The organism is Marmoricola sp. URHB0036 (assembly GCF_000426045.1).
Taxonomy (GTDB): Bacteria; Actinomycetota; Actinomycetes; order Propionibacteriales; family Nocardioidaceae; genus Marmoricola.
This window is the reverse complement of the sequence record NZ_KE384490.1, coordinates 588,882-644,706: the sequence shown is the minus strand read 5'-3', so window position 1 is coordinate 644,706 and position 55,825 is coordinate 588,882. Positions and strand designations below refer to the sequence as shown.

Below are 55,825 nucleotides of genomic sequence, written 5' to 3'. Positions count from 1 at the left end.
GGCGCGCTCACTCCGGACACCCCGACCTCGAAGTCGTAGCAGGTGAAGACCTCCGGCTCGTAGCGGTCGACGAAGGAGAAGGACGTGGTGTCGTCGTACGCCTCGAGGTGCACCCGCACGACGATGTGCTTCTCGCCCACCTGGACCACGGCCAGTCGCCCGTCCTGCCCCGCACGCGTGGACGCCGCAGCACGGGCATATCCGGTGGCGTCGTCCTGGCGCGGGAAGTCGATCGCCAGGGCGACGATCTGGGCGATGGGGTCGGTCTCGTCGGCGCGCGGAGGTCCGCCGATCGCACACGCACTGACACCACCGAGCATCAGCACGCACCCGAGCAGACCGACGATCCTCATGCCCCGACGCTAGGGACGCAGCCACCGCTGCACATGAGTGTTCCGACTCAGATCGCGCCCGGTACCTTGCACCTCATGAGCGAACAGGCCACCGAGCACGCCTCCGTCACCCGGTTCCGGGCCGAGCTCGCGAAACGCGGCGGCACCGGCCGGATCGTCGTACTCCCCGACTCGGTGCACACCGCCCAGCTGGCCGCCGACGCGCTCGGCTGCGAGGTCGGCGCGATCGCCAACAGCCTGCTCTTCACCGTCCCGACAGAAGAGGGGGACGGAGAGCCGTTGCTGCTGCTGACCAGCGGCTCGCACCGCGTCGACACCGCAAAGGTGGCGGCCGAGCTGGGCATCGGGGCACTGAAGCGGGCCAAGCCGGAGTTCGTACGACGCCACACCGGTCAGGTCATCGGCGGGGTCTCCCCCTTCGACCACCCGGCCCCCGTGCGCACCTACCTCGACCCCTGGCTGCGGCAGTACGACGTCATCTGGGCCGCCGCCGGACACCCGGCCGCGGTGTTCAGCAGCACCTACGAGGAGCTGCAGCGGATGACCGGTGCCGAGGAGCTCGAGGTCGCCTGATGGAGATCTGGATCAACCCCGCCTGCACCAAGTGCCGCGTCGCGAAGAGCGAGCTCGACGCCGCCGGGATCGAGTACACCGAGCGTCGCTACCTCGACGACGTACCGACCACCGCCGAGCTGTCCGCCGTGCTCGACCGGATGGGCCTCGAGCCGTGGGACATCGCCCGGCCCAAGGAGACCAGGGAGGCCGGCATCGACCTCCCGAAGGACGCCGCCCACCGCGACGACTGGCTGGCCGCGATGGTCGCTGACCCGCGCACCATCCAGCGACCGATCATCACCCTCGACGACGGCACCACCGTGATCGCGCGCGACGAGGAGACGCTGGGCGACGTCGTACGCCGCGCGGGCTCTTAGGCCGCGCCCGGACATTGCGGGCTGGGCTGGCGGGCAGTTCTGGAGCCGGTGGGCCGAAGTATCGGCCTACCGGCGGCAGTTTCCCCGGGCGCCCGGGGAAAACATCAGCCACGCCCTAGGGTTCACGCCATGGCACGCGTGGTGGTGGTCGGCGGGGGGTACGGCGGTCTCGCGAGCGCCGCGCGGCTGGCCAAACTCGGTCACGAGGTCACCCTGCTCGAGAGCAGCGATCGACTCGGCGGCGCGGTCGGGTACGTCGAGCAGGACGGCTTCCGCTGGGACTCCGGCCCGACCAGCACCCTGCTGCCGGCGGTGATGCGCGACCTGTTCCGCAAGTCCGGACGCGCTCTGGAGAAGGAGGTCGAGCTCGTCCCGGTCGAGCCGATGCGCCAGCACCGGTTCCCCGACGACGACCCAGAGAACCCGATCGTCCTCGACCTCCCCGGCGGCAGCCGTGGTGCGCAGATCGCGGCGTTCGACGAGGCCTTCGGGGCCGGGCAGGGCAAGCGGTGGGCGGCGTACGTCGAGAACTTCGCCGACGACTGGGAGGCGCTTCGCCAGGACTGGCTCGAGCGGCCCTACTCCCCCCAACACGCGAGCAAGCACACCCAGGACCTGCTCGCGACGAGGTTGACGCTGGACAAGCTGTTGCGCAAGAGCTTCAAGGACGAGCGGCTGCGGGCGGTTGCGGCGTACCAGATGCAGCTCGAGGGTCACGACCTGCGCAACGTGCCGGCGTGGATGGGCCTGTGGAGCTACGTCGAGCAGCGGTTCGGCTCGTGGACGGTCCCGGGCGGGATGGGGTCGATCGCCGACGCCCTGGCCTCGCGGCTGGAGACGCGCGGGGTCACCGTGCTGCTCTCCACGTCGGCCCTCGACCTCGAGCTGTCCGGCGGCCGTGTCGTTGGCGTCCGCACCGAGCAGGGGATCGTGGACGCCGACCGGGTCGTCTGCGCCATCGACCCTCGGCGGCTGCCGGCCCTCAACCCCGCCGTCGAGCGCACCATGCCCGCGATCCCGCCCGTGGTGTGCCACATCGGCGTCGTCGGCCCGGTCCCGGAGCTGCCCGGCGAGGTGGTCCTCCACGGCGACCCGATGCTCGTGCTGCGCACCACCGGCACCGCCCCGGCCGGCGCGCACTCCTGGACGATCCTCGGCCGGGGGCGACTCGCCGAGGACATCGTCACCGCGCTCCAGCGCTCGGGCATCCGCGTCCGCGAACAGGTCGAGGTCCGCGTCGACCGGTCACCCAGGGAGCTCGTGCAGGAGTGGGGCGGCTCGCCGTACGGCGTCCTCTGGCAGGGCCGCAACACCGTCAGCCGGCGACTGGGTCCGCGTACGCCGATCGAGAACGTCTTCATGGCCGGCGCCCACGCCACCCCGGGAGCGGGCCTGCCCTCCGTCGGGCTCTCCGCCGCGCTCGTCGCGCAGGTGATCGGGCCGGCGTGAGGGGTCTTAGGCGTGCACCCGCAGCGCCGAGTAGATCTCCCGCGTCGCCTTGGAGCGGTTCAGGGTGTAGAAGTGCAGGCCGGGGGCGCCGCCCTCGAGGAGGGTGTCGCAGAGCTCGGTGGCGATGGCGATGCCCTCGGCGCGTACGGCGGCCGGGTCGTCCTTCAGCGGCTCGAGCCGGGCCAGCACCTCGTCGGGGATCTCGCGGCCGGACAGCTCGACCATCTTGGCCATCGAGGTGAAGTTCAGGATCGGCATGATGCCCGGGATGACCGGGAACTCGACGCCGGCGGCCGCGGCGCGCTCGACCAGGCCGAAGTAGTCCGACGCCCGCAGCACCATCTCGGTGATCGCGAACTCCGCGCCGGCGTCGCGCTTGGCCTTGAGCACGGCGACGTCATCGTCGAGGGTGGCCGCGTCGCGGTGGCCCTCCGGGAAGGCCGCGACACCGACGCACAGGTCGCTGGCCGAGCGGATGAAGCTCACCAGCTCGGCGGCGTAGTCGATCCCGCCCTCGGTCGAGACCCAGGCCGTGCCCGGTCCGGCCAGCGGGTCGCCGCGCAGCGCGAGCACGTTGCGCACGCCGGCCTCGGCGAGCGAGCGCAGGATCCGGGTCAGCTCGGCGGTGGTGTGCCCGACACAGGTGAGGTGCGCCATCGGCAGCATCGAGGTCTCGCGAGCGATGCGCCCGGTGATCGCCACGGTGCGGTCGCGCGTCGTACCCCCGGCACCGTAGGTGACCGAGACGAAGGTCGGGTCGAGCGGTTCCAGCTCGCTGATCGAGCGCCAGAGCACCTCCTCGCCGGCCTCGTCCTTGGGTGGGAAGAACTCGAACGAGAACGACCGATCACCCTGCGCGAGCAGGTCGCCGATGCGCACGTGGTCACCTCCGAGGCCCTGAGACATGGGCATGACGATACGGGTCTACGCTCGCCGGGTGACTGCGCAGCACGCTGGATGGGACGCGGCACTTTTCCGTGCCGACATCGAGTCGACGCTCCAGGATTTCGTCGCCGCGCAGGCCACGTGGCTCGACGCGCTCGGCCCCGACGCCCAAGCACTGGTCGAGCACGCCCGCACCAGCGTGTCCGGCGGCAAGCGGTTCCGGGCGGCCTTCTGCTGGTGGGGCCACCAGGCCGTCGCCGACGTCCCGGCCGACGAGTCGGCGCTTCTCCGGGCCTGCGCGTCGCTCGAGCTGCTGCACGCGAGCGCGCTGGTGCACGACGACTACATGGACGCCTCCGACGTACGACGGGGCCGCCCGGCCACCCACCGCGCCTTCGAGGAGCTGCACCGCCGACGCGGCTGGTCGGCGAGTCCGGAGCAGTACGGCGCCTCGGCCGCGATCCTGCTCGGCGACCTGCTGCTGAGCTGGTCCGACGAGCTGCTGCGCACCTGCGGCCTGTCCCCGGAGCGGGTGATCGACGCGCTCGGCTACTTCGACCTGACCCGGAGCGAGGTCGTCACCGGCCAGTTCCTCGACGTGTCGGCGCAGGCCCGCGGATCGGCCGACGTCGACACCGCGATGACCGTGCTGCGCTACAAGTCCGCGAAGTACTCCATCGAGCGTCCGCTTCACATCGGCGCCGCCCTCGCCGGTGCGTCGTCGGAGCAGATCGACCAGCTGAGCCGGTTCGGGCTGCCGCTCGGCGAGGCCTTCCAGCTGCGCGACGACCTGCTCGGCGTCTTCGGCGACCCCTCCGTCACCGGCAAGCCCGCCGGCGACGACCTGATCGAGGGCAAGCGCACGGTGCTCGTCGCCCTGGCCCTCGACGGGCTGCCGTCGACCGACGCCAAGGTCCTCGACGCTGCGCTCGGCACGCCGCTGACGCCCGACGAGGTCGCGCACCTGTGCCAGCTGATCGACTCTTCCGGCGCGCGGATGCAGGTCGAGGAGGTGATCAGCGAGCTGACCTACCGGTCCCTGAACGCCCTCGCTGCCGCCGACGTCCACGAGCGCGCACGCGGCGTGCTCGAAGGCCTCGCCGCGGAGGCGACCCAGCGGAGGGTGTGAGTGCCCGGCAGCGCCGTCGTACGCCGCTCCCGGTGGCTGAGCCGCCACCTCCGACACGGCCCGGGCCGGATCGGGCTCGACCTCGAGCCCGGCGGCTGGGTGCTGGTCGACGACCTCCTCGTCGCGGCGGCCCGCCACGGGATGCCGATGTCACGCGACCAGCTCGACGAGGTCGTGGCCACCAACGACAAACGACGGTTCTCGCTGTCGGCCGACGGCGCGCGCATCCGGGCCAACCAGGGCCACAGCGTCGAGGTCGACCTGCAGCTCGAGCAGCGTGAGCCGCCCCCGGTGCTCTTCCACGGCACCGGCGAGCGGGCCGTCGACGCGATCCTGTCGGCTGGGCTGGACAGACGACGCCGCCACCACGTGCACCTGTCCGCGGACCGGGGGACGGCGCGACGGGTCGGCTCCCGTCACGGCTGCCCGGTGGTGCTCCGGGTCGACGCCGCCGCGATGGCCGCCGACGGCTACGACTTCTTCGTCTCCGACAACGGCGTGTGGCTGTGCCAGTCGGTGCCCCCGGCGTACCTCGCCGTCCTCGCCTGACCCGTCAGGAGAGCGCCAGCACCTGCGCCCGCCGCTTGACCTCGGAGCCACGGTTCTCGCGCAGCGCGTCGATCGGGCGGCCCGGCAGCGAGTCGTCGGGCGTGAACAGCCAGGTGAGCATCTCGCGGTCGCTCCAACCGCCGTCGGCCAGCAGGGTGAGCAGACCGGGGACGCCCTTGACGACGGCCCCGTCCATCACCAGCTCGGCCGGCACCTGCTGCCCCGCACCGGGGGTCGGGACGGCCGCTGCGAGCTGATGCTCGCGGATCAGCTGACGCACCTTGCTCACGCTCACGCCGAGTGCGACGCCGGTGGCCTTCCAGTCGCACCAGTCGGAGATCAGGGTGTCCAGAGGGACCTCGGAGGTGGTTTCACGCGTGTTCTCGCTCACGCTCCCATGCTGCCACCACGCTCACACGTCGGCTCCACCTGCCGGAACTCACCGCCCTGAGGCTCTAAAGTGGCTGGTCAGTCGGGTTCCTTCCCCACTCGACCTGGAGGAGATCGTGGACCGCTCTGCCGACGCGTTGATCGGGCGCGTTCTGGACGGCAGGTACCGCGTGGGCCCCAAGATCGCCCGCGGCGGTATGGCGACCGTCTACGAGGCCACCGACCTGCGGCTCGACCGGACGGTGGCCGTGAAGGTCATGCACGAGGGCCTCGTCGACGACGAGGAGTTCGTCAGCCGCTTCCAGCGCGAGGCGCGCGCCGCCGCCAAGCTGGCCCACCACAACGTCGTCGCGGTTTTCGACACCGGCGACGACCACGGCACCCTCTTCCTGGTCATGGAGTACGTCCCCGGCCTGACCCTGCGCGACCTGATCCGCAAGGAAGCGCCGATGTCGCCGGCCAAGGCCCTGGCGATGATCGAGCCGGTGCTCTCCGCGCTGGCCGCCGCCCACGACGCCGGGATCCTGCACCGCGACGTCAAGCCCGAGAACGTGCTCCTCGCCGACGACGGCCGGGTCAAGGTGGCCGACTTCGGCCTCGCCCGGGCCATCAACTCCGAGACCCAGCACACCGCGACCGGAGGGGTGCTGATCGGCACCGTCTCCTACCTCTCCCCCGAGCTCGTGGTCAACGGCAAGGCCGACGCCCGCGCCGACGTGTACGCCGCTGGTGTGCTGATCTACGAGATGCTCACCGGCCACAAGCCGCACCAGGCCGACAGCCCGATCCAGGTCGCCTACAAGCACGTCCACGAGGACATCCCCGCTCCGTCGGCGAGCACACCCGGGATCCCGCCGTACGTCGACGCGCTGGTCGCCCGCGCCACCGCCCGCGATACGGCCCTGCGGCCGGCCGACGCCCGGGTCCTGCTCCACCAGGTACGCCGCGTCCGCAACGCACTCGACCACGGAGTGGTCAGCGATCCCGACCTGCTGGCCGACCTCACCCCCACCACGCCGATCGGTGGTGGCCGGACGCCCACCGGCGAGCTGCCGGCGCAGATCATCGAGCCTCAGGAGCTGGCCGAGATCGCCGACTGGGACGGCGGCGTCTACGACCAGGAGCGCGACGTCCGCGTCGTACCCCCACCGCCGTCCGGCCCGCGCCCGCCGGTCCGCCCGGCACCACCCCCGCCACGACGGAGCTCCCGTCGCGGCAAGGTGATGTTGATCGTCGTGCTCCTGCTCGCCCTGCTCGCGGGCCTCGGCGGCTGGTACTTCGGCATCGCGCGCTACACCTCCACGCCGAGCGTGCTCAGCCTGACCGAGCCGGCCGCGCGCGTGAAGCTCGACCGTGCCGGGCTCGACTTCAAGGTCGAGGACCAGGCGTACTCCGAGACCGTCAAGAAGGGCTTGGTGCTCTCCACCGACCCCGGCCCCGGCGACCGGGTGCTCAAGGACGGCACCGTCGGCGCGGTCATCTCGCTCGGCCCCGAGCGCCACCGCGTGCCCGACGTACGCAACCAGACGCTCGACGACGCGCAGCAGGCGCTCGACGAGGCCAAGCTGGCCTACGGCGGCGACACCGAACGCTACGACGAGAAGATCGCCAAGGGCCGCGTGATCAGCACCGACCCCGCAGTCGGCACTTCCCTGCGCCGCAACGCCGCCGTCGGCGTCGTGGTCAGCAAGGGGCCGCGCCCGATCAAGATCCCGGACTTCACCGGCAAGCCCGCCGCGCCTGCGCAGGACGCCCTGGAGAGGCGGGGGTTCAAGGTGAAGACGACCGAGGTCAACGACGACGCCGTGCCCAAGGGACGGGTCATCACGCAGAGCCCTGACTCCGGCACCGGTCAGAAGGACGACGTGATCTCGCTCGTCGTCTCCAAGGGTCCGGTGATGGTCGAGGTGCCCAACGTGGTCGGCATGGGCCTCGACGCCGCCACGCAGCGGCTCGAGGGCGCCGGCTTCGTGGTCACCGTGCGTCACTCGAGCATGTACATCGGCGTGCAGTACGTCGTCGCGACCGACCCCGGCCGCGGCAGCTCCGCACCCAAGGGCAGCACGGTCATCGTCAGCATCGTCTGAGCCCGTCGCACCCGGCGTGCTCCGGGCTTCCGACGTTCAGGACACGTCGAGCCAACGTTGCGTAGTCTTCGCGCGTGACCCAGAGCGCATCCGTGGACCGCGGTCGCCCGGCCTCCGACGAGCAGCCCGCGACGAAGCGCCTGCTCCTCTTGTCGGGAGCCTTCCTGGCGCTGCAGGTCGCGTGCACCGACTACGGCTCCGGCTCCGAGGCGGCCGCGGCCATCGGCTGGTTCGCCATCGGCACCGTGTTGCTGTGGCTCGTCTACCGCAGGCGCAGCCGAGTCGCCCGAGGCTTCATCGTCGTGACGTCGTTCGTCGGCGCCGTCATCTACGGACTCGCCGCGATCGGGGACGCTCGAGCCGTCCTGCTGACGGTGCTGTACCTCGGCCAGGCCCTGCCGCTGCTTGCTGGACCCGTGCGCCAACACGTCCGGGCCACGCCCGCCGGCGTCTGATCGCTCGGTACGTCGCCTTGCCTCGTGACGAGGTGGCCGGACGCCGCTCCCGCGTTGACGGAACGTTCCGTCACAAGGCGCGTTGCTGGAACGTTCCGTCAAGACGCCAGACGTAGGACACGGCAAGCCCCGATCCGCGGGCTCAACAGCCCCTTCCGTCACTCCAGTCACACTGGTAACGTCGACGGCTGCCCCTGCCCGTCCACCGACGGAGGACGCATGAATCTTCCCCCACCCCGACTCTCTGCACGCCTCGCCGGCGTGATCGCCGTCGCGACCGCGGCGACCTTGGTGCCTGCCGCCGCCGAGGCCACCGCCTGGCCGCGCCACCCCGACCGCACGATCGTGCGGCACACGGTCCTGCCCGGCGAGACCGCGACTGGTCTTGCCGTGCGCTACCACGCCTGGACCGCCGAGCTGCTCCGCCTGAACCATCTCGGCTCCGCCGGCGCCATCTACCGAGGCGAGGTGCTGCGCATCCCCGTCGTGGTCTCCGCGTGGCGCAAGGCCCACGGCCAGCCGCCGAAGCCGCCGAAGCCGCCGGCCCACCGGCACAAGCGCCACGCGACCGGGCACAAGCACCACGTTGCTCCTCCCCTGCTGACCCACGTGACGACCCCGACGGAACGCGGCTGGCTGCACGCCGACCAGAGCCGCGACCAGGTGCGCAGCCTGGTCACCCGGATGGCGCAGCACTACGGCGTCTCCAAGAGCCTGGCCCTGGCCATCGCCTGGCAGGAGTCGGGCTGGCAGCAGCGTCGGATCTCCAGCGCCGGCGCGATCGGCGTGATGCAGGTGATGCCGGACACCGGCCGCTGGATGCGGTGGTACGCCGGGCGCAAGCTGCGCCTGCGCGACACCCACGACAACATCCAGGCCGGTGTGCTGACCCTGCGGGTCCTCCGCGCGTGGACCCGCTACGACAACAACGCGATCGCGGCGTACTACCAGGGCCTCGGCGCGGTGCGTAAGCACGGCTACTTCCGGGACACCAAGCAGTACGTCCGCTCGGTGCGCGGCATCCAGCACCGCCTCATCCACACCGGCAGCCCGATCTAGGACGTCGCGCCCCCGGCTCTAGGCTGCGCCCATGGCCCAGGCACCGAGCACGTCCCGGGTCACGCTCCTCGCCACGCTGGCGCTGCTCGCGATCACGGCCAGCTGGGGATCGACCTTCTTCCTGATCCACGACCTGCTCGACCGGGTGCCGGTGCTGGACTTCCTGGCCGTGCGCTTCGCGATCGCCTCCGTGGCGCTGCTGCTGCTCTCGCCGCGGGCGATCGGCCGCCTGTCCCGCGAACGACGGCGGCAGGCGCTGGTGCTCGGCGGGCTGTACGGCGTCGCGCAGATCCTCCAGACGGCCGGACTCGCGCACACGGCGGCCAGCATCTCGGGGTTCATCACCGGGATGTACGTCGTGGCCACTCCCCTGTTCGCGGCGGTGCTGCTGCGCTCCCGGATCGGCGGCATGACCTGGCTGGCGGTGCTGCTCGCGATGGCCGGGCTCGGCGTACTCACCCTCGGTGACGTGTCCTCCGGTCTCGGCCTCGGGTACGGCGAGGCGCTGACCCTCGTGGCCGCGCTCATCTACGCGCTGCACATCGTCGGCCTCGGCGCCTGGTCGGACTCGCGCGACGCCCTGGGGATGGCGATCGTGCAGTGCATCGTGATCGCCGTGATCTGCCTGGTGGCCGCGGCGCCGAACGGGATCGTGCTGCCGGACCGCGCCGGCGACTGGCTCGCGATCGTCTACATGGCGCTGGTCGCCGGTGCGGCGGCGCTGCTCGGGCAGACCTGGGCACAGGCGCACCTGCCGCCGACCCGGACCGCGATCATCATGAGCATGGAGCCGGTCTTCGCCGCGCTCTTCGCGGTGCTGCTGGGCGGGGAGTCTGCGACTGCACGGATGCTCCTGGGCGGCGCCCTGGTGCTGGCCGCGATGCTGATCGTCGAGCTCGTGCCACGGCGGCACATCGAGGCGGAGGTCCCGCACATCGCAGTCTGATATCGGATCGTGGATATCAGTACCGGCATCCGGACGGCACCCCTAGCCTCGAGAACATGGTCGTTGTGATGGCTCCGGGTGCCACCGAGGAGCAGATCGCGCGCGTCACCGAGCGCGTCGAGGAGACGGGCGGGCAGGCGTTCGTGAGCCGCGGCGTCACCCGCACGATCATCGGCCTGGTCGGCGACATCGAGTCCTTCCACGGCCTCAACCTGCGCGTGATGCCCGGGGTGCAGGACGTCTACCGGATCTCCGACCCCTACAAGCTGGTCAGCCTCCAGCACCACCCCGAGCGCTCGACCGTGCACGTCGGGCGGGAGGGCCACGAGGTCGCGATCGGTCCCGACACGTTCACCTTCATCGCTGGTCCGTGCGCCGTCGAGACGGCCCAGCAGACGCTCGAGGCGGCCGAGATGGCGAAGGCTGCGGGGGCCCGCCTGCTCCGCGGCGGCGCGTTCAAGCCGCGTACCTCGCCGTACGCCTTCCAGGGGCTCGGCGTGAAGGGCCTGGAGATCCTCGCCGACGTGCGCGAGGTGACCGGCCTGCCGATCGTCACCGAGATCGTCGACGCCCGCGACGTGAAGATCGTCGCCGAGCACGCCGACATGCTCCAGGTCGGCACGCGCAACATGGCCAACTTCGGCCTGCTCCAGGCGGTGGGTGAGTGCGGCAAGCCGGTGCTGCTCAAACGCGGGATGACCTCCACGATCGAGGAGTGGCTGATGGCGGCGGAGTACGTCGCCCAGCGCGGCAACCTCGACGTGGTCCTGTGCGAGCGCGGGATCCGCACCTTCGAGCCGAGCACCCGCAACACCCTCGACATCTCGGCCGTCCCCGTCGTCCAGGCGACCAGCCACCTGCCGGTGATCGTGGACCCCTCGCACGCCGGCGGGCGCCGCGACCTCGTCGTACCCCTGTCCCGGGCGGCCATCGCCGTCGGTGCCGACGGTGTCATCGTCGACGTCCACCCCGATCCGGAGAACGCGCTGTGCGACGGACCGCAGGCCCTCTTCGGTGCCGAGCTGCGGGCCTTGGCACAGGCCGTGCGCCAGTTGCCGAAAGCCGTGGGTCGACGCTGAGCACAGGCCCTAGATTCGGGGCATGGCGCCACAGAGCATCCCCGAAGGCCTCGTCGTCGAACTCTCCCGCGCCAGGGTCCTCCCCGGTGCGAGTGAGGAGGCCGACCGCTGGATGACGATGCTCGACGAACGTGTCGACGAGTGCGTGGCCACGCTCGACCGCGAGCGGATGGCCATCGAGATCGTCTTCCGGCTGCACGATGACGGGCAGGACTACCTTTACTGGGTGGCCATCCGTGGTGAGGGCGGCGCCGACCTCCAGTCCTCCACCCACCAGATCGATCTCGACCACCAGGCCCAGGCGGTGCGCACCAAGGAGCCGGGCTGGGTCGAGGCCGAGCCCCAGGTGCTGATGCTCCCCGAGCCGGTCCGCCAGGCAGTGCTCGGCTGGGCGCTGCGCGACTGAGTCAGGTCGCCAAGATCTGCGCGAGCACCTTCGCGGCCTGCTCGACCGAGCCCCGGTCGGCGTCGAGGTGGGTGAGCATCCGGACCTTGGTCGGTCCGACGGCGCCGACAAGCACGCCCTGCTCCCTGGCAGCGGCAACCACGGCCGGGGCGTCGGGCACGTCGACCACGACGATGTTGGTCTCCGTGAGGGCGGGGTCCATGCCGCAGGCCTCGGCGAGCAGCGTGGCGTGCTCGTGGTCCTCGGCCAGCCGCTCGACGTGGTGGTCGAGGGCATACAGCGCAGCAGCGGCGAGCACGCCGACCTGGCGCATTCCCCCGCCCATCCGCTTGCGGCGTACGCGCGCCTCGGCGACCTGGTCGGCCGAGCCCATCATCACCGAGCCGATCGGGGCACCGAGGCCCTTGGAGAAGCAGACGGCCATGGTGTCGGCGATCGCGCCGTAGGACGCCAGCGGCGTGCCGGTCGCGACGTGGGCGTTCCAGATGCGCGCCCCGTCCACGTGTACGCCGCAGCCGAGGTCGTCCGCCACGGTGCGCAGCTCCTCGAGGTCGGCGAGCGGTAGCACCGTCCCGCCGGCGAAGTTGTGCGTGTTCTCCACCGAGATCGCCGTGGTGCGCACGAAGAACGGGCCCATGTCAGGGGCGTGCATCGACCGGATCGCGGGCAGGTCGACCTGGCCGTCCTCGCGGATCCAGGTGCGCGAGGTGATCCCGGTCAGTGCGCCGTGGGCACCGAGCTCGGCCCGCAGGATGTGTGCGCGCGACTCGCAGATGACCTCCTGACCCGGGGCGACCAGCGCGGCCAGGGCGAGCACGTTGGCCATCGACCCGGTCGGCGTGAACAGCGCCGCCTCGAAGCCGAACAGGCCGGCCACCCGGTCCTGGAGCTCGGCGACGGTCGGGTCCTCGCCGTACACGTCGTCGCCCACCTCGGCGTGGGCCATGGCCCGGCGCATGTCCTCGGTCGGCTTGGTGACGGTGTCGGAGCGCAGGTCGATCATGAACCCGAGCCTAGGACCCCGCGTTCACTGCAGCAGATCGGGCGTCTGCCAGTCCTTGCCGAGCACGTGATGGTCGACGAACGCGAGCACGGTCTGGTACCAGACCTTGGCGTGCTGCGGCGTCAGGATCCAGTGGTTCTCGGTCGGGAAGTAGAGGAACTTGTGCGGCATCTCCCCGCCTTGCGACTCCGCGCGGTCGGCCAGCTCGGACCACAGCCGCAGCGCCTCGCCGATGGGGACGCGGTAGTCGTGGTCGCCGTGGATGACGAGCATCGGCGTGCTGATCGCGTCGGCGTGCAGGTGCGGGCTGTTGGCCTGCTGCATCTCGGGCGTCATCTCGCGCGCCCAGTACCACGGAGCATCGGTGGTCGGTCCGAACTGGTCGAGCGCCCACAGGCTGGCGTGGGTGACGATCGCCTTGAACCGGTCGGTGTGCCCGGCGACCCAGTTGGCCATGTAGCCGCCGAACGATCCGCCCATCGCAGCGGTCCGTGTCTCGTCGATGTCGGAGCGCTCGACGGCCGCGTCGGTGGCGGCCATCAGATCGGTGTACGGCGCGTCGCCCCAGTTGCCCCAGCCGCGACGGATGAACTCCAGCCCGTAGCCGGTGGACAGTGCCGGATCCGGCAGCAGCACGGCGTACCCCTGCGCGACGGCCAACCACGGGTTCCAGCGCCACGACCAGGCGTTCCACGACCCGAGCGGACCGCCGTGGATCCACAGCAGCATCGGAGCCGGGCTCGAGGGCGAGGCGTCGTCGGGCAGCGCCAGCCACGACCGCACGCGGGTGCCGTCGGCTGCGGTGGTCTCGACCTCCTCGAGCCGGCCGGGCAGCTCGGGCGTCGCGCTCGGGCCAGGCAGCGGCTCGGAGTCCTGGTCGGGGGTGGTCGCGTCGAGGCGCACCGGCCGGAACGGCTGGGCGTACGACGTGCGCATGGCATAGACGTGGCGTCCGTCGGGTGAGACCCGTACGTCGGCGTAGGTGAAGGGGTCGGCGGTCAGGCGGGTGAACTCGCCACTGGCGACGTCGAGCCGGAAGACCGGCGCGCGGCCGTCCTCGTCAGCCACGAGCACGATCGCCGAGCCGTCGGGGGTCCACTCGAGCGAGCTGGCCGGCCAGTGGTCCCAGTCGCCGGTCAGGTCGCGCAGCGATCCATCGTCGCGGGAGTAGAGGCACACGCGTCGGTCACCCGGATCGTGCGGCGTGGAACGGACCTCGCGGACCAGGGCGATCGAGCGCCCGTCCGGGCTGAAGCTCGGGGCGCCGTACTCGCTCCCGACGTCGTAGAGGACGACGGTCAGGTCACCGCTCGCGACGTCGATGAGGGCCAGGGCGTAGCGCAGTCCGCCTCGTTCGCGCAGCGCCCACGACGTGGCGACGGTCGAACCGTCGGGGCTGACGGCGTACTCCCCCTCGACCAGCGCCCGGCCCGGCTCCGGGGTCAGGTCGGTCAGGTCGAGCTTCGGCTCGTCGCCGGGCTGCTCGGCGTCGGTCAGGGTGCCGGCGAACAGCCGAGGTGCGTCCGGGCCGAGGTCGTGGTCCCAGAACCGCACGGGCACCTGCTCGTGCAGGATCGCGGAGACCTTCTTCTCCTTGCGCTCCTTGCGCTTGGCGGCCTCCGTCTCGTGGCTGTCGGAGGACGGGAACGTGTGGGAGGTGAGTACGACGGTCCCGGCACTCGTCGCGACCTCGACGTGTCCCACTCCGCCGGGTCGGCTGGCCACGACGCGGGCCTCGCCGCCACCGGCCGGCAGCATCCAGAGCAACGAGACCTCTTCGTCGTCCTCGACCGCCGGGTCCGGACGCGCCGAGGTGAACAGCAACGAGCCGTCCGGCAAGAACGCCGCCCCGCCCTCGCCCTTGGCGCTGCGGGTGAGTCGCCGGGCCGGACGCTCGCCGTCGGGGTCGACCTCCCACAGGGCGGTCACCCACTTGGTCCGCTTCGGGTTCAGCGTCTGTACCGCGGTGACCAGGCGCGTCCCGTCGGGCGACAGCGCCAGCCCCGCCCCCCGCGGCAGGTCGACGTAGTCGTCGAGGTCGTCGAACGGAGTTGGGCCGGAGCCGGAGCCGGGGGAAGATGCCGAGTCAGTCACCCCTTCTACCTATCACGCCCCCCTGTGCCTCCGACCGGGCAGTTCTGGTGGCCTCCAGCCCGCTGACCGGGCAGGAATGGTTGGTCAGGACGCAGCGAGAGGGCAGTTCTGGCTGACCAGAACTGCCCTCTCGGCGTACTCCTGCCAACCAGAAGTGCCCTCTCGGCGGGGCTTCAGGCGACCGCGGTCTGGACGGAGTCCGCCGGGGCCGACGTCTCCACCGGCTCGAGGGCGAGGGCGAGGATCTCGCCCACGTCGGCGACCGGACGCACGTCGAGCTGCTCGAGCACCTCGGCCGGTACGTCGTCGAGGTCGGGCTCGTTGCGCTGCGGGATGAACACCGTCTTCAACCCGGCACGCTGGGCGGCGAGCAGCTTCTGCTTCACCCCGCCGATCGGCAGCACCCGGCCGTTGAGGGTCACCTCGCCCGTCATCCCGACGTCGGAGCGCACCGGTCGTCCGGACGCGAGCGACGACAGCGCGGTCACCATGGTCACGCCCGCGGACGGGCCGTCCTTGGGCACCGCTCCCGCCGGCACGTGCAGGTGCAGCGCGCGGTCGAGCGACTCGGCGTCGACACCGTGCTCGGCGCCGTGCGAGCGCAGGTAGGACAGCGCGATCTGCGCCGACTCCTTCATCACGTCACCGAGCTGGCCGGTGAGGGTGAGGCCGCGTTCGCCCTCCATCGAGGTCGCCTCGATGAACAGCACGTCGCCTCCGGTCCCGGTCACGGCCAGGCCGGTCGCGACACCCGGGACCGCCGTACGCTCCGCGGACTCCGGCAGGAACCGCGGCCGCCCGAGGAAGTCGCGCAGGTTGTCCCCGTCGACAGCGACCAACGCAGCGTCGGTCGAGGCGAGCCTCGTCGCGACCTTGCGCAGCACCTTGGCGATCGCCCGCTCCAGCTGCCGTACGCCGGCCTCACGGGTGTACTCCCCCGCCATCTGGCGCAGCGCCTCGTCGGAGACGCTCACCTCGTCCTCGGACAGGGCAGCCCGGGACAGCTGGCGCGGCAGCAGGTGGGTCCGCGCGATGGCGACCTTGTCCTCCTCGGTGTAGCCGTCGAGGGTGACGACCTCCATCCGGTCGTAGAGCGGCGCAGGAATCGTGTCGGCCACGTTGGCGGTCGCCAGGAACAGCACGTCCGAGAGGTCGAGGTCGACCTCGAGGTAGTGGTCGCGGAAGGTGTGGTTCTGTGCGGGGTCGAGCACCTCCAGCAGCGCTGCCGCTGGGTCGCCCCGGTAGTCGGCGCCGACCTTGTCGATCTCGTCGAGCAGCACGACCGGGTTCATCGAGCCGGCCTCGGAGATGGCGCGGACGATGCGGCCGGGCAGCGCCCCGACGTAGGTACGCCGGTGCCCGCGGATCTCGGCCTCGTCGCGCACACCACCGAGGGAGACGCGGACGAACTTCCGGCCGAGCGTGCGCGCGACCGACTCACCGAGCGAGGTCTTGCCGACACCGGGCGGGCCGACGAGCGCCAGCACGGCGCCCGAACCCCGGCCGCCCACGACCTCCATGCCGCGCTCGGCACGACGGGAGCGAACGGCGAGGTACTCCACGATCCGGTCCTTGACGTCGTCGAGGCCGTGGTGGTCGGCGTCGAGGATCTCCCGGGCGCCGGCGATGTCGGTGGAGTCCTCGGTGCGGACGTTCCACGGCAGGTCGAGCACGGTGTCCAGCCAGGTGCGGATCCAGCCGGACTCAGGACTCTGGTCGCTCGCGCGCTCCAGCTTGCCGACCTCGCGCAGCGCGGCCTCGCGGACCTTCTCCGGCAGGTCGGCGCTCTCGACGCGAGTGCGGTAGTCGTCGGCACCCTCGGGCTCGTCCTCGCCGAGCTCCTTGCGGATGGCGGCGAGCTGCTCACGGAGCAGGAACTCGCGCTGCCGCTTGTCCATGCCCTCGCGCACGTCGTTCTGGATCTTCTCGGTCACGTCGAGCTCGGCGAAGTGCTCGCGCGCCCACTCCAGGACCCGGGAGAGCCGCGCCTCGATGTCGGGGGTCTCGAGGAGCTCGCGCTTCTGCTCGTCGGTGAGGTACGGCGCGTAGCCGGCCATGTCGGCCAGCTGGGAGGGGTCCTTGACCTGCTGGACGGTGTCGATGACCTGCCAGGCGTTGCGCCGCTGCAGGATCGCCACCACGACCCGCTTGTACTCCTCGGCGAGCTCGCGGACGTGCTCGGTGACCGGCCCCTCGTCCACCGTCTCGGCCTCGACCCACAGGGCCGCGCCGGTGCCGGGCACACCGGAGCCGATGCGGACGCGCTCGCCGGCACGCAGCACGGCGGCCCGGGCGCCGCCGGGCAGACGGCCGACCTGCTCGACGGTGGCGATCACGCCGTGCGTCGGGTAGCGGTCGGAGAGGCGGGGAGCGAGCAGCAGCCGCTCCTCGGAGCCGGCCTGGGCGGCCTCGATGACGGGGCGGGCGTCGCCGTCTAGCTCGACCGGCACGACCATGCCGGGAAGCACCACCAGATCGGGGACGGACAACAGCGGGAGGGAGATGACGTCGGACATGAGATCCTCGATTCTTGAGTCTGCATGACTCAACTTCGAGGTGGGGGCACCTGTTCCCGCACTCGCGTCCGCTGTCAGCGAACGGCGCTCGAGCAGCGCTGCGTGGTCAACGCTGCTCGAGAATCTCGCGAACCTCGCGAACCTCGCGAACCTCGACGGCCTCGACGAGGTCGCCCGGCGGGACCAGCCAGGTCTCACCGTTCCAGTAGAGGTGGTGACGGGCGTCGTCCGGGTCGCGGTACCAGCCAGGGGGCCGATCGTCCATGTAGCTCTGCTCTGTCCATCCAGGGCGACGAAGCGCCCGCGGGGGGTCACCTAGTGCGATCAATTGCCACTCCCGAGAGCAGTGGCTCTCACCTTGCCAAGCGCGTCCGTTGGGAAGCCGGTCGGGTGCTGCGGACGCTGCGCGGGCACCCGACCCCGCGGAGCTAGAGGATGGCCTTGTTCAGGATCGCCTTGTTGAGGATGGCCTTGTTGAGGATCGCCTTGTTCAGGATCGCCTTGTTCAGGATGGCCTTGTTGAGGATCGCCTTCTGGGTGGGCGCCTTGGCGCTGGCGGCAGAGGCAGCCGGCACGGCGAAGCCGACGGCGGCGAGGGCGGCGGTCGCAACGACGGCGGCGGCCTTGACACGAATCCGGGACATCTGGACTCCCAAGGAGGTTGGTGGGGCGGGGTGCGCAATTCGTATCTCCGACCCAAGGTGGACGGGGATAGTCATTACGGACTATTTTCGGAGTCGCGTTTCGGAAATTTCCCCCTTCATAGGTTGAAACCCGACATGGTTTTTCTGCCCCATCACCGCCGATTCGTGAATTCGGGGTGCTGACGGCAGGGCCACCGCGGGGTTAGCGTTCCGCGAGTGAGACGCGTGCCCCACGAGAACGTCGCGACCGTGCTGGTCGATCCGCGCGCCCTTGCCGACCTCGAGCTGGCCCTGATGCCGCTCGACCTACGGGTCTGGCCGGTCCGCACGGCCCCGATCAGCGAGGACGGCCCGCGGCTGGCCTTCCAGATCCGCAACCGGTTGGTCACCGCGCACCGCGGCGAGTGGGACCTCGCCGCCGACTGGACGCCGGTGTGGATCGGGTTCGGCATCACCTGGCACAACGGCGACGAGCCGCTCCCCTGGCAGGCCCACAAGGAGCTGTGGCGCGCACTGGACTCCTTCGCCGCGCAGGTCCGCTTCCACCGGCGGCTGGGCGGCATTCGACGACTCCCGTGGCCCGAGGACGTCTACCGCTGACGGGACCGGACACGCCCCACCAGTCTTGCCAAAAGCCACCCGATCCGCCCCGAACCCGGCACACTGGGCCGCGCATTCATTCTCGGAGGACGGAGCATCATGTCGAGTGCCATCACGAAGTTCGCCGCCGCCACGGCCGTGACCCTGGTCGCGGGACTGGGTCTGGTCGGCTCACCGGGCAGCGCCACCGCCGCCACCGGCGGCTACTGCGAGGGCCAGTCGGCTCCCGCCAACACCGACCCGTCGAACCAGGCGCCGGTGCCGGGCGACGACACGGTCAACGCCCTGGCGGGCACCCTGACCACCATCAAGGTCCTGGCCAACGACACCGACCCTGACGCCGACAAGCTGTACCTCGAGAACGCCTCCTCGCCGCGCCGGGGCGAGATCTGCGTGCAGCGCAACGGCACCATCGAGTTCATCGCCGACGGCAGCCGCAGCAACTACGTGTCGTCGTTCACCTACGGCGTGACAGACGGCGACCGCTACCGCACCGCGACCGTCACCGTGAACGTGCAGGGCGTCCAGCCGATGCGGCCGGTGCTCAAGCAGAAGCTGGTCATGAAGAAGCACAGCCACCAGGTCAAGCAGCGCGCCCGCGTCTCGTTCACCAACCCGAACCCCAAGCGCATGCTGCTCCTGGCCGGCAACCCCAAGAAGGAGAACCCCAGCGTCCAGCACTACGTCTACCCGGGGCGCACGTTCACCTTCACCACCAAGGAGCGCCGGCTGGCCTACTTCACGGTCCTGTCGCCGAAGAACAGCGACACGATCTGCATCGTCAACCAGGGCCTGCTGAACACCCGCAACGGGCACCTGAGCGCCCAGTACGTCGGGATCACGCTCTCGTTCGGTCGGGCACAACACACCGAGGCAGCCAACAAGGTCTGGGCCCGCCGCTGACGACAGCTCAGACGAGCGCCGCCACGCGTCCCGCCCGGGACGCGTGGCGCAGTGCTCGGTCGAGGTCGCGGAAGAAGCACCCGGTCAGGTGTCCACCTGCCACGGTCAAGGTGGCGTTCCCGAGCCGGGCGACCATGCCACCGACCTCGGCGTGGGCGTCGTAACGCAGCAGGGTGCACCCGGTGCGGTGCCGGACCAGGCTGACATCGAGGTCGACCTCGAGCCGGCCGAAGCGCCCGCACCCGCCGATGCGGACGCACAGCCGCGAGCCGGACTGCCCGTCGTCGATCGAGAAGTCCCCGCGGTAGGTGTCGGCCACCGGTCCGACCCGGGCGGCCAGCGTCGCGGCGTACCGTCCCGGCGCCACCGGCACCAGCTCCTCACAGCCGGGGATGGCCCGGCGCAGCACCTCGCGGTCGTGCAGGCCGGCCCACACGTGCTCGACCTCGGCCTGGACCTGTCGTTCTCCGTTGAACCGCATGGTGGCCTCCCTCGCCGCGGACACCTCGTCGTGTCAGTAACAGCAGACCCCACGTAAGGGTGCGCGGACATCCCCCTCGAGACTGACTTTCGGGCCCGGCGCCTCGTCCGCTAGGACGAGAGGAGGACGAGAGGGAGTGCGCTCAGACGTTGCCGATGACGCGCGTGATCGTGATGCGTACGGCGACGCGCTCGAGGTTCTCCCGCGGCTGGCGGTAGCGCTCCGCGTAGCGGCGTACGGCGTCGGCCACCGACTCCGGGTCTTCGAGCACCTCGGCCGTCCCCTCGACCGTCGACCAGCGGCCACGGTCGACCTGGCACACCGCCACCCGCGGATCGCGACGGAGGTTGGCGACCTTCTGCGAGCGGCCAGAGGTGATGCCGAAGGCCAGCCCGGCGCCGGGGTCCACCACGATGCCCATGGGTACGACGTGCGGCGACCCGTCGGACTTCAGCGAGGTCACCGTGCAGTGGTGCTTCTCGCGCCAGAACTCGAGGTGCTCGCCGGCGAGCTCGTAGGAACGGGTCATCGGGTGAGGGTCATGCGTGACGCAGCATCTCCGCGACGAGGAACGACAGCTCGAGCGACTGCACCCGGTTGAGCCGCGGGTCGCAGACCGACTCGTAGCGGTCGGCCAGGTCGGCTTCGTTGAGCTCCTCGCCACCGCCCACGCACTCGGTGACGTCGTCGCCGGTCAGCTCGACGTGCAGGCCGCCGGGCCACGTTCCGACCGAGCGGTGCACGTCGAAGAAGCCCTGGACCTCCTCGATCACGTCGTCGAAGCGGCGGGTCTTGTATCCCGAGGACGCCTCGAAGGTGTTGCCGTGCATCGGGTCGCAGACCCAGGCGACCTCGACCCCGGCGGCGTCGACCTTCTCGAGCAGGGTCGGCAGCGCCTCGCGGATCTTGCCGGCACCCATGCGCGTGATGAAGGTCAGCCGCCCGGGCTCGTTGGTCGGGTTCAGCTTGCCCGCCAGTGCGATCGCGTCGTCGGCGCTGGTGGTCGGGCCGAGCTTGACGCCGATCGGGTTCTGGATGTGGCTGAGCAGCTCGACGTGGGCACCGTCGAGCTGGCGGGTGCGCTCGCCGATCCAGACGAAGTGGCTGGAGACGTCGTACGGCAGCTGGGTGCGGCTGTCGGTGCGGGTCATCGCGTGCTCGTACTCGAGGATCAGCGCCTCGTGGCTGGAGTGGAAGTCGACCCGGTGGAACTCGTCGGGGTCGGCGCCGATCGCCTGCATGAATGTCAGCGCGCGGTCGATCTCGGCCGCCACCTTCTCGTAACGACGCCCCACCTCCGAACCGAGCACGAAGTCGGTGTTCCAGGTGTGCACCTGGCGCAGGTCGGCGTAGCCACCGGTGACGAAGGCACGCACGAGGTTCAGCGTCGCGGCCGACGCGTGGTAGACCTCCACGAGCCGTTGGGGGTCGGGGATGCGCGAGGCCTCGTCGAAGTCGAAGCCGTTGACCGCGTCACCGCGGTAGGCCGGCAGGGTGACGCCGTTGCGGGTCTCGAAGTCCGAGGAGCGCGGCTTGGCGTACTGGCCGGCGAGCCGGCCCAGCTTCACGACGGGCACGGACGCGGCGTAGGTCAGCACGACGGCCATCTGCAGCAGCACCCGCAGCTTGTTGCGGGTGTTGTCCGCCGTCACGCCGGCGAAGGTCTCGGCACAGTCGCCGCCCTGGAGGAGGAAGGACTCCCCCTTGGCGACGGCGCCGAGCTTCTGCTTCAGCGCGTCGCACTCGCCGGCGAAGACCAGTGGTGGCATCTGGCGAAGACGAGCGACGGCGGCGTCGACCGCGGCCACGTCGGGGTACGCCGGCTGCTGGGCCGGCGCCATCGCGTGCAGCGATGCCAGGTCAGGAACGGATGCGGACACCCGACAAGGGTACGGCCGGGCCCGAGCGTCCCCGAATCGAGGACAGGGGGTGGATCCCCGGACGCGAGCAGGCGGGTGCCCCGGACTCCTAGCCGGCCAAGTGGTCGACGTCGTCGAAGGTGCTGGTGGTGCCAGTCGCCCGGTTGACGAAGTAGGTCACCACCCACAGCGCGACGCCGAGAGCGAGCATGCCGGCCGCGATCTTGTACTGGATCATGTCGGCCTCCAGTCGCGCCCACGGGCCGAGCAGGTAGAGGCAGGCGATGGCTCCGAGCACCGGCACCACGGTGGGCGCCTTGAAACCGCCGGGGCGGCCGGGTTCGCGTCGCAGGACGAGCACGGCGACGTTGACCACCGAGAAGACCGCGAGCAGCAGCAGGGCCGTCGTACCCGACAGCGCGGCCACGACCGAGTTCTCGGCCTGGAGGCGGACCACCACGATGAGTCCCAGGGCGAGCACGGTGGTGAACACGATGGCAGCCCACGGCGAGCGGCGGGACGGCAGCACCTTGCCGAGGGCGCTCGGCAGCACGCCCTGGTTGGCCATCCCGTAGATCAGCCGGCTGGCCATCAGCATGTTGATCAGCGCGGTGTTGGCGACGGCGAAGACCGTCATGAACGGGAAGACCTTGTCGATCGGGATGTCCGGGGCACCGGCCCGTACGACGTCGAGCAGGATGCCCGCCTCGGGGTTCTTCGGGGTCGCGATGTCGCCGGCCGGGATGACCGCCACCACCGAGACCGCCACCAGCATGTAGATGATCACCGCGATCCCCAGCCCGGTGAACATCATCCGCGGGAAGATCCGCTCCGGCTCCTTGGTCTCCTCGACCATGTTGACGGAGTCCTCGAAGCCGACCATCGAGAAGAACGCGATCGCGGTCGCGATGGTGACCGCCGCGAACAGCCCCTTCTCCTCGGGGTTCTCGAAGACCGTGATCCGGTCGAGGTCGGCGTCGCCGCCGCCGATCGCCACGAAGCCGATGACGATCACGATCGCCAGGGCCGCCATCTCGACGAGGGTGAGCAGGACGTTGAACTTCACGCTCTCCCCGACGCCGCGCAGGTTGATCAGCGCGAGCAGCACCATGAACGCGAGCGCCACGACGAGCGTCGCGCCCTCACCGGTCGGGACCGCGTCGATGCCCTCGTTGAGCCCGACCAACAGGTTGCTGGCCAGCAGTCCCGATGAGGTCGAGGCACTCGTGATGCCCGAGCACACGACCGTGAAGGCGACCAGGAAGGTGATGAAGTGCACCCCGAAGGCCTTGTGCGTGTAGAGCGCGGCACCGGCCGCCCGGGGGTACTTGCAGACCAGCTCCAGGTAGGAGAAGGCGGTCAGCGTGGCCACGATGAACGCGACCAGGAACGGCAGCCAGGCGACGCCGCCGACCTGCCCGGCGATCCGGCCCGTGACGGCGTACACACCGGCCCCGAGGATGTCGCCGACGATGAACAGGAGCAGCAGCCCCGGGCCCATCACTCGCTTCAGGTCGGGCTCCGGCCCGTTCACGTCTCGCTCGTCTACCGTCGCCGACATGTCTGCCTCCCGGGGTGCGATGTCCGCACATCGTGGCGCAAACCGGCACAGTCAGCCATCTTGGATGACGCGCGCAACCATGCCTCAGCCGAAGAAGACCTCGGCCTCGGCGTACTCCTCGGGGTCGACCAGCTTGAGCTCGCCGGTGCCCTCGATCAGCGGGACCCGGGCGATGTGGGTGCCGCGCAGCGCCATCATGGTGCCGAAGTCGCCGTCGTGCACGGCGTCGATCGCGTGCAGACCGAAGCGGGTGGCCAGCCACCGGTCGAAGGCGGTGGGGGTGCCGCCGCGCTGCACGTGACCGAGTACGACGGCCCGCGCCTCCTTGCCGGTGCGCTGCTCGATCTCGCTCGCCAGCCGGTCGCCGATGCCGCCGAGGCGCACGTGGCCGAACGCGTCCTGCTCACCGGACACCAGCGTCATGTCGCCGCCCTCGACCGGGACCGCGCCCTCGGAGACGACCAGGATCGGTGCGTAGTGGCTCTCGAAGCGCTGCTCGACGAGCGCGCAGACGGCCTCGATGTCGAACGGCTTCTCGGGGATGAGTACGACGTTCGCCCCACCGGCGAGACCAGCGTGCAGGGCGATCCAGCCGGCGTGACGGCCCATCACCTCGACGACCAGCACGCGGTGGTGCGACTCGGCGGTGGTGTGCAGCCGGTCGATCGCCTCCATCGCGATGTTGACGGCGGTGTCGAAGCCGAAGGTGAAGTCGGTGGCGTTGAGGTCGTTGTCGATGGTCTTGGGCACACCGACGACGTTGACGCCGAGGTCGTGCAGCTTGGTCGCGACGCCGAGCGTGTCCTCGCCGCCGATCGCCACCAGCGCGTCCACCCCGAGGTCGGCGAGGTTCTTCTTGATCTGCTCGACCCCGCCCTCGACCTTGAACGGGTTGGTGCGCGAGGAGCCGAGGATGGTGCCGCCCCGCGGCAGGATGCCGCGCACCTGGGGAATGCCGAGCTCGCTGGTCGTCCCCTCGAGCGGTCCCTTCCAGCCGTCGCGGAAGCCGACGAACTCGAAGCCGTACTCCTTGACGCCCTTGCGGACGACGGCCCGGATGACGGCGTTCAGGCCGGGGCAGTCGCCACCTCCGGTGAGGACTCCGACGCGCATGCATGCTCCTGGTGAGTGTGGTGGTGGTTCCGATTTGAACGATCACATGAAACCGTGAACCGCGCGAGCCCGTCCACCCCGGCGCTGCTCCAGGGCCTGCCTCCCCGGCGGCGAGGTGCCCGTGGGGCGGCGCGCAGCAGGACATCGTCGGGGTGAGAGGCCCTAGGCTCGCGAGGCATGAGCATCCTCGCGATCGACGCAGGGACGACAGGCGTGACCGCGCTGGTCGTGACGCCGGCGGGCACCATCGCGGCCCGGGGCTACCAGGAGTTCCGCCAGCACTTCCCCAAGCCCGGCTGGGTCGAGCACGCCCCCGAGGAGATCTGGCAGGCGACGCTGGAGGCGGTGCGCGACTGCCTCACGGACTGGGACGGGTCGAAGGAGGACCTCAAGGGCATCGGCATCACCAACCAGCGCGAGACGGTGCTGCTCTGGGACCGCGAGACGCTGGGTTCTCCCCGGCGCGCGATCGTGTGGCAGGACCGGCGTACGGCGGACATCTGCCGGCGCCTGCGCGACGAAGGACACGAGGACCGGGTCACCGAGCTGACCGGCTTGCGGCTCGATCCCTACTTCTCCGGCACCAAGCTGGTCTGGCTGGCCGAGAACGAGCCGAACACGTGGGCGCTGGTCGGCGAGGGGCGCTACGCCATCGGCACCGTCGACTCCTACCTGGTCGCCCGGATGACGCGCGGCACCTGGCACATCACCGACGTCTCCAACGCCTGCCGCACCTTGCTGTTCGACCTGGAGTCGGGCGGCTGGTCGCAGGAGCTGTGCGACCTGTTCGGCGTCCCGATGGACGCGCTGCCGGAGATCGTGCCCAACTGGGGCGAGCTCGCGACCACCGACCCGAAGAGCTTCCTGGACCTCGAGCTCCCGGTGGCCGGCATCGCCGGCGACCAGCAGTCGGCGCTGTTCGGGCAGACCTGCTTCGACGTGGGCGACTCCAAGTGCACCTTCGGCACCGGCTCGTTCATCCTCACCAACACCGGCACCGAGGTCGTCCGCTCCGACGCCGGCCTGCTCTCGACCGCTGCGTGGAAGGCGCCCGACGGTGACCTGACCTATGCCCTCGAGGGTGCGATCTTCGTGACCGGGGCCGCGGTGCAGTGGCTGCGCGACGGGTTGCAGATCGTCGGTTCGGCGGCCGAGACGGCCGCGATCGCGGCGACGGTGCACTCCTCCGACGGCGTCGTCTTCGTGCCGGCACTGACCGGCCTGGGTGCACCCCACTGGGACCCGCACGCGCGCGGGACCATCCTCGGCATCACCCGGGGTACGACGCGCGCCCACCTCGTCCGCGCCACCCTCGAGGCGATCACCTTCGAGGTCCGCGACGTCACCGACACGATGCCCACGCAGCTGACGTCCCTGATGGTCGACGGCGGTGCAGCGGCGAACGACCTGCTCTGCCAGCTCCAGGCCGACCTGCTCGGCGTACCCGTCCAGCGGCCGAAGATCGTCGAGACGACCGCGCTCGGGGCAGCGTTCATGGCCGGCCTCGGCACCGGCGTCTGGGACTCGACCGAGGACCTCCGCGAGACCTGGCAGCTCGACCGGGAGTTCACCCCGGACGAGTCCGACGATGTCCAGGAGCGCACCGACGCGGCGTACGCACTCTGGCGCAAGGGCGTCGAGCGCTCCCGCGACTGGACCGAGTAGGACGTCATACGAACTGGTCGCCATGGCGACCAGCTCGTATGACGTCCGGGAGGATCAGAGCGCGTGGCGCCCTGTCGTGCCCTTGGCGATCCCGACGCCGAGGACGGTGAACAGTACGGCGGTCAGCGAGACCCCCCAGACCGTCACGCCGCTGCCGATGAAGGTGGCGGTACCGATGACGGCGGCCGCGAAGGACCACCAGCGCACCACACCGGCACGCCACAGCCCGGCGGCCGCGAGGGGCAGGCAGAGCAGCAGGCCGATGATGCCGGGGGCAGCGAAGAACGGCAGGGCCCAGAGCGTCTTGTCCATGTGCTCGTGCAGCGAGCTGATGGCGTCCACGCCGTAGATCTGGCCGATCGAGGAGTCGTACCAGTCGACGGCCAGGATCCCGGGCAGCGTGGTCATGCCGACGAAGCCGAGGAAGGCGCCGACGTTCGCGAGAGTGGCGCCCCGGCCTCTGACGTAGGCCGCGGCCAGGAAGGCCGTGACCCCCCAGAGGGCGTAGGACCAGTGCAGCGTCAGCGAGTGGATCTGCAGGGCGCCGGGGTGCGCGGTGTACTGCTCGTTCATCTCCTGGCCGCTGCTGCCGGCGCCGGGGTCGGCGATGGTGGCGACCAGCAGCAGTACCCCGGCCAGGATCGGCGAGGCGACGAGGAACCCGCGCCGCAGGGCTGCGGACCGGGAACCCTCGGTGGTGGGGCGGGCCTCGGCGAGGTCCGCAGCGGTGGCGGTGGTGACGGTCATCTTCGGTGCTCCTCGGTGGTGGTTGGTGAGCACCAGCCTTCCGGGGAAGCGCCTCAACCGGATCTGCCGCGAGGCGGATTCCCGACTCAGTCGTACGACGGATCCTCGACCCGGTCTCCCGGGACGACCACCGAGTTCTCGTAGGCGAAGATCACCGCCTGCACCCGGTCACGCAGGCCGAGCTTGGTCAGCACGTTGCTGACGTGGGTCTTGGTGGTCCCCTCCGAGACGAACAGCTTGCCGGCGATGTCGAGGTTGGAGAATCCGCGGGCCAGCAGGCCCAGCACCTCGACCTCGCGCGGCGTGAGCAGCTCGAGCCGCGACTCGCGTGCGGTCGACGGCGGGGCCGGCCGGCGTACGAACGCGTCGATCACCCGGCGCGTCACACCGGGTGCGAGCAACGACTCCCCCGCCGCCACCACCCTGACGGCCGCCGCGAGCTCCTCGGCCGGTGCGTCCTTGAGCAGGAAGCCGGAGGCGCCGGCCCGCAGGGCCTCGAACACGTACTCGTCGAGGTCGAAGGTGGTCAGCACCAGCACCTTCGTCTCGACTCCTGACTCGACGATCCGCCGGGTGGCGGCGATGCCGTCGAGCACCGGCATCCGGATGTCCATCAGGGTCACGTCGGGCACCAGCTCGGAGACCATGGCGAGGGCCTCCTCGCCGTTGCCGGCCTCGCCGACGACCTCGAAGTCGTCCTCGCCCTCGAGCAGCGAGCGGAAGCCGGCGCGCACCATGCCCTGGTCGTCGACGATCGCGAGTCGAATGGTCATGTGGTGGTCTCCTTCAGGGGCAGGCTGACGGCGAGGCGGACCCCGCCCGTGGACGACGGTTCGAGCTCGACGGTCCCGCCGTACAGCGCCACCCGCTCGCGGATGCCGACCAGACCGTGGCCGCCGTTGGACGAGGAGGTACGCCGCAGGCCGCGGCCGTTGTCGGCCACCTCGACATCGAGCCGGCCGGGTGCGTAGCGGACGAGCACGTGCGCCTGGCTGGCGTGGGCGTGCCGGAGCGCGTTGGTGAGGCCCTCCTGGGCGATGCGGTACGCCGCCAGGTCCACGCCCGGGCTGAGCGGGACCGGGTCTCCCTCGATTCGGAGGTCCACCTGCATCTCGGCGGAGTCGACCTGTCGGACCAGCCGGTCCAGCTCGGAGAGCCCCGGCTGCGGCGACAAGGCCAGCGGCTGTTCCCCCTCGGTCCTCAGCACGCCGAACAGTCGCCGCATCTCGGCCAGGGCCTCGCGGGCGGTCGCCTCGACGGCCGCGAGGTCACGGGCCTCGGCCGCCTGCTCCGGACCCAGCCGGCGGCGGACGGCCTGGGTCTGGATGGTCACCACGCTGATCGAGTGGGAGACGATGTCGTGCAGCTCGCGGGCGATCCGGGTGCGCTCGTCGGCCGCAGCCTTCGCGGCCTCGAGCTCGCGGGTGCGCTCGAGCTGCGCCGCACGGGCGAGAGCTCCTTCCGTGCTCGCCGTGCGCACGCGCAGGAGCTGGCCGACGGCCCAGGGGCCGATGAAGAACACCATGCCGGCGGCCAGGTCGCTCGGCACGAAGCCGTGCACGACGCTGACCACCATGAACGGCACGAAGACCAGCCCCAGACCCCACCAGGCCCGCGGCGATGCGGTCTCCGAGCCGACCGTGAAGGAGACCAGGACGAGGGAGAGCAGCGTCGTGAACTCCCCGTTGGGATCGGTGATCACGTTGGAGCCGACCACCAGGGCCGCGACGACCAGGGGGTACTGCCGACGCCAGGCCAGGGTGGCAAGGGCCAGTCCGGCGATCCCGACGTGCTGCAGCGGCGAGGTGACGTCGGGGTTGGAAAACGCCTCGGCGACGTTCATCGCCACGAACAGCAGCGCGATGACGGCGTCGAGGAGCGGAGGGCGGCGGAGCTTCACGAGACGAAGGTAGGTGACCGGCGGCGCGACCACATCGGTCGCGCGACCGATCTGCGCGCACGTCAGCGCGCCACGACCGCCTGCCGCACCAGGTCGGCGTGGCCGGCGTGATGGGCCGTTTCCGCGAGCATCCGCACGACGAGGTGGCCGACGGTCGTGCGTCGGTCGTCAGCGGACCACCACGAGACGCTGGCCTGGGCCTGCAGCCCGAGGCTGCGCAAGGACGCGTCGGCGTGCGCCCACGACTGCCGGTAGACGCCGAGCAACCACTCGCGCGACGCGTCCGCCCTCGCCCACATGTCGGCGCTCTCGAAGGCCTCCTCCTGGGTCCAGGTGAGCTCGATCCCGTGCGGCCGACCGAGCGAATCGCCGAGGTAGCCGAGCTCGACGCTGGCGACGTGCTTGACCAGGCCGAGCAGGCTGGTCCCGCTCGGTGTCATCGGGCGGCGTACGTCGTACTCACTGAGGCCGTCGAGAGTCGCGACGAGGTGCTCGCGCTCCCGCTGGAGCCGGCCCAGGAGTGCGTCAGCCAGGTCGGTGGGCATCGGCCGCGGCCTGGATCTTCGCCACGAACGCGGTCCAGTGCTCCTCGTCGCCGACGTCGTCGCGGTCGCGCCCGCCGCGCCCGTCGATCGACTCGCGCACGATGTCGGCGTGGCCGGCGTGATGGGCGGTCTCGGAGAGCATGTGCACCACGAGGTAGCCGAGAGTCGTGGGGCTGCGGTCCCCGGGCCACCACGGCACGTCGGCCCGGGCGTCGAGCCCGAGCTCGCGGATGTTCTGGTCGGAGAAGGCCCACGACCGGCGGTAGAGGTCGACGAGCATCTCGCGGGACTCGTCGGCCAGTGCGTACATGTCCTCACCCGCGTCGAAGGCCGGCTCGTTGTCCCACGCGATCGGCTCGGGCCAGGGGCGTCCCACGCACTCCCCGAAGTAGCCGAGCTCGACCGTCGCGACGTGCTTGACCAGACCGAGCAGGCTGGTGCCGGTCGGCGTCATCGGCCGGCGCACGTCGTAGTCGCTGAGCCCGTCGAGCGCGCCGAGCAGGTTTTCGCGCTCGCGCTGGAGGTAGCGCAGCAGCAGGTCGATCATCGTGGGATGGGCGTGGTCGGTGCCGTCCGAGGAGGTCATGCACCGACCCTAGAACGGCCCACCGACACCCGTCGCTCCCGTTTCTCCGGCAGGTCAGGCGGAGGCGAGCCTCCGGCCGGGTCGTACGTCGTCCCCGAGGATGCCCTTGGCGCGCAGGATCGGCTTGACCCCCTCGGCGAACCAGTACGCCTCCTCGACGTGCGGGTAGCCGGACAGGATGAACTCGTCGATGCCGATGCGGTGGTACTCCTCGAGCCGGTCGGCCACCTCCTGGTGCGAGCCGACCAGCGCCGTACCGGCCCCGCCTCGCACCAGGCCGACGCCGGACCAGAGGTTGGGCGCGATCTCGAGGTCGTGGGCCGAGGCGAACGTGGAGCGGCCACCGTGCAGCTCGCGCATCCGGGCCTGGCCGGTGGACTCGCTCGCCGCCAGGGCCTCTTGCGCCTTCTCGATCGTGGCCGGGTCGAGGCCGTCCAGCAGCCACTGGGCCTCCTGCCAGGCGCGCTCGCTGGTGTCGCGGGAGAGCGTGTGGATCCGCAGACCGAACCGGATGTCCCGGCCCTGCTGCCGGGCCAGCCCACGGATCCAGTCGAGCTTCTCCTCGACCTGCGCGAGCGGCTCGCCCCAGGTCAGGTAGACGTCGGCGTGCTTGGCGGCGACCGGGCCGGCGGGAGCCGAGGAGCCGCCGAAGTAGATGTCCGGGATCGGGTCGAGGGTGCCGCGCACCTGGGCCCCCTCGACCTGGAAGTGCTCACCGTCGAAGTCGAAGGGCCCCTGGGTCCAGGCACCGCGCACCACCGAGAGGAACTCGTCGGTGCGCGCGTAGCGCTCGGCCTTCGAGAGGTGGTCGCCGAAGCGCTTCTGCTCGGTCGGCTCACCGCCCGTCACCACGTTGAGGAGCAGCCGCCCGTTGGAGATGCGCTGGAACGCGGCGGCCATCTGGGCCGACAGGGTCGGCGAGGTGACGCCCGGACGGAAGGCCACCAAGAACTTCAGGTTGCGCGTCTCCCGGATCAGCGCCGACGTCACCAGCCAGGCGTCCTCGCACCACGTGCCGGTCGGCGTCAGCACGCCCTCGTAGCCGAGCTGGTCGGCGGTGCGGGCGATGCTCGCGAGGTAGTCGATGTCGGGCTCACGGAACACGTTCGCCGTGCCGAGTCCGTCGGCCGGTCGTCCGATGCCCTGCGGGACGCTGTGACCGCCTCCGACGAGGCTGCGCGCGTCGCCGGTGGTCGGCAGGAACCAGTGCAGCTTGATGCCCATGAGGATCTCCGTTCCCACTCAGGCCGTGGGGACCGAGCTGTTGTAGTCGTCGGTGAAGAACTTCGAGACGTCGAACTCCTTCGGGAGCAGGCCCGCCTTGACGAAGGCATCGGCCATCTCCTGCTCGGAGGAGGTGACGTCGCTGTTGATCGGCGTCGGTGTCGCCGTACGACGGTCGACAGCGCGCCTGGTCACGGCATCGGACAGACCGGTCTCCTCGGCCCAGACCTTCGCCCACGCGTCGCGGTGGGTGTTGCTCCAGACCTGCGCCTTCGCGATCCGGCTGACGTAGTCCTTGATCGCCGCACTCGTCGCCTTGTCGTCGAGGGCGTCGGGGTTGGCGGCCTGGAAGGTCATCCCGTTCACCAGCCCGGAGCCGTCGACGAGGATGCGGGCCTTGGCCTCCAGCTCAGCCTGGGAGGTGTAGGGATCCCAGATCGCCCAGGCGTCCACGTGCTTGTTGGTGAACGCCGCCAGGGCATCGGCGGGCTGCAGCGCCTTGACATCGATGTCCTTGTAGCTGAGTCCGGCTCTGGCCAGCTGGGCCAGCAGGTTGTAGTTGGCCGAGCTGCCCTCGGCGACCGCGACCTTCTTGCCCTTCAGGTCGGCCACGCTCGTGATGGGCGAGTCCTTGGGCACCACGATCGTGTCGCCCTTGGCGCCCATGGTGGCGCCGGAGACGACCTCGATCTTGCTCTTCGCGGCGGCCGCGAACAGCGGCGGTGTGTTGCCGACCCCGCCGATGTCGATGGCGCCGGCGTTGAGTGCCTCGAGCAGCGGCGGGCCGGACGTGAACGACTTCCACTTGATCCTGTAAGGGATGGTGTCGAGCGCACCCGCGGCCGCCAGCAGCGCCTTGGAGCCGCCCTTCTGGTCACCGACGGTGAGGGTCACCTTGGACAGGTCGACGCTGCCGTCGTCGCGGACGGCCGCGGCGTTGGCGGACTCGCCGCCGCAGCCGCTCAACGAGGCGGAGGCGACGATCGCCACCACCGTCGCGACGAGTGGGCCGACGAGTGGGCGGTGCGTGGGGAAGAACTTCATGCTGCTCCGGTCTCCTGGTGGTGGGCATTCGTGGGCGTGACGCCGAGGGCGCCGAGCACCTCGTCGCGCAGCTGCGCGATCTGGTGGTGCTCCGGGCTGCGGGAGGTACGACGGAGCGGGACCTGCCACTCCCGGGCGATCCGCCCCTGGTCGAGCACGAGGACGCGGTCGGCCAGCGCGATCGCCTCGTCCACGTCGTGGGTGACGAGCAGGATCGCGGGCTGGTGCCGCTCCCAGAGCTGGGTCACCAGCGCGTGCATCTCGATGCGCGTGAGTGCGTCGAGGGCGCTGAACGGCTCGTCGAGCAGGAGCAGGTCCGGCTCGCTCACCAACGCTCGCGCGAGGGACACCCGCTGGGCCTGGCCACCGGACAGCGAACCGGGCCACACGTCGGTCTTCTCGGTCAGGCTCACCTCGGCCAGCGCGCCCCGGACCTTTTCGCTGCGACTGGCGTCGCGCACGGTGTTGAGCAGCGCCAGCTCGACGTTGCGCTCGACGGTGCGCCAGGGCAGCAGGCGCGGCTCCTGGAAGGCCACCGAGGTGCGCCCGGTGACGGAGACCTCGCCCTTCGGTGAGGGGTCGAGGCCGGCCAGGCTGCGCAGGAGGGTCGACTTGCCCGAGCCGCTCCGGCCGAGCAGGGCGACGAACTCGCCTCGCCGTACGGTCAGGTCGGCGCCGCGGAGCACGTGCGTGCTGCCGAAGGAGCGGTGATGGCCGCGGACCTCGGCCACGGTGTCGCCCACCGAGCGGCGGGACTCGGAGCCGTTGGGGCCGGTCTTGGGTCGGGTCGTCAGGAGCGCCATGCCAGCGCCCTCCTCTCGATCAGGCGGACAAGGGAGTCGGTGGCGAGGCCGAGGATGCTGTAGACGGCGAGCCCGACGACGATCACGTCGGTCTGCAGGAACTCGCGGGCGTGGTTGATCATGTAGCCGAGCCCGGAGTCGGCACTCACCGTCTCCGCGACGATCAGCGAGAGCCACGCGACGCCAAGGCTCTGTCGCAGCCCGACGAGCGCCTGGGGCAGGGCCCCCGGAATCACCACGTGCCGGAGCCGTTGTCGCCTGGTCAGACCCATGGTCACGGCGGCCTCGGTCATCCGGCGGTCGATGCTGCGGATGCCGGAGAAGGTGTTCAGGTAGAGCGGGAAGGCGACGCCCATGGCGATCAGGGCGATCTTCGGTGCCTCGCCGATCCCCATCCAGACGATGAAGAGGGGGATCAGGCCGAAGTGCGGCAACGTGCGCAGCATCTGCATCGGTGGGTCCACGGTGTCCTCGCCGATGCGGCTGACGCCGGCCACGACCGCGAGCACCAGTCCGATGACGGCTCCGACGGCGAACCCGGCCAGCACGCGCTGCACCGAGACCAGGGTGGCGTCGCCGAGGGTGCCGTCCTTGGTCAGCTGCCAGGCGGTGGCGCCGATCTGGGCCGGGCTGGCGATCTTGTCCTCGGGGATCACGCCCGCATCGGAGAGCAGCTGCCAGACCAGCACGATGGCGAGCGGGCTGACCCAGCGCCGCAGCCACGAGAGCCGCGAGGCCGCCGATCGCCTGGTGGTCCCCCGACCCGGGGACGAAGGCGCCGAATTCGGCCGAGATGCCACGAGAGCGCTCATGTCGCGCCACTCTGGCGAGATAAACCTACTAATTCAAGTTGTTCAGTAGACAATTGGCGTGTCGTGAGTCATGTCACGTGCGGAGCCGGGCCACGTCCTCCTCGGCAGCTGCCTGCGAGCGACGGGCCTCGGCCAGCACCACCTGGGCGTCGTCCCGGGTGTCCTCCGCCTCCTCGAGGTCCTCGTCGACCTGGTCGACGTCGTCCTCGATCGCGGCCAGCCGCCGCCGGAGCTCGTCGGCGTCACCCTGGAGCTGCAGTCGGCGCGCATTGAGCTCCTCGACCACGGCCTCGGCCTCCGCCAGCTCCCGCTCCGCGTCGGTGACGTGCCGGCCGGCCTCCTCGAGGGCGTCCTCCGCGGCCGCGAGCTTCGCTCCCCCGTCGGGTACGACGTGCAGCGCCACCGGCTCGGACTCCTCGGCCTCGCCCGCCACCGGGCCAGCAACGGGGGTCGCCTGCACCTCCAGCGACTCCGGGACGGCGACGACACCGGCCACGTCGAGGTCGGAGACGCCGGTGGAGGTGAACGCGGTGACCACCCGACCGGTGCGCACGACCTGGGCGGCGACCTCGTCCAGCATCGCCGCGGTGAGCATCCCCTCGACCTGGTCGACGACCGGTCCGGTGAGTCGCACCCCGGCATCGCGGGCCAGGGACCGTGCCGAGGAGGCCAGTGCGGTGGTGAGCTGGCGCCGTTGCCGCGTCAGGGCACGCAGCTCGTCACCGTCGAGCGCCTCCGCCGCGGCCCGCAGCTGGCCGGCGAGTCCGAGGACCGAGTCGATCTGCTCGCTCTCCCGGCGGACGAGCAGGTTGACCGCCCAGGCGGCCACCGACGGCTTCTTGAGCTTCTTGATCTGGGCAGCGAGGTCCTTGTCGCCGACGTCCTTGGCGGCGCGGTTGCGGGCATCGGTGAAGTCCTCGGGCGACCCGGCGTACAACGCGTCGGCGATCGCCGTGAGCTCATCCACGGGTCACCTCCGCGAGCAGCAGGTCGAGCGCCCCGGCGCACGCCCCGGACCGGATCGCGTCCCGGTCCCCGTCCAGGTCGAGCCGCACGAAGCGGGCCGTGTCACTGCTCGCCAGCCCGACGAACACCGTGCCCACCGGCCGGCCCTCCTGGAGGTCCGGCCCGGCGACCCCGGTCGTGGACACTGCCCAGTCGACCTCCAGCAGGTCGCGGGCTCCGGCAGCCATCTGCACGGCGCACTCGCCGGACACCACCTCGGCAGCCGTGACGGAGAGCAGCCGACGCTTCACCTCGGTCGAGTAGCTGACCACGCCGCCGACGAAGGTCCCCGACGCCCCCGGCGTGGCACTGAGCATCGCGGCCAGCTCGCCACCGGTGAGCGACTCGGCGCACCCGACGGTCAGGCCACGCTCGAGGAGCGCCGCGTGCACCAGAGCCGGGTCGGTCATGGACCGACGCTAGCGCCGTCCCATCCGCGGGCGCGAGGCTCGGCGCCGCGACCCGCCGGTCGCTAGCCTGCGTTCATGCCGCTGCCGATCGAGGACTACGCCGCCATCGGGGACGGGCACACCGCCGCACTGATCGGCATCGACGGGTCCATCGACTGGCTGTGCCTGCCCCAGTTCGACTCCCCCGCGTGCTTCGCCGGGCTGCTCGGCAGCGACGAGAACGGTCACTGGCTGCTCGGTCCGTCCGGCAAGCACACGGCCACCCGCCGGTACGTCGGTGACACAGCCGTCCTCGAGACGACGTACACCACCGACACCGGGCAGGTCCGGATCACCGACGTGATGCCGACCGGCGACCGCCGTGCCGACGTCGTACGCCGCGTCGAGGGGATCAAGGGCACGGTGTCGATCCGGCACAGCTGGGTGGTGCGCTACGACTACGGCAAGGTCCGCCCCTGGGTGCACCGTGAGCACGTCGACGGCGAACCGGCGATCATCGCCACCGCCGGGCCGGACAAGCTCATCCTCACCGGGCCGCGTCTGCCCTCGGCGGTCGACGGGCGCCACGAGGAGACCTTCGACGCCGTCGAGGGCGACCGGCTGGACTTCACGCTGACCTGGATCCCGTCGTACCGGAAGATGCCCGGCCCCATCGACATCGACGCCCGGCTCGAGTGGACCCTCGGCGAGCAGCAGACGTGGGCCGACGCCTGTCGCTACTCCGGGCCCTGGCGCCGCCAGGTCGTGCGCAGCCTGGTCACGCTGCGCGGGCTGACGCACGTCGACACCGGCGGCATCGTCGCGGCCCCGACCACCTCGCTGCCCGAGGACTTCGGCGGCGAGCGCAACTGGGACTACCGCTACTGCTGGCTGCGCGACGCGGCGCTGACCCTGGAGTCGTTGCTTGCCGCCGGTCGTGACGACGCCGCCCACCACTGGCGCGACTGGCTGCTGCGCGCGATCGCCGGCGACCCGGACGACATGCAGGTCATGTACACCGTCGAGGGCGGACGCCACCTCCCCGAGCGCGAGCTCGAGCACCTGGCCGGCTATGCGGACTCACGACCCGTGCGCATCGGCAACGGCGCCGTCACGCAGCGCCAGACCGACGTGCTCGGCGAGGTCATGTGCGCGCTGTCGATGGCTCGCAACAACGGAGTCGCGGAGACCCGGGACAGCTGGAGCCTGCAGCGCACCCTGGTCAACGAGCTGGCCGAGGACTGGCGCCGCCCCGACAACGGCCTGTGGGAGATCCGCGGCGAGCAGCGGCGCTTCACGCACAGTCGGGTGATGGTGTGGGCCGCCTTCGACCGGGCGATCGAGGGGGTCGAGGAGCACGGCCTGCACGGCCCGGTGGACGAGTGGCGGGCGGTCCGCGACCAGGTGCGCGAGGAGATCATGACGCACGGCTACGACGCCGAGCGCAACACCTTCACCCAGCACTACGACACCCGCGAGGTCGACGCCTCCCTGCTGGTGCTGCCGATGGTCCGGTTCATCAAGGGCGACGACCCGAAGATGGTGGGCACGATCAAGGCCGTCGAGGAGGACCTGATGCGCGGCGGGCTGCTGATGCGCTACCGCACCTCGAGCGGGGTCGACGGGCTCGAGGGCGGCGAGCACCCGTTCCTGGCCTGCTCGTTCTGGCTGGTCTCGGCGTACGCCCTGGCCGGCCGGATCGACGACGCCAACGCGCTGATGGACCGCCTGATGGGCCTGACCAACGACGTCGGGCTGCTCAGCGAGGAGTACGACGTGCACGAGAAGCGGATGGTCGGGAACTTCCCGCAGGCCTTCTCGCACCTGGCCCTGGTCGGCGCCGCGATGAACATCGAACGAGCCCGAGAATCGACGCTCACCCCCTGATACGACAATGCCGACTTAAGGGACGACCGGTCTAGTCCGTGAACTCCGATTTAACGGGCAAATGTCCCTATCTGCCCGAGCTGGTTACATGCTTGTCCAACCGATCGGAAACGGTGGGGAACAAGCAACACACACGGGGGACAACGACATGCGACACAGGGGCGAAACCGGAGCAGCCAAGGGTGTGATGAGTGGTGTCACGGGCACCTTCTCCAAGCTCACCGAGCTGCTCTCCGAGGACCAGGCCACCGCGGGCAAGCACAAGCTGCCTGCGGAGCAGCCTCTGATCCCGACCCAGAAGGTGCCGACCCACGAGAGCATCGAGGTCGAGGCCACCGACGTGCCCGAGACCGTCGACGTGTCCGAGAGCATCGAGGCGGTCGAGGCCACCGAGGTGCCCCAGGCCGCTGCTGCCACCGAGGAGCCCGAGCGGGCACCGCAGGTGACGCCCGCCGCGCGGCCCGCCGGACTGCCCAACAGCGTGCAGTGGAAGGCCAGCCACGGCCCTCGCATCTTCGCCGCCGCCATGCTCCTGTTCGCCGTTGCCGGCACCTCGGCCCTCGGGCTGCGCTACGCCGAGACCCGCGGGTCCGACGAGTTCATCTCCGTGGTCATCGGCATCGGCGTGGTCGTCGCCCTGTGGGCGCTGCTGATCGCCAGCACCCCGCAGGTGGTCAGCCTCCGCGGCTCGATCCTCACCGTCCGCAACAGCAGTGGCAGCGAGCGCTTCGACCTCGCCGACGGCCTGCAGCCCGTCGACGTCGTCGGCGAGCCGCGCAGCTCACAGTGGGCTCTGCTGCTCCACCGCCCCAACGACACCTCGGTGGTCCTCCGCCGCAGAGACGTCGACGCCGTCGCCCTGGACCCGATCGTCCGCCACTATCGGGACCTGGCCACGCAGCGGTACGGCGACCGCCAGGTTCGCTTCAGTCGCTGAACCTGCGTCAGACGAGTCCCGCCCGCCGATCCGGACCGGGCGGGACTCTTCTGCGCGTACGACGGCCACGCCCGCCAGGATGAAGAGGCCGCCGACCAGCTGGATCGCCCGCGGCAGCTCGCCCAGCAGCAGCCACGCGAGCAGCACCGTGAACAGGACCTCCGAGAGGCCGACGAACGAGGCCAGCTTGGACCCCAGCACCCGCGTCGCGGTGATCCCGGTGACGTACGGCGTCGCCCCAGCGATCACGCCGAGCTCGAGCACCGCCGCCCACCAGGGGAACGAGAAACCGTTCAGCTGGGCCGGGTAGGCGTGGAACTCCATGGGCAGCACGCCGGTCGCGCCCAGCGCAGCGAACGCCAGCGCACCGACCACGAGACCCCCACCGGCCAGCGCGAGCGGCGGCAAGGCGGTGTCGTGGGTGCGACCCGACATCAGGAAGTACGACGCGAGGCCGACCGCCGCGAGCAGGCCCCAGGCCACGCCGATCCCGTCGATGCGGACTCCACCGCTCTGCCAGATTGAGAGGGCATCGAGGACGAGGGCGAGCCCGACCAGCGCCAGCAGCACCCCGAGGGTGGTGGCGGGGCCGGGCAGGCGCCGACCCACCGCCGACTGCCAGATGACCACCAGGACGAGGCCGAGGTACTCCAGCATCAGCGCCACACCGACCGACAGGTGGCCGACGGCGTAGAAGAAGGAGACCTGCGGCAGCGCCACGGCCAGCAGCCCGAAGGCGACGACCTGCCCCCACTCGCGCCGCACCAGGTGCCAACGGCCGCGGAGGGCACGTACGGTCGGCACCAGCAGCACCACCGCGGCTACCGCGATCCGCAGGAAGACCACCGAGCCAGGAGTCCACCCCGTTGTCAGCAGCGACTTGGCGAACGGCCCGGACGTGGCGAAGGTGGCGGCCGAGACCAGCGCGACCAGGATTCCGGCACTCGTGGTCCTCGTGGACACCGTCTCACCGCCTGTCAGGAGTAAAAGTGGAGTACACCGGTTACTCTAGGAGCATGACCTGTCAGGAGTCAACGTGACTTTTGCCCATGACACAGAGAGTGCGTTGGCGGCCGCAGCGGCGCTGGTGAACACCGATCCCGGCGACGGTTCCGGGCAGGACACGCTGCTCACCGAGGAGGCACTGGTCACCTTCCTCGACGAGACCGGCTGGTCGGGCAGCCGGACCGGCGACCGGGCCGAGCTGGACGCCGTACGGTCCCTGCGCCCGCGGCTACGGACCCTGTGGCGACTGCCGGAGGACGAGCTCGTGGCCGCGGTCAACGAGGTGCTCCGCGACTCCCACGCACTCCCCCAGCTCGTCGACCACGACGACATCGGCTGGCACATCCACGCCGTACCCCAGGAGGCGCCGCTGGCCACCCGGATGCTGGTCGAGGCCGCGATGGCCTTCACCGACGTGATCCGCACCGCCGAGCTCGACCGCCTCAAGAACTGCGCCGCCGACGACTGCGACAACGTCGTGCTCGACCTGTCCCGCAACCGCTCCAAGCGGTTCTGCGAGGACGGCTGCGGCAACCGGGAGAACGTCCGCGCGTACCGGGACCGGCTGCGGGCGGAGTAGGCCGCGGTTTCCCCGGGCGCCCGGGGAAACTGCCCCCGGAAGGGCGATACTTCGGCCCTCCGCGTCCAGAACTACCCGCCAGCCCCGCCCGGTTTGCGACTCAGGCGTCGGTGGGCGCGGTGGCCGGCTCCCCGCTGCGATGACGTACGACGTCGCGCGCGAACTCCCAGCCGGACGTGAGGGTCAGCAGTACGGCGATCGCCATCGCGACTGCCGAGAGCCACCAGATGATGTCGCCCGGGACCTCCCAGACGCCGGTCAGCAGCCCGAACGGGGCCACGAAACCGCCGAGCGCCAGGGCCTGCGTGGCCGTCTTGACCTTGCCGCTCTGCTTGGCCGGCATCACGATGTCCTTGGCGATCGAGAGCCGGGCGATGGTCACTGCCCACTCGCGCAGCAGCACGACCACGGTGATGGTCCACCACAGCCAGGCCGGCATGAAGTCCGCGATGATCGCGAGCCCGATGAACGCCATGCCGGTGATGGCCTTGTCCGCGATCGGGTCGGCGATCTTGCCGAAGTTGGTGACCAGGTTGTGCTTGCGGGCGAGGTCGCCGTCGACCTTGTCGGTGATCATCGCCAGGCAGAACAGCAGCCACGCCACCCAGCGCCAGCCGAGGTGGTGACCGCCGTCGTAGAGCAGGGCCCAGCCGAAGAACGGCACCATCACGATCCGCAGCGTGGTGAGCGCGTTGGGCACGTTCCAGTTGCTGACCTGCGGAGAGATGTCGGACTGGCTCATCGACCCTCCTCCGCAACGGTGACCTGACGGGCGACCAGGTCGACTCCCTCGGAACCGACCACCACCGCCTGAATCATGTCACCGACCGCCACAGGCCCGGTCAGGCCCTCCAGCACCGTCGAGCCGTCGACCTCGGGACCCTGGTGGGCGGCACGCCCCTCGACGTAGCCGTCCGGACCACCCTCGACCGTCTCCACGAGCACGGTGACCTGCTCGCCGATGCGCTCCTCGGCCCGCTGCGCGGTCAGCTCCTCGGCGAGCGCGGTGACATGGGCCAGCCGGTCGGCGATCTCGTCCTCGTCGAGCTTGCCCTCGAACTTCTCGGCCTCGGTGCCGTCCTCGTCGGAGTAGCCGAACACCCCGATCGCGTCCAGCCGGGCCGCCGAGAGGAAGTCGCAGAGGATCTCGAGGTCCTCCTCGGTCTCGCCCGGGAAGCCGACGATGAAGTTCGACCGGGCACCCGCTTGGGGAGCCTGCGCCCGCGCCTGGTCGAGCAGCCCGAGAAAGGCTTCGGCGTCCCCGAACCGGCGCATCCGACGTAGCACCGGGTGGGAGGCGTGCTGGAAGGACAGGTCGAAGTACGCCGCCACGCCCGGTGTCGAGGCGATCGCGGTCACCAGGCCCGGCCGGGTCTCGGCAGGCTGGAGGTAGGACACCCGCACCCGTTCGACCCCGTCGACCGCGGCCAGCTCGGGCAGCATCGTCTCCAGCAGGCGCAGGTCGCCGAGGTCCTTGCCGTAGGACGTGGAGTTCTCCGAGACCAGGAACAGCTCACGCGCCCCCTGACCGGCCAGCCAGCGGGCCTCGGCCAGCACGTCGGAGGGCCGTCGCGACACGAACGAGCCACGGAAGGCCGGGATCGCGCAGAAGGTGCAGCGCCGGTCGCAGCCGGACGCGAGCTTCAGCGGTGCCATCGGACCGGCGTCGAGGCGTCGCCGCTCGCCGTGCCCGGGTTGGTACGCCGGAGCATCGGCCCGATCGGCCGGGGAGATCGGCAGCAGCCGACGACGGTCCTGGGGTGTGTGCGGGTGCTGGGTCTCGCCGGCGAGGATCGAGCGCAGCTTGCCGGCGATGTCGGGGTAGTCGTCGAAGCCGAGCACCGCATCGGCCTCCGGCAACGAGGTGGCCAGCTCGGCGCCGTACCGCTCGGCCAGGCAGCCCACGGCCACCACCGCCTGGGCCTTGCCCGAGTCCTTGAGGTCGGCCGCCGCCAGCAGCGTGTCGACCGAGTCCTTCTTGGCCGCCTCGACGAACCCGCAGGTGTTCACCACGACCGTCTCGGCGTCCTCGGGGTCCTCCACGAGGCGGAACCCGCCCGCCTCCAGCCGACCCGCGAGCTCCTCGGAGTCGACCTCGTTGCGCGCGCAGCCCAGCGTCACCATCGCGACGGTGGTCAGCGGGGAGGCAGGGCGCTGGGGGAAAGTCTTCGCAGTAGTCATGAGCCGTGTCGAGTATGACCGACGGCCCCGGCCATCACGAAAACGGCGCTACTTCCCGCTGGACTGCCCGAAGGTCTTGCTGGCGGCCGCCGAGGAGTCGCCCACCGTGCCCTTCGGCTTGCTCAGGAAGGACACCTTGACCGCGCTGCCGTTGCTCGCGGTGACGTCGAACGGAGCCAGCCCGATGACCTGCTGGTGCTGGCCGTCCGCCAGCTTGCCGGCCCACAGGATCCGGCCGTCGCGGTCGCGTACGACGACCTGCGGGCTCGCCCCCGACGCACTCACCTCGAGGGGTGCCAGCGTCATCTTCGGGGAGTTGCCGGCCTCGGCGCCGCTCGCCAGGCCCGCGGAGTCGACCACGCCGGGAGCCGGGCTGACCAGCTCCTGCGGGGTGTCGTTGAAGACCCGGGCCACGCCCCACACCGTCGCGAGCGCCAGCACACAGGCTGCCAGCAGGCTCCAGCGGGGGCCGCTGCGGATCGCGCGGACGCCGCCGCCGATGCCGGTGGCCAGCTCGGCCTCGAAGACCTGGCGTGCCTCGATCTCGGCGGTCGCGTAGTGCTCGTCGTACAGGTCGAGCAGCTGCTGGGCGTCCAGCCCGAAGACGCGAGCCAGGGTGCGCAGGTGGCCACGCGCGTAGAAGTCGCCTCCGCAGGCGGCGAAGTCATCGACCTCGATGCACTCCAGCACGTGCGGACGGATCCGCGTGCGCTCGGAGAGGGTGTCGATGCTCAGCCGGGCCCGGTGCCGGGCGGCCGCGACCAGCGGACCGATGACGGCGTTGTCGGCCGGACGCGGCTCGTCGGGCACGTAGTCGTCGACCCGGGCAACCACCACCGGACCGTCGCCGGCGCGCTGGGCCGGGATCGGCGGCGGGGTCGGCAGCATCCGGACGGAGTCCTTGATCACCTCGTTGCGTGCAGCTGGGCGAGCCTCGCGGGCCGGCTCGACCGGGTCGAACGGCTCCTCCTCCGGCGCCGCCTGCGGGTGCAGGGGACGCGGCTCGGCCTTGGTGGCGTCCTCGGGCACCTCCGGCTCCTCGTGCTCCTCGTGCTCGTCGTGCTCCTCGACCTCGGACTCGGCAGCCAGCGCCGCCTTGAGCCCGGCCCGCTCCTTGCGGGAGAGCCGCTCCGGCTTGTCCTGCTTCTCGGGCTTCTCGGCCTTCTCCGGCTTCTCGGGCTCCATCCGGGTCACCACCAGCACCGGCACCCGTCCGCTCGCCAGCGCGTCGAGGTCGGCGACCAGGTCCCCGGTCAGCCCGTCGAACTCCAGGCGAGTGGTCAGGCCGAGCGGCACCACGAAGCTCTCGGCCGTCAGCGCGACCGCGGAGTCGTCACCCTGGTCGGCCGGCGCCTCGAGCGGACCCTCCACCGCACGTGGCTGTACGACGATCCGGCCGTCGCGCAGCCACGGACGCGGCGAGGTGACCTCGACGTTCTCGATGTCCTGCCACGGCAGTCCGCTCCACGTCACGCCGCGACGTACGCGCACGCCGTGCTCGTCGGCGACCATCAGCGGTGCCCGGCTGTCGCGGACCACGAGCAGCTGGAGCACGCCGACGGCGGTCACGACCAGGCACCACGCCCAGTCGGCGACCGAGCCGGTCTGCAGCGCGCGTGAGAACCACACCACCGCGAGGACGGCTGCCGCCAGGGCCACCGCGGCGGCGAGCTTCGAGTTGTGCCGGACAGAAACGCCCATGGGGTCCCCCATCACTGCTCTCCCTGGATGGTCGCGATCACGTCGTCGAGATCGTCGGGCTTGATCAACACGTCACGGGCCTTGGAGCCCTCGCTCGGCCCGACCACCCCGCGACTCTCGAGGATGTCCATCAACCGGCCGGCCTTGGCGAAGCCGACACGCAGCTTGCGCTGGAGCATCGAGGTCGACCCGAACTGCGTGGAGACCACCAGCTCGATGGCCTGCACCACCAGCTCCATGTCGTCGCCGATATCGTCGTCGAGCTCGCGCTTGGCCGACTGCGGCGCCGTGACGTCGTCGCGGTAGTTGGGCTCGAGCTGGTCCTTGCACTGCTTGACCACCTGGGCGATCTCCGCCTCGGTGACCCAGGAGCCCTGCACGCGCACCGACTTCGAGGCGCCCATCGGCAGGAACAGCCCGTCACCCTGGCCGACCAGCTTCTCGGCGCCCGGCTGGTCGAGGATGACCCGGCTGTCGGCGAGCGAGCTGGTGGCGAACGCGAGTCGCGAGGGCACGTTGGCCTTGATCAGACCGGTGACCACGTCGACCGAGGGCCGCTGGGTCGCCAGGATCAGGTGGATGCCGGCGGCCCGGGCGAGCTGGGTGATGCGGACGATGGCGTCCTCGACGTCACGCGGCGCCACCATCATCAGGTCGGCCAGCTCGTCGACCACCACGCACAGGTAGGGGTACGGCGCCAGCACCCGCTCACTGCCGGCCGGGACCTGCACCTTGCCCGCACGCACTGCCTTGTTGAAGTCGTCGACGTGGCGGAAGCCGAAGTTGGCGAGGTCGTCGTAGCGCATGTCCATCTCGCGCACGACCCACTGCAGCGCCTCGGCCGCCTTCTTGGGGTTGGTGATGATCGGGGTGATCAGGTGCGGGATGCCCTCGTAGGCGTTCAGCTCCACCCGCTTGGGGTCGACCATGATCATCCGCACCTCGTCGGGCGTGGCCCGCATCAGCAGCGAGGTGATCATCGAGTTGATGAAGCTGGACTTGCCGGACCCGGTGGCGCCGGCGACCAGCAGGTGCGGCATCTTGGCCAGGTTGGCCACCACGAAGCCGCCCTCGACGTCCTTGCCGAGCCCGACGACCATCGGGTGGTGGTCGTTGCGTGCGTTGTTGGAGCGCAGCACGTCGCCCAGCGACACGATCTCCTTGTCGAGGTTCGGGATCTCGATGCCGACCGCCGACTTGCCCGGGATCGGGCTCAGGATGCGTACGTCGGCCGAGGCCACGGCGTAGGCGATGTTCTTCTGGATGCCGGTGATCTTCTCGACCTTGACCGCCGGACCGAGCTCGACGACGTAGCGGGTCACCGTCGGGCCACGCGTGTAGCCGGTCACCTGGGCGTCGATGTCGAACTCCTCGAGCACCTGGGTGAGGCGCTCGACGATCTCGTCGGAAGCCTTCGACCGCGCCTTGTGCACCGAGCCCGGCTTGAGCACCTGGGAGTCGGGGAGCGAGTAGGCGATGTCGCCGGACAGCGAGAGCTGCTCGACGCGAGCCGGCAGGGGCGTGTGCGGAGGGGCCTCGAGGGTCTCCTTGGCGCCGTCCACGGGTCCGGTCGGCTCGGTGTCGGTCTCGGCCTCGGTCATCGAACCGACGCGGGACTTGCGGCCACGCTTGCCGATCTCGCGACCCTCCAGGACCGGTGAGTCGTACGCCGGGTCGCCCATCTCGGGGTCGATCTCGTCGTCGACCGCCTTGCCGCGACGACGCCGGATGGCGGTGGTGGCCTCGGCCGGCTCCTCCTCGACCGGGACCTGGCGACCCATGATCCGGTCGCCGAGCTCACGCAGACGCGCGGGCACCTGGTAGACCGGCGTCGCCGTCACGACCAACACCCCGAACAGCGCGAGCAGGAGGAGCAGCGGCACCACGACGTACGGCGTCTGCAGCAGGTCCATCAGCAGCTTGGAGACCACGAAGCCGATCGCGCCGCCCGCCTGCTGCAGGGGCGCGGTGTCACCGAGCTTCGGGGTCGGCGAACCGTTGGCGATGTGCACGATGCCGAGCACGCCGAACAGCAGGGCACCCCAGCCGATCACCTGCCGTCCGGGAGGACCGTTGTGCTCGGGGTCGCGCAGGTTGCGCCACGCCACGTAGCAGAGCAGCAGCGGCACGAGCCAGGCGAGCAGGCCGACGGATCCGGCGACGATCGTGCGGGTGACGTCACCGATCTGGCCGGGCAGCTGCCACCACACGGCGGCGGCCACCACGACGGCGAGGCCGACCAGGAACAGACCGGCACCGTCGCGACGGTGCTCGGGATCGAGGTCCCGGGCGGTGTGGCCGATCCGGCGTACTCCCCCACCTACGGCGTGGGCGACCCCCAGCCAGGCCGTCGCCAGCACCCGGGCCAGCGCGGTGAACACGCGTGCGATCGGGCCCGAGCCGTTGCGGACGGCACGGGGCGCAGGGCGAGCAGGCTTGCGACCGCCCTTGCGCGCGGGCGCGGGCTTTCGTCCTGACTTGCTTCCCGTGGACCGCGATCGCGAGGTCGAGCCTCCCTTGCCCGACGTGCGGGCAGGGCTGCTCTTGCTGCGCGACGCCGCCGGGGAAGACGTACGGGTCGCCATGCTGGCGAATCTACCCCGAACACCACATCCGCCCCTTGCGTCACACGCCGCACAGGAGGCACGTGGTTGGGGCGGTGGAGCGTCAGCTCAGCCGGCGCGCCCGATGCGTCGTACGGCGATCTCGTCGGTCGGCTCGTCCTCGAGCGCGACCATGCTGTCGATGGGCACCTCGCTGCTGGCGTCGCGGACGGGCAGCCGGAGCCGGAAGGTGCTGCCGACGCCGAGCTCGGAGGCGACGATGATCTCGCCGCCGTGCATCTGGGCGATCCGTCGCGAGATGGCCAGGCCCAGGCCGGTGCCGGGGATGGAGAGCGCCTCGGGGTTGCTGGAGCGGTGGAAGGCCGAGAACAGGTGCACCTGGTCGGCGGCCGAGATGCCCAGCCCGGTGTCCTCGCACAGCACCCACGCGTGCTTGCCGTCGGTGCCGACCTCGAGGTGGACGGTGCCCTCGGCGCGGCTGTACTTCACCGCGTTGCTGACCAGGTTGTCGATGACCTTGCCGAGCTCGTCGGGGTCGGCGGTCACCAGCACCGGCTCGTCGGGCATGTCGAGGCTCATCTTCACCCGGCCCTGCTCGGCCTGCATCGTCATCAGGTCGAGGCTGGACTCGGCGAGCTTGCACAGGTCGACCGGCAGGCGGACGGTCTCGCGCTTGTCCTGGATCTGGGAGTAGTTGAGGAGGTTCTGCACCAGCCGGTTGAGACGCTCGGCATTGCGGGAGATCGCCTCGACCGAGCCGATGCCGGTGTCGAGGTCCTCGAGCAGCTCGATGTGGCCGATGATCGAGGTCAGCGGCGTCTTCAGCTCGTGGGAGATGGTCGCGATCAGCTCGCCCTTGTAGCGGTCGAGCTCCTGGAGCTCGCCGACCAGGTGGCGCTCGCGCTCGTAGAGGCGGGCGTTCAGGACGACCCGGCCCAGTGTGCGGCCGACCTCCATCACGGCTTCCTGCTCCTCGGCCGTCCACGAACGGGTGGCCGCGTCCCGGACGAGCAGCACGTAGCCGAGCAGCTCGCGGCCGACCGCGACCGGGGCGAACATCAGGCTTCCGCCCGGGTTGTCGCGCACCAGCTCGCGCACCACCTCGCGCTGGAGGTCGTTGAGCCCCTGGTCGAGGTCGTAGGCGTCGGCGTGGTTGATGACGACCGGGCGCCCGACCTCCTGGGCACGCTGGGCGAGCAGGCTCTTGACCTGCACCAGCTCACGGCTGGACTCGCGGTCGTCGGGCGGGTACGCCGCCGACTGCTCCACCTGGCCGACGTCGCCGGACGGGAAGCAGCGGATCCACATGTGCTCGGTGCCGAGGCCCTTGGCGATGGCCTGGGCGGCCTCGCGCAGGGAGAGGTCGAGCTCGGCCAGCTGCCCGGCGGAGCTCACCGACCGCAGCATCTCGCCCATCCGGACCTGGTCGCCGAGGCGCTCACGCTGCTGGGCGTTGTACATCGCCAGACCGGCCTGCACCACGAACATCTCGAGGAGCTCGCGCTCCTCGCGGTTGGGGATCCGGTTGCCCGGCGGCAGGTCGACCGACATGTTGCCGAGCAGCTGCCCGGTGGCGGAGTAGAGGGGCGCGTAGAGCGCGTCGAGCGGGTGCCAGGAGTCAGGACCGCTGCCGGGCTCGAAGTCGGGGACCCACGCGGACTCCTCGAGCGCGTCGGGCATCCGGTCGTGCGGGACGAAGCGGAGCACGCCCCACTCGTCGGCCTGGGCGAACTCGTTGAAGATCGAGGCCACCGGCGTACGACGCCCGATGATCTGCTCGCGGACCTCCTCGGGACCGGCCACCGTCGTCATCACGAAGGTCTCGCCCTCGAGCCGCGCGATGGCGGCGATTCCGTAGCCGAGCACCTCGACGACGCCCCGAGCGATCTCGTCCAGGACCTCGGACAAGTCCGTCGACGAGTTGACGCGAAGCATCAGCTCGTAGAGTCGGCGGATCCCCTCAGCGCGAGGAGAGTCGGTCAGCTGCATCTGGCGGGGCCCCTAGGACAGAGCGATTAACGAGACCCAAGTGGGCCTCGCCGTCGAGTCTAGGGCGATTCGTCCGGTTCTGTCGGTGGATTAGCCCACTTCGTCGCAGCACCGCTTCAGCGCCCCTCGAGATCGGCTCCACCATCTTGCCCCGTGGTCGGCGAGATCGATGCCCATACCTCGGAAATGGCGTGCGAGACGTCGATCGATCGCGCCTGGAGGACGTGCGGCTTGTCCAGCTCACGCCACACGTACTCGGCGACGATCCGGCGTACCTCGCCCTCGATCCCGGCCACCCGCTGGAGGACCGAGGCGCGCCTGCCCTGGGCCCGGACCTCCACCTCGACGTCGTCGGGCCGAGGCGGCTGGACCTCGATGAAGATGCGAACACCGCTGCGGGCGTGCGCCGTGAGTGCCAGGGGCACCAGCAGGTCGGCCTCGAACCGGTCGGTCCCGACCTGGAGGTCGACCTCGAAGGTGAGCGCGACCGGCAGCACCAGTCGGTAGCCGATCTGGTCGCCGTCCGCCTTCGACGACCTCGCGGCGCCGATCTCGCCATAGGCACGGACCTTCGCGATCTTGCCAGGTCCGGCACCGATCGGACCGAGCTCCACGGGCTGACCGGTGATCGTGTTCACCGCGCCCAGGACGCGTTCCTCGCTGATGGCCTCCCGGAAGAAGTCGACGCCCCACTGCTCGTAGCTGATCGGCTGGTCGTCGAGCATGTCAGGCCTCGAGGACGACCGGGATGATCATCGGGCGGCGCCGGTGCTTGCCGCTGACCCAGCGGCCGACGACGCGACGGATCGTCTGCTGGAGCTGGTAGGCGTCGTCGACGCCCTCCGAGACCGCCTTGTCGAGCGCGGCGATGATGGGGTCGACGATCTCCTCGAAGGTGGTGTCGTCCTCCGCGAAGCCGCGGGCGTGGATCTCGGGGCCGCTGACCACCTTGCCGGTCTGGGAGTCGATCACCACGATCACCGAGATGAACCCCTCCTCGCCGAGGATGCGGCGGTCCTTGAGGGAGTCCTCGGTGATGTCGCCGATCGAGCTGCCGTCGACGAAGACGTAGCCGCAGTCGACCTTCCCGACGATCTTCGCCAGTCCGTCGACCATGTCGACCACCACGCCGTCCTCGGCGATGACCACGCGCTTGGGGTCGACGCCGGTGGCCCGCGCGAGCTCGGCGTTGGCCAGCATGTGCCGGATCTCGCCGTGCACCGGCATCACGTTGCGTGGCTTGACGATGTTGTAGCAGTAGAGGAGCTCGCCGGCACTGGCGTGGCCGCTGACGTGCACGAGCGCGTTGCCCTTGTGCACGATGTGGGCGCCCCAGCGGGCGAGCCCGTTGATGACGCGGTAGACGGCGTTCTCGTTGCCGGGGATCAGCGACGAGGCGAGGACGACGGTGTCGCCCTCCTCGATGTGCACGAAGTTGTGGTTTCGCTGGGCGATCCGGCTCAGCGCGGACAGGGGCTCGCCCTGGGACCCGGTGGAGATGAGCACCACGCGATCGGGCGGCATGTCGGCGGTGGCCTTGGCGTCGATGAGCAGCCCGGGAGGTACGTCGAGGTAGCCGAGGTCGCGGGCGATCCCCATGTTGCGCACCATCGAGCGACCGACGTACGCGACCTTGCGGCCGTGGGCGGCAGCGGCGTCCATCACCTGCTGCACGCGGTGCACGTGGGAGGCGAAGCAGGCCACGATGATGCGCTTCGTGCTCGTCTGGAAGACCCGCTCGAGGACCGGCGAGATCTCCTTCTCCGAGGTCGTGAAGCCGGGGACCTCCGCGTTGGTGGAGTCGGTGAGGAAGAGGTCGACGCCCTCCTCGCCGAGCCGGGCGAAGGCACGCAGGTCGGTGATGCGTCCGTCGAGCGGCAGCTGGTCCATCTTGAAGTCGCCGGTGTGCAGCACCATGCCGGCGCCGGTGCGGATCGCGACCGCCAGCGCGTCGGGGATGGAGTGGTTGACCGCGACGAACTCCAGGTCGAACTGGCCGAAGGTCACCCGGTCGCCCTCGGAGACGATCTCCTGGACGGTGTTCTTGATGCGGTGCTCGCGCAGCTTGGAGCCCACCAGAGCCAGGGTGAGCTGGGACCCGATGAGCGGGATGTCGGCGCGTTCGCGGAGCAGGTACGGCACGGCGCCGATGTGGTCCTCGTGGCCGTGGGTCAGGACCACGGCGTCGACGTCGTCGAGGCGATCACGGATCGCGTCGAAGTCCGGCAGGATCAGGTCGACGCCCGGGTGGTTCTCCTCGGGGAAGAGCACCCCGCAGTCGACGATCAGCAGGCGTCCGTCGTACTCGAAGACGGTCATGTTGCGGCCGACCTCGCCGAGCCCGCCGAGCGGGATGACGCGGAGGCCGCCCTTCGGCAGCGCCGGAGGGGCCGACAGCTCGGGGTGCGGATGGCTCACAGGACGCCGGCTTCTTCGAGAGCGGCGCGGAGCCGGGCCATCTCGTCCTCGTCGAGCGGCACCAGCGGCCCGCGGACGTGTCGGTCCTCGAGCACGCCGAGCAGCTCGAGCGCCCCCTTGGCCGTGGTGGCGCCGTAGTTGGGCACCCCCATCACGGCATCGATCAGCGGGACGAGCCGGGTGAACGTGGCCAGCGCCCCCGCGGGGTCGTCGGCGTCGAACCGCTCGATCACCTCCCGGAGCTGGACGCCGGCCGCGTGGCCGACGACGGAGATGATCCCGCACCCGCCGTGGGCGAGGTAGCCGAGTAGAAGCGCGTCGTCGCCCGAGTAGACGTCGTAGCCGAGCTCGCGCAACGCGATCGTGTCGAGAGGGTTGCCGGTGGCGTGCTTGACGCTGGACACCGTGTCCAGCCGCGCGGCGGCCTCGTAGGTCTCCGGCGCGATCGCCTGGCCGGTGCGGCCGGGGACGTCGTAGAGCATGACCGGCAGGTCGGTGGCACGGGCGACCTCGGTGAAGTGGTGCAGGCTGCCGGCCGGACCGGGCTTGTTGTAGTACGGCGTGACGACGAGGACTGCGTCGACGCCCACCTTCTCGGCCTGCAGGGCGAGCTCGACGGAGTGGGCGGTGGCGTTGGTGCCGACTCCCGCGATCACCGTCGCCCGGTCGCCGACGGCGTCCTTGACCGCACGCAGGATCTCGGCGTCCTCGGGCACCGTGGTGGTCGGCGACTCACCGGTGGTACCGCTGACCACGACACCGTCGTTGCCGTGCTCGACGAGGTGCGCGGCCACTCGGGCGACGCCCTCGAGATCGACACGTCCGTCGGCGGTGAACGGCGTGACCATCGCGGTCAGCATCCGGCCGAAGGGCGCAGCAGGCAGGCTCATGCCGTCTAGGTTATCCATCGCGCGGCTCCGGCGCGGGGACGGAGGCCTCCCCGGACCGGTGCGCCTATATTCGTCGGCATGAGTGACAGCCAGCAGCCGGATCCCACCCAGCCGCCGGAGCAGCCACAGGACCAGCCCTCGGTCCCGCCTGCGGGCTCACCTCCGGGACCGCCCGAGGGCCAGGCGCCGGACGCGTCGTACGGGCCGCAGTACGGCCAGCAGTACGGCCAGCAGTACGGGCAGGAGTACGGGCAGGAGTACGGGCAGCAGCAGTACGGCCAGCAACAGGGGTACGGCCAGCCGCAGTACGCCGCCGTCCCCCAGGTCACCGGCGCGTTCATGCTCGCCCACCTCGGGCAGGAGTACGGCCCCTACGGCTTCGAGCAGCTGCGCCAGATGGCGCTGACCGGCCAGCTCAAGGGCGACGCCAGTCTGCGTGACCAGGCAGGTGGGGGCTGGTTCCAGGCCAAGCAGCTTCCCGGCCTGTTCTCGCACCGCGAGTGGCTGGTCACGGTGCTGCTCTCCGGCTTCCTCGGAGGCCTCGGCATCGACCGCTTCTACCTCGGCTACACCGGCCTGGGCATCCTCAAGCTGATCACCCTCGGCGGCTGCGGCATCTGGCACCTGATCGACTTCATCCTGATCCTGCTCCGCAAGCTCCCCGACGCCGACGGTCGCCCGCTCGGTTAGCTGCGCCGGCCGTCGCGCGGCACCCTCGGCGAGCACCGCCCCCCAGCTCAGACCTGCGGCATGACCTCACTCGCGACCAGCTCGAGGTGGTCGAGGTCATCGAGGTCGAGGGTCTGGAGGTACATCCGCTCGGCGCCGAGCTCGGCGTACTGACCGATCCGGTCGACCAGCTCGGCCGGCGTCCCGGCCAGACCGGTGGCGCGCAGGTCGTCGAGGTCCCGGCCGATGGCGTCGGCGCGGCGGCGTACGTCGGCCTCGGTGGCGCCGCAGCACAGCACCAGCGCGTTGGAGTAGCCGAGGTCGTCGGGGTCGCGGCCGATCTCCTCGCAGGCCCGGCGCACCCGCCCGAACTGGGTGGAGGTGACCTCGAGGTCGACGAACGGCAGGTTGAACTCGTCGGCGTAGCGCGCGGCAAGAGTGGGTGTACGACGCTTGCCCGTGCCGCCGATCAGGACCGGCGGGCGCGGTTGCTGCACCGGCTTGGGCAGGGCCGGCGAGTCGGTGATCGTGTAGTGCTCCCCGGCGTGGGAGAAGCTGTCGCCGGGAGCCGTCTGCCAGAGCCCGGTGATGACGGCGAGCTGCTCCTCGAGCACGTCGAAGCGCTCCGGGGTGCCCGGGAACGGGATGCCGTAGGCGGTGTGCTCCTGCTCGTACCAGCCGGCACCGATGCCGAGCTCGACGCGTCCACCGCTCATCTGGTCGACCTGCGCCACCTGGATCGCCAGCGGCCCGGGGTGCCGGAAGGTGGCCGAGGTCATCAGCGTGCCCAGCCGGATGGTGCTGGTCTCGCGGGCGATCCCCGCGAGGGTGGTCCACGCGTCGGTGGGTCCCGGCAGACCATCGGTGCCCATCGCGAGGTAGTGGTCGGAGCGGAAGAACGCCCCGAAGCGGAGGTCCTCGGCGACCTGGGCGATCCGCAGCAGCTTGTCGTAGGTGGCCCCCTGCTGGGGCTCGGTGAAGACGCGCAGTTCCATGTCGCTCAACCTAAGGGAGCCGTTCGAGCCAGCGGATCTCGTACGCCGGGTCGTGGTCCAGGTGGTGCTCGCGCTGGGTCTCGCGCCAGTCGTCCTCGTCGAACGACGGGTAGTAGGTGTCGCCGTCGGGCGAGGCATGCACCTCGGTGAGGACCTGGTGGGTCGCGAGGTCGATGGCGTCGCGGTAGACCTGCGCTCCCCCGCCGACGTTGACCAGTGGGTCGAGCCCGGCACCGATAGCGACGGCTTCCTCGACCGATCGCGCGACCAGCACCCCCTCGTAGGCCCAGTCGGGGTCGCGGGTGACGACGATGCTCTGGCGGTCCGGCAGCGGTCTGCCGATGCCCTCGAACGTCGTACGGCCGAGGACGAGCGGGTGCCCCACGGTGATCCGCTTGAAGTGCGCGAAGTCGGCCGGGATCTTCCACGGAATGTCGCCGTGCAGCCCGATCACCCCGTTGGTCGCGCGAGCCGCGACCAAGACGATCTGGGGGACCACCTGGGGGACCACCTGCGTCATACGGAGATGGGCGCCTTGATCCCCGGGTGCGGGTCGTAGCCCTCGACGGTGATGTGCTCGAGGTCGAAGCCGTCGATCGTGGTCACCGACGGGTCGAGGTGCAGCGTGGGCAGCGGCCGCGGCTCGCGGGTCAGCTGGAGCTCGGCCTGCTCGAGGTGGTTGAGGTAGAGGTGCGCGTCGCCGAGCGTGTGCACGAAGTCGCCGACCTCGAGGCCGGTGACCTGGGCGATCATGTGCGTCAGCAGGGCGTACGACGCGATGTTGAACGGCACGCCGAGGAACACGTCGGCCGAGCGCTGGTAGAGCTGGCAGCTGAGCTTCCCTCCGGACTCCGACGGCGCGACGTAGAACTGGAACATCGTGTGGCAGGGCGCAAGCGCCATGTCGGGTACGTCGGCAACGTTCCACGCCGAGACGATGTGGCGCCGCGAGTCGGGGTTGGTGCGGATCTGCTCGACCACCTGGGCCAGCTGGTCGATGTGCCGGCCATCGGGGGTGGGCCACGAGCGCCACTGGTAGCCGTAGATCGGGCCCAGGTCGCCGTTGGCGTCGGCCCACTCGTCCCAGATGGAGATGCCGCGGTCCTGGAGCCACTTGACGTTGGTGTCGCCGCGCATGAACCACAACAGCTCACCGAACACCGACCGGGTGTGCACCTTCTTGGTGGTCACCAGCGGGAAGCCGGCCGACAGGTCGAATCGCATCTGGTGGCCGAAGACGCTGCGGGTCCCGGTCCCGGTGCGGTCGGACTTCTCGACGCCCTCGTCGAGGATCCGGCGGAGGAGGTCGAGGTACGCCTGCATGCAGTCAACTTATCCCGTGGAAGGCTGGGACTCATGGTCATCGGACTCGGTGCGGCGCTGCTGGCGGCCGTGCTGTTCGGAGTCGCCGGCGTGGTGCAGGCAATCGCCGCCCGACGTTACGGCCTGTTCTCCTGGTTGATGGTCGGGGTCGGGATCACCTACCTGCTCGGCTGGGGGCTGCACCTCATCGCGATCGCCTACGTGCCGCTGTACGTCGCCCAGGTCGGGATCGCGCTCTCGCTGGTCGTCACGGCCATCCTCGCCGCGACCGTCGTCGGGGAGCCGCTCGCCCTCCGGCACTGGATGGCCATCGCCACGATGGTGGTCGGGCTGGTGCTCGTGGTGCTGGCTTCCGGCCCGGTCGGCAGCACCCACTTCGAGACCGAGCGCACCCTGATGCTCTACCTCGGGTCAGCCGTGACCCTGGTGCTCGGCCTGCTCGCTGCGCGCTGGGACGCCCCGGCCAGCGGGGTCGTCCTGGGGGCGCTCGCCGGCATCGCGTACGGCGGATCCCCCATCTCGACCCGAGCCCTGGTCGACCCCCATCTCAACGCGGAGACCATCGTCCCGGCCCTCACGGTCGTCTCCTACGGACTGCTCGGGTTCTGGCTGTGCTCGCTGGCCCTGCGCCGCGCGGCGGTGACGGCCGTGAACGCACCGCTGATCCTGCTGGAGACGCTGATCCCGGCCGTCATCGGCATCGCCGTCTTCGACGACCGCGTGCGGTCGGGGTGGTGGCCGGTCGCGGTCATCGGCTTCGCCCTGAGCACGGCCGGAGCCCTGGTGCTGTGCGGCGCCGAGGCCCGGCTGGACGACCTCGACGGGCCTCACCTCGAGGAGGAGCCGATGGTTGGATGGGAGGCATGACCGCTCCCAGCGCCGACGTCTCCGCCCGGGTCGCCTGGGCCGAGGACGCCCCCGCGATCGCCGCGGTCCAGGTACGCGCCTGGCGATCGTCGTACGCCGGCCTGCTGCCCGCCGAGGTCCTCGACGGCCTGCGTCCCGACGACATCGCGGCCGCCTGGCGCGAGGCCCTCGGGCGTCCGACCGACGCCCGCAACCGGGTCATCGTGGCCCTCGAGCGCAACCTGGTCACCGGCTTCGTGGTGACCGGTCCGGCCGGTGACCCCGACTGCGACCCCGTCGCGACCGGCGAGCTCACCGACCTCACCGTCGACCCGCACAAGCGCGGCGCCGGCCACGGCTCCCGCCTCCTCCAGGCCGGCGTCGACACCCTGGTGGCCGACCGCTTCAGCGGCGCCGTGAGCTGGCTGCCGGCCGAGGACGACGCCCTCCGCGCCTTCCTGACCGAGGCCGGGTGGGGACCCGACGGCGCCCACCGCACCCTCGACCTGCTCGGCGACGGCACCACGACCGTGAAGCAGGTGCGCCTGCACACCACGTTCGTGGACGTGACTCCCGCCTGATGGCAGCCGAGCCCACGACGCGCTCGATCGTGCGCGACGGGGTCGC

Annotated in this window: 56 protein-coding genes (2 of these 56 only partly in view); 20 read left to right on the top strand and 36 right to left on the bottom strand. The window is 70.7% G+C overall.

The annotated features are described in order from the left end of the window. Positions 1–353, bottom strand: the start of a protein-coding gene (locus tag H976_RS0123305) for a hypothetical protein (protein WP_051277401.1). 379 nt of this gene lie to the left of the window's left edge; the window shows 353 of its 732 coding nt (coding positions 1–353); the start codon lies at positions 351–353; its stop codon lies beyond the left edge, outside the window. Positions 354–428: 75 nt separating this feature from the next. On the opposite strand from H976_RS0123305, the gene H976_RS0123300 reads away from it, so the two are divergent. From H976_RS0123300 to H976_RS0123290, 3 genes are all read left to right on the top strand, one after another. Continuing rightward, a complete protein-coding gene (locus H976_RS0123300; RefSeq protein ID WP_036227844.1) occupies positions 429–926 on the top strand; it encodes a YbaK/EbsC family protein in 498 nt (165 codons plus the stop codon). Then, positions 926–1,285 (top strand): ArsC/Spx/MgsR family protein, encoded by a 360-nt coding sequence (locus tag H976_RS0123295; RefSeq protein WP_027863480.1) that lies wholly within the window; start codon positions 926–928, stop codon positions 1,283–1,285. Before H976_RS0123300 ends, H976_RS0123295 begins: the two co-directional genes overlap by 1 nt. A 129-nt stretch (positions 1,286–1,414) precedes the next feature. Further along, positions 1,415–2,734 carry an NAD(P)/FAD-dependent oxidoreductase gene (locus H976_RS0123290; protein WP_027863479.1) on the top strand — a complete coding sequence of 440 codons (1,320 nt, stop codon included), beginning with the start codon at positions 1,415–1,417 and terminating at the stop codon, positions 2,732–2,734. 6 nt (positions 2,735–2,740) lie between these two features. On the opposite strand, the gene metF is transcribed toward H976_RS0123290, so the two are convergent. Next, entirely contained in the window at positions 2,741–3,640 is a 900-nt protein-coding gene (metF, locus tag H976_RS0123285; protein WP_027863478.1) for a methylenetetrahydrofolate reductase [NAD(P)H], read from the bottom strand. 31 nt (positions 3,641–3,671) lie between these two features. Here metF and H976_RS0123280 point away from each other — a divergent pair, with 31 nt between their 5' ends. Further along, entirely contained in the window at positions 3,672–4,748 is a 1,077-nt protein-coding gene (locus H976_RS0123280) for a polyprenyl synthetase family protein (protein WP_027863477.1), read from the top strand. Next, positions 4,749–5,297: an RNA 2'-phosphotransferase gene (locus H976_RS0123275; protein ID WP_027863476.1), complete on the top strand. Its 549-nt coding sequence runs from the start codon at positions 4,749–4,751 to the stop codon at positions 5,295–5,297. 4 nt (positions 5,298–5,301) lie between these two features. Here H976_RS0123275 and H976_RS0123270 read toward each other — a convergent pair whose 3' ends face one another. Continuing rightward, positions 5,302–5,688, bottom strand: a complete 387-nt coding sequence (locus tag H976_RS0123270; RefSeq protein ID WP_051277400.1) for an Rv2175c family DNA-binding protein — start codon at positions 5,686–5,688, stop codon at positions 5,302–5,304. 115 nt (positions 5,689–5,803) lie between these two features. Here H976_RS0123270 and pknB point away from each other — a divergent pair, with 115 nt between their 5' ends. The 6 genes from pknB (at position 5,804) to H976_RS0123240 (ending at position 11,719) form a co-directional block, all read left to right on the top strand. Beyond that, entirely contained in the window at positions 5,804–7,774 is a 1,971-nt protein-coding gene (pknB, locus tag H976_RS0123265) for a Stk1 family PASTA domain-containing Ser/Thr kinase (protein ID WP_027863474.1), read from the top strand. 74 nt (positions 7,775–7,848) lie between these two features. Beyond that, on the top strand, positions 7,849–8,229 hold the full coding sequence (locus H976_RS0123260; protein WP_027863473.1) for a hypothetical protein: 381 nt from the start codon (positions 7,849–7,851) through the stop codon (positions 8,227–8,229). 219 nt (positions 8,230–8,448) lie between these two features. Further along, the gene (locus H976_RS29320) at positions 8,449–9,288 is read left to right on the top strand and encodes a transglycosylase SLT domain-containing protein (RefSeq protein WP_081683137.1); all 840 of its coding nucleotides are present in this window, start codon (positions 8,449–8,451) and stop codon (positions 9,286–9,288) included. 31 nt (positions 9,289–9,319) lie between these two features. Then, the gene (locus H976_RS0123250; protein WP_027863471.1) at positions 9,320–10,234 is read left to right on the top strand and encodes a DMT family transporter; all 915 of its coding nucleotides are present in this window, start codon (positions 9,320–9,322) and stop codon (positions 10,232–10,234) included. A 56-nt stretch (positions 10,235–10,290) separates the two neighbouring features. After that, positions 10,291–11,313, top strand: coding sequence for a 3-deoxy-7-phosphoheptulonate synthase (gene aroF / locus H976_RS0123245; RefSeq protein ID WP_027863470.1), 1,023 nt, complete (start codon positions 10,291–10,293; stop codon positions 11,311–11,313). Positions 11,314–11,335: 22 nt separating this feature from the next. Beyond that, complete coding sequence (locus H976_RS0123240) at positions 11,336–11,719, top strand: DUF6176 family protein (RefSeq protein WP_027863469.1); 384 nt, start codon at positions 11,336–11,338, stop codon at positions 11,717–11,719. A 1-nt stretch (position 11,720) separates the two neighbouring features. Here the strand turns inward: H976_RS0123240 and H976_RS0123235 are convergent, their stop codons facing one another. From H976_RS0123235 to H976_RS0123215, 5 genes are all read right to left on the bottom strand, one after another. Further along, complete coding sequence (locus tag H976_RS0123235; protein ID WP_027863468.1) at positions 11,721–12,722, bottom strand: low specificity L-threonine aldolase; 1,002 nt, start codon at positions 12,720–12,722, stop codon at positions 11,721–11,723. 24 nt (positions 12,723–12,746) lie between these two features. Beyond that, positions 12,747–14,816, bottom strand: coding sequence for a prolyl oligopeptidase family serine peptidase (locus H976_RS0123230; RefSeq protein WP_027863467.1), 2,070 nt, complete (start codon positions 14,814–14,816; stop codon positions 12,747–12,749). 173 nt (positions 14,817–14,989) lie between these two features. Next, positions 14,990–17,332: an endopeptidase La gene (gene lon, locus H976_RS0123225; RefSeq protein WP_027863466.1), complete on the bottom strand. Its 2,343-nt coding sequence runs from the start codon at positions 17,330–17,332 to the stop codon at positions 14,990–14,992. Positions 17,333–17,438: 106 nt separating this feature from the next. Beyond that, positions 17,439–17,597 (bottom strand): DUF2510 domain-containing protein, encoded by a 159-nt coding sequence (locus H976_RS30245; RefSeq protein WP_155918671.1) that lies wholly within the window; start codon positions 17,595–17,597, stop codon positions 17,439–17,441. A gap of 163 nt (positions 17,598–17,760) precedes the next feature. Further along, entirely contained in the window at positions 17,761–17,976 is a 216-nt protein-coding gene (locus tag H976_RS0123215; RefSeq protein WP_027863465.1) for a pentapeptide repeat-containing protein, read from the bottom strand. A 216-nt stretch (positions 17,977–18,192) separates the two neighbouring features. Between H976_RS0123215 and H976_RS0123210 the strand changes: the two genes are divergently transcribed. Together H976_RS0123210 and H976_RS0123205 are read left to right on the top strand one after the other, a co-directional pair. Further along, the gene (locus tag H976_RS0123210; protein WP_027863464.1) at positions 18,193–18,576 is read left to right on the top strand and encodes a hypothetical protein; all 384 of its coding nucleotides are present in this window, start codon (positions 18,193–18,195) and stop codon (positions 18,574–18,576) included. A 99-nt stretch (positions 18,577–18,675) separates the two neighbouring features. Then, a complete protein-coding gene (locus tag H976_RS0123205) occupies positions 18,676–19,479 on the top strand; it encodes an Ig-like domain-containing protein (RefSeq protein WP_027863463.1) in 804 nt (267 codons plus the stop codon). Positions 19,480–19,486: 7 nt separating this feature from the next. Here the strand turns inward: H976_RS0123205 and H976_RS0123200 are convergent, their stop codons facing one another. The 5 genes from H976_RS0123200 to H976_RS0123180 form a co-directional block, all read right to left on the bottom strand. Then, complete coding sequence (locus H976_RS0123200) at positions 19,487–19,960, bottom strand: SRPBCC domain-containing protein (RefSeq protein ID WP_027863462.1); 474 nt, start codon at positions 19,958–19,960, stop codon at positions 19,487–19,489. A 142-nt stretch (positions 19,961–20,102) separates the two neighbouring features. After that, complete coding sequence (locus H976_RS0123195; protein ID WP_027863461.1) at positions 20,103–20,489, bottom strand: PPOX class F420-dependent oxidoreductase; 387 nt, start codon at positions 20,487–20,489, stop codon at positions 20,103–20,105. Positions 20,490–20,499: 10 nt separating this feature from the next. Next, complete coding sequence (locus H976_RS0123190; protein ID WP_051277398.1) at positions 20,500–21,801, bottom strand: class II 3-deoxy-7-phosphoheptulonate synthase; 1,302 nt, start codon at positions 21,799–21,801, stop codon at positions 20,500–20,502. A gap of 127 nt (positions 21,802–21,928) precedes the next feature. Further along, positions 21,929–23,380: an APC family permease gene (locus H976_RS0123185; protein WP_027863459.1), complete on the bottom strand. Its 1,452-nt coding sequence runs from the start codon at positions 23,378–23,380 to the stop codon at positions 21,929–21,931. Between the two features lie 84 nt (positions 23,381–23,464). Next, complete coding sequence (locus tag H976_RS0123180) at positions 23,465–24,493, bottom strand: 6-phosphofructokinase (RefSeq protein ID WP_027863458.1); 1,029 nt, start codon at positions 24,491–24,493, stop codon at positions 23,465–23,467. A gap of 177 nt (positions 24,494–24,670) precedes the next feature. Between H976_RS0123180 and glpK the strand changes: the two genes are divergently transcribed. Beyond that, positions 24,671–26,158, top strand: coding sequence for a glycerol kinase GlpK (glpK, locus tag H976_RS0123175; RefSeq protein ID WP_027863457.1), 1,488 nt, complete (start codon positions 24,671–24,673; stop codon positions 26,156–26,158). A 54-nt stretch (positions 26,159–26,212) separates the two neighbouring features. Here the strand turns inward: glpK and H976_RS0123170 are convergent, their stop codons facing one another. The 11 genes from H976_RS0123170 to H976_RS0123120 form a co-directional block, all read right to left on the bottom strand. After that, positions 26,213–26,905, bottom strand: a complete 693-nt coding sequence (locus H976_RS0123170) for a hypothetical protein (protein ID WP_155918667.1) — start codon at positions 26,903–26,905, stop codon at positions 26,213–26,215. A gap of 86 nt (positions 26,906–26,991) precedes the next feature. Continuing rightward, positions 26,992–27,678, bottom strand: a complete 687-nt coding sequence (locus H976_RS0123165; protein ID WP_027863455.1) for a response regulator transcription factor — start codon at positions 27,676–27,678, stop codon at positions 26,992–26,994. After that, positions 27,675–28,805, bottom strand: coding sequence for a sensor histidine kinase (locus H976_RS0123160; protein WP_155918665.1), 1,131 nt, complete (start codon positions 28,803–28,805; stop codon positions 27,675–27,677). The genes H976_RS0123165 and H976_RS0123160 overlap by 4 nt, the downstream gene beginning before the upstream one ends. Positions 28,806–28,867: 62 nt before the next feature. Then, positions 28,868–29,350: a DinB family protein gene (locus H976_RS28260; protein ID WP_051277396.1), complete on the bottom strand. Its 483-nt coding sequence runs from the start codon at positions 29,348–29,350 to the stop codon at positions 28,868–28,870. Beyond that, a complete protein-coding gene (locus H976_RS0123150; RefSeq protein WP_231389028.1) occupies positions 29,331–29,936 on the bottom strand; it encodes a DinB family protein in 606 nt (201 codons plus the stop codon). The genes H976_RS28260 and H976_RS0123150 overlap by 20 nt, the downstream gene beginning before the upstream one ends. Before the next feature lie 54 nt (positions 29,937–29,990). After that, complete coding sequence (locus H976_RS0123145) at positions 29,991–31,160, bottom strand: LLM class flavin-dependent oxidoreductase (protein ID WP_027863452.1); 1,170 nt, start codon at positions 31,158–31,160, stop codon at positions 29,991–29,993. 18 nt (positions 31,161–31,178) lie between these two features. After that, on the bottom strand, positions 31,179–32,204 hold the full coding sequence (locus tag H976_RS0123140; RefSeq protein WP_027863451.1) for an ABC transporter substrate-binding protein: 1,026 nt from the start codon (positions 32,202–32,204) through the stop codon (positions 31,179–31,181). Beyond that, a complete protein-coding gene (locus tag H976_RS31045; protein ID WP_155918663.1) occupies positions 32,201–33,007 on the bottom strand; it encodes an ABC transporter ATP-binding protein in 807 nt (268 codons plus the stop codon). The genes H976_RS0123140 and H976_RS31045 overlap by 4 nt, the downstream gene beginning before the upstream one ends. After that, positions 32,995–33,819: an ABC transporter permease gene (locus H976_RS0123130; RefSeq protein WP_027863450.1), complete on the bottom strand. Its 825-nt coding sequence runs from the start codon at positions 33,817–33,819 to the stop codon at positions 32,995–32,997. Before H976_RS0123130 ends, H976_RS31045 begins: the two co-directional genes overlap by 13 nt. A gap of 73 nt (positions 33,820–33,892) precedes the next feature. Beyond that, on the bottom strand, positions 33,893–34,786 hold the full coding sequence (locus H976_RS0123125) for a hypothetical protein (RefSeq protein ID WP_027863449.1): 894 nt from the start codon (positions 34,784–34,786) through the stop codon (positions 33,893–33,895). Beyond that, the gene (locus tag H976_RS0123120) at positions 34,779–35,234 is read right to left on the bottom strand and encodes a CinA family protein (protein WP_027863448.1); all 456 of its coding nucleotides are present in this window, start codon (positions 35,232–35,234) and stop codon (positions 34,779–34,781) included. The genes H976_RS0123125 and H976_RS0123120 overlap by 8 nt, the downstream gene beginning before the upstream one ends. A 75-nt stretch (positions 35,235–35,309) precedes the next feature. Here H976_RS0123120 and H976_RS28250 point away from each other — a divergent pair, with 75 nt between their 5' ends. After that, entirely contained in the window at positions 35,310–37,100 is a 1,791-nt protein-coding gene (locus H976_RS28250; protein WP_036227699.1) for a glycoside hydrolase family 15 protein, read from the top strand. A 781-nt stretch (positions 37,101–37,881) separates the two neighbouring features. Here H976_RS28250 and H976_RS28245 read toward each other — a convergent pair. After that, on the bottom strand, positions 37,882–39,000 hold the full coding sequence (locus H976_RS28245) for a DMT family transporter (protein ID WP_081683136.1): 1,119 nt from the start codon (positions 38,998–39,000) through the stop codon (positions 37,882–37,884). A 73-nt stretch (positions 39,001–39,073) separates the two neighbouring features. Between H976_RS28245 and H976_RS0123095 the strand changes: the two genes are divergently transcribed. Continuing rightward, complete coding sequence (locus H976_RS0123095) at positions 39,074–39,622, top strand: CGNR zinc finger domain-containing protein (protein ID WP_027863446.1); 549 nt, start codon at positions 39,074–39,076, stop codon at positions 39,620–39,622. A 100-nt stretch (positions 39,623–39,722) separates the two neighbouring features. Here the strand turns inward: H976_RS0123095 and pgsA are convergent, their stop codons facing one another. The 8 genes from pgsA to dapA all read right to left on the bottom strand — a co-directional run bounded on the left by pgsA (position 39,723) and on the right by dapA (position 51,365). Next, complete coding sequence (pgsA, locus tag H976_RS0123090) at positions 39,723–40,364, bottom strand: CDP-diacylglycerol--glycerol-3-phosphate 3-phosphatidyltransferase (protein ID WP_027863445.1); 642 nt, start codon at positions 40,362–40,364, stop codon at positions 39,723–39,725. Next, complete coding sequence (gene rimO / locus H976_RS0123085) at positions 40,361–41,803, bottom strand: 30S ribosomal protein S12 methylthiotransferase RimO (protein WP_051277394.1); 1,443 nt, start codon at positions 41,801–41,803, stop codon at positions 40,361–40,363. The genes pgsA and rimO overlap by 4 nt, the downstream gene beginning before the upstream one ends. A 48-nt stretch (positions 41,804–41,851) precedes the next feature. Further along, positions 41,852–43,504 (bottom strand): helix-turn-helix domain-containing protein, encoded by a 1,653-nt coding sequence (locus tag H976_RS29315; protein WP_196804194.1) that lies wholly within the window; start codon positions 43,502–43,504, stop codon positions 41,852–41,854. An 11-nt stretch (positions 43,505–43,515) separates the two neighbouring features. Then, complete coding sequence (locus H976_RS0123075) at positions 43,516–46,089, bottom strand: DNA translocase FtsK (RefSeq protein WP_027863443.1); 2,574 nt, start codon at positions 46,087–46,089, stop codon at positions 43,516–43,518. An 87-nt stretch (positions 46,090–46,176) separates the two neighbouring features. After that, positions 46,177–48,003, bottom strand: a complete 1,827-nt coding sequence (locus H976_RS0123070) for an ATP-binding protein (protein WP_196804193.1) — start codon at positions 48,001–48,003, stop codon at positions 46,177–46,179. A 170-nt stretch (positions 48,004–48,173) separates the two neighbouring features. Continuing rightward, complete coding sequence (locus tag H976_RS0123065; protein WP_027863441.1) at positions 48,174–48,782, bottom strand: hypothetical protein; 609 nt, start codon at positions 48,780–48,782, stop codon at positions 48,174–48,176. Position 48,783: 1 nt separating this feature from the next. Further along, entirely contained in the window at positions 48,784–50,475 is a 1,692-nt protein-coding gene (locus H976_RS0123060) for a ribonuclease J (RefSeq protein WP_027863440.1), read from the bottom strand. Beyond that, positions 50,472–51,365, bottom strand: a complete 894-nt coding sequence (gene dapA / locus H976_RS0123055) for a 4-hydroxy-tetrahydrodipicolinate synthase (protein ID WP_036227696.1) — start codon at positions 51,363–51,365, stop codon at positions 50,472–50,474. Before dapA ends, H976_RS0123060 begins: the two co-directional genes overlap by 4 nt. Before the next feature lie 78 nt (positions 51,366–51,443). Between dapA and H976_RS30840 the strand changes: the two genes are divergently transcribed. Continuing rightward, the gene (locus H976_RS30840) at positions 51,444–52,055 is read left to right on the top strand and encodes an NINE protein (protein WP_231389027.1); all 612 of its coding nucleotides are present in this window, start codon (positions 51,444–51,446) and stop codon (positions 52,053–52,055) included. Between the two features lie 47 nt (positions 52,056–52,102). Here the strand turns inward: H976_RS30840 and H976_RS0123045 are convergent, their stop codons facing one another. From H976_RS0123045 to H976_RS0123035, 3 genes are read right to left on the bottom strand one after another with little or no spacing between them, the layout of a single operon-like run. Continuing rightward, a complete protein-coding gene (locus tag H976_RS0123045) occupies positions 52,103–53,029 on the bottom strand; it encodes an LLM class F420-dependent oxidoreductase (protein WP_027863438.1) in 927 nt (308 codons plus the stop codon). Between the two features lie 10 nt (positions 53,030–53,039). Further along, positions 53,040–53,549: a dihydrofolate reductase gene (locus H976_RS28230; protein WP_036227695.1), complete on the bottom strand. Its 510-nt coding sequence runs from the start codon at positions 53,547–53,549 to the stop codon at positions 53,040–53,042. Next, positions 53,546–54,352: a thymidylate synthase gene (locus tag H976_RS0123035; protein ID WP_027863437.1), complete on the bottom strand. Its 807-nt coding sequence runs from the start codon at positions 54,350–54,352 to the stop codon at positions 53,546–53,548. Before H976_RS0123035 ends, H976_RS28230 begins: the two co-directional genes overlap by 4 nt. 33 nt (positions 54,353–54,385) lie before the next feature. On the opposite strand from H976_RS0123035, the gene H976_RS0123030 reads away from it, so the two are divergent. The 3 genes in view from H976_RS0123030 to H976_RS28225 are tightly spaced (each overlapping or abutting the next) and all read left to right on the top strand, a layout consistent with a single transcriptional unit that may run on beyond the window. Further along, positions 54,386–55,219 (top strand): hypothetical protein, encoded by an 834-nt coding sequence (locus tag H976_RS0123030; protein ID WP_027863436.1) that lies wholly within the window; start codon positions 54,386–54,388, stop codon positions 55,217–55,219. Beyond that, positions 55,216–55,779 carry a GNAT family N-acetyltransferase gene (locus tag H976_RS0123025; protein ID WP_027863435.1) on the top strand — a complete coding sequence of 188 codons (564 nt, stop codon included), beginning with the start codon at positions 55,216–55,218 and terminating at the stop codon, positions 55,777–55,779. Before H976_RS0123030 ends, H976_RS0123025 begins: the two co-directional genes overlap by 4 nt. Further along, positions 55,779–55,825: the beginning of an AzlC family ABC transporter permease gene (locus H976_RS28225; protein ID WP_036227694.1), read on the top strand. It continues 631 nt past the right edge of the window; only the first 47 of its 678 coding nucleotides appear in the window; the start codon lies at positions 55,779–55,781; its stop codon lies off the right edge, out of view. Before H976_RS0123025 ends, H976_RS28225 begins: the two co-directional genes overlap by 1 nt.

Excerpts from the sequence above, each read along its gene's own strand:
- aroF (WP_027863470.1), top strand. The coding sequence starts at position 10,291 with ATGGTCGTTGTGATGGCTCCGGGTGCCACCGAGGAGCAGATCGCGCGC.
- H976_RS28250 (WP_036227699.1), top strand. The coding sequence starts at position 35,310 with ATGCCGCTGCCGATCGAGGACTACGCCGCCATCGGGGACGGGCACACC.
- H976_RS28230 (WP_036227695.1), bottom strand. The coding sequence starts at position 53,549 with ATGACGCAGGTGGTCCCCCAGGTGGTCCCCCAGATCGTCTTGGTCGCG.
- H976_RS0123140 (WP_027863451.1), bottom strand. The coding sequence starts at position 32,204 with ATGAAGTTCTTCCCCACGCACCGCCCACTCGTCGGCCCACTCGTCGCG.
- glpK (WP_027863457.1), top strand. The coding sequence starts at position 24,671 with ATGAGCATCCTCGCGATCGACGCAGGGACGACAGGCGTGACCGCGCTG.
- H976_RS0123240 (WP_027863469.1), top strand. The coding sequence starts at position 11,336 with ATGGCGCCACAGAGCATCCCCGAAGGCCTCGTCGTCGAACTCTCCCGC.
- H976_RS29315 (WP_196804194.1), bottom strand. The coding sequence starts at position 43,504 with ATGGGCGTTTCTGTCCGGCACAACTCGAAGCTCGCCGCCGCGGTGGCC.
- H976_RS0123235 (WP_027863468.1), bottom strand. The coding sequence starts at position 12,722 with ATGATCGACCTGCGCTCCGACACCGTCACCAAGCCGACCGAGGACATG.
- H976_RS0123300 (WP_036227844.1), top strand. The coding sequence starts at position 429 with ATGAGCGAACAGGCCACCGAGCACGCCTCCGTCACCCGGTTCCGGGCC.
- H976_RS0123170 (WP_155918667.1), bottom strand. The coding sequence starts at position 26,905 with ATGACCGTCACCACCGCCACCGCTGCGGACCTCGCCGAGGCCCGCCCC.
- H976_RS0123035 (WP_027863437.1), bottom strand. The coding sequence starts at position 54,352 with ATGCAGGCGTACCTCGACCTCCTCCGCCGGATCCTCGACGAGGGCGTC.
- H976_RS30840 (WP_231389027.1), top strand. The coding sequence starts at position 51,444 with ATGAGTGACAGCCAGCAGCCGGATCCCACCCAGCCGCCGGAGCAGCCA.
- H976_RS0123295 (WP_027863480.1), top strand. The coding sequence starts at position 926 with ATGGAGATCTGGATCAACCCCGCCTGCACCAAGTGCCGCGTCGCGAAG.
- H976_RS0123185 (WP_027863459.1), bottom strand. The coding sequence starts at position 23,380 with ATGTCGGCGACGGTAGACGAGCGAGACGTGAACGGGCCGGAGCCCGAC.
- H976_RS0123200 (WP_027863462.1), bottom strand. The coding sequence starts at position 19,960 with ATGCGGTTCAACGGAGAACGACAGGTCCAGGCCGAGGTCGAGCACGTG.
- lon (WP_027863466.1), bottom strand. The coding sequence starts at position 17,332 with ATGTCCGACGTCATCTCCCTCCCGCTGTTGTCCGTCCCCGATCTGGTG.
- rimO (WP_051277394.1), bottom strand. The coding sequence starts at position 41,803 with ATGACTACTGCGAAGACTTTCCCCCAGCGCCCTGCCTCCCCGCTGACC.
- H976_RS0123190 (WP_051277398.1), bottom strand. The coding sequence starts at position 21,801 with ATGGCGCCGGCCCAGCAGCCGGCGTACCCCGACGTGGCCGCGGTCGAC.
- H976_RS0123030 (WP_027863436.1), top strand. The coding sequence starts at position 54,386 with ATGGTCATCGGACTCGGTGCGGCGCTGCTGGCGGCCGTGCTGTTCGGA.
- H976_RS0123150 (WP_231389028.1), bottom strand. The coding sequence starts at position 29,936 with ATGACCTCCTCGGACGGCACCGACCACGCCCATCCCACGATGATCGAC.
- H976_RS0123065 (WP_027863441.1), bottom strand. The coding sequence starts at position 48,782 with ATGCTCGACGACCAGCCGATCAGCTACGAGCAGTGGGGCGTCGACTTC.
- H976_RS0123025 (WP_027863435.1), top strand. The coding sequence starts at position 55,216 with ATGACCGCTCCCAGCGCCGACGTCTCCGCCCGGGTCGCCTGGGCCGAG.
- H976_RS0123180 (WP_027863458.1), bottom strand. The coding sequence starts at position 24,493 with ATGCGCGTCGGAGTCCTCACCGGAGGTGGCGACTGCCCCGGCCTGAAC.
- H976_RS0123145 (WP_027863452.1), bottom strand. The coding sequence starts at position 31,160 with ATGGGCATCAAGCTGCACTGGTTCCTGCCGACCACCGGCGACGCGCGC.
- H976_RS0123250 (WP_027863471.1), top strand. The coding sequence starts at position 9,320 with ATGGCCCAGGCACCGAGCACGTCCCGGGTCACGCTCCTCGCCACGCTG.
- dapA (WP_036227696.1), bottom strand. The coding sequence starts at position 51,365 with ATGAGCCTGCCTGCTGCGCCCTTCGGCCGGATGCTGACCGCGATGGTC.
- H976_RS0123215 (WP_027863465.1), bottom strand. The coding sequence starts at position 17,976 with ATGTCCCGGATTCGTGTCAAGGCCGCCGCCGTCGTTGCGACCGCCGCC.
- H976_RS0123130 (WP_027863450.1), bottom strand. The coding sequence starts at position 33,819 with ATGAGCGCTCTCGTGGCATCTCGGCCGAATTCGGCGCCTTCGTCCCCG.
- H976_RS0123045 (WP_027863438.1), bottom strand. The coding sequence starts at position 53,029 with ATGGAACTGCGCGTCTTCACCGAGCCCCAGCAGGGGGCCACCTACGAC.
- H976_RS30245 (WP_155918671.1), bottom strand. The coding sequence starts at position 17,597 with ATGGACGATCGGCCCCCTGGCTGGTACCGCGACCCGGACGACGCCCGT.
- metF (WP_027863478.1), bottom strand. The coding sequence starts at position 3,640 with ATGTCTCAGGGCCTCGGAGGTGACCACGTGCGCATCGGCGACCTGCTC.
- H976_RS31045 (WP_155918663.1), bottom strand. The coding sequence starts at position 33,007 with ATGGCGCTCCTGACGACCCGACCCAAGACCGGCCCCAACGGCTCCGAG.
- H976_RS29320 (WP_081683137.1), top strand. The coding sequence starts at position 8,449 with ATGAATCTTCCCCCACCCCGACTCTCTGCACGCCTCGCCGGCGTGATC.
- pgsA (WP_027863445.1), bottom strand. The coding sequence starts at position 40,364 with ATGAGCCAGTCCGACATCTCTCCGCAGGTCAGCAACTGGAACGTGCCC.
- H976_RS0123165 (WP_027863455.1), bottom strand. The coding sequence starts at position 27,678 with ATGACCATTCGACTCGCGATCGTCGACGACCAGGGCATGGTGCGCGCC.
- H976_RS0123075 (WP_027863443.1), bottom strand. The coding sequence starts at position 46,089 with ATGGCGACCCGTACGTCTTCCCCGGCGGCGTCGCGCAGCAAGAGCAGC.
- H976_RS0123120 (WP_027863448.1), bottom strand. The coding sequence starts at position 35,234 with ATGACCGACCCGGCTCTGGTGCACGCGGCGCTCCTCGAGCGTGGCCTG.
- H976_RS0123205 (WP_027863463.1), top strand. The coding sequence starts at position 18,676 with ATGTCGAGTGCCATCACGAAGTTCGCCGCCGCCACGGCCGTGACCCTG.
- H976_RS0123070 (WP_196804193.1), bottom strand. The coding sequence starts at position 48,003 with ATGCTTCGCGTCAACTCGTCGACGGACTTGTCCGAGGTCCTGGACGAG.
- H976_RS0123290 (WP_027863479.1), top strand. The coding sequence starts at position 1,415 with ATGGCACGCGTGGTGGTGGTCGGCGGGGGGTACGGCGGTCTCGCGAGC.
- H976_RS0123195 (WP_027863461.1), bottom strand. The coding sequence starts at position 20,489 with ATGACCCGTTCCTACGAGCTCGCCGGCGAGCACCTCGAGTTCTGGCGC.
- H976_RS28260 (WP_051277396.1), bottom strand. The coding sequence starts at position 29,350 with ATGCCCACCGACCTGGCTGACGCACTCCTGGGCCGGCTCCAGCGGGAG.